This is a genomic window from Rhodanobacter thiooxydans (assembly GCF_021545845.1).
Taxonomy (GTDB): Bacteria; Pseudomonadota; Gammaproteobacteria; order Xanthomonadales; family Rhodanobacteraceae; genus Rhodanobacter.
This window is the reverse complement of the sequence record NZ_CP088923.1, coordinates 740,423-798,093: the sequence shown is the minus strand read 5'-3', so window position 1 is coordinate 798,093 and position 57,671 is coordinate 740,423. Positions and strand designations below refer to the sequence as shown.

Genomic DNA, 57,671 nt, shown 5'->3' with positions numbered 1-57,671 from the left:
GGCCACGCGCACGTCCATGTCGGACACCAGCGCCGCCTCGCTGGCGTTTGCGCGCGGCACCACCACGCGGCGGCCGCGCGTGCGCGCGCGCAGCAGCGCCGGCAGCACGCCGGACACGCCACGCAGGGAGCCGGTCAGGGCCAGCTCGCCGAGGAACTCGCAATCGTCCAGCTTCTCGCGCGGCACCTGTCCGCTGGCGGCGAGGATGCCCAGCGCGATCGGCAGGTCGAAACGGCCGCCATCCTTCGGCAGCTCGGCCGGCGCGAGGTTCACCGTGACGCGACGGCCGGGATATTCGAAGGCGGTGTTCTGGATCGCCACCCGCACGCGGTCGCGCGCCTCGCGCACTGCGGCCTCGGGCAGGCCGACGATGCTGGTGCTTGGCAGGCCGCCGGAAAGGTGTACCTCAACCATCACCTGCGGTGCGGCGATCCCTTCCTGGGCGCGACTGAGGGTGACGGCAAGACTCATGCAACCCCGGACTGGCATTGCATGGGGGATCGGTCGCTGACAGGCACGGGCATCTGGCGGCTCCATCAGCAGCGCTGAATAAATAACCGCCTCCGATCGTTCTCGGGGTGAGGGTGACGGATCGGAGGCGGCTCCCGGGAGGCGGTAGTCACTGACCCGCGCGGGCAGCCAGCGTGGCCTCCAATTCGGCCACGCATCGCTCCAATTCGTCGACCTTGGCGCGGGTACGCGCCAGCACCTGGGACTGGACTTCGAATTCTTCGCGGGTGACCAGGTCGAGGCGGCGCAGTCCTTGCGCCAGAACATCCTGGAAGTTGGTTCGCAAATCCTGATGCGCCTGTGCCACCCCTGGCGGTACCAACGACACAAGTCGCAGGGCAATCTTGTCGATATCCTGCCTATCCATCATGGATAGCGCCTCGAACTCGTCGAGGTAAATACTAGGTGAACAGAAATTGGACGCGCCATCGGTATGCTCCATCAAAAACTGTAGGGATTGTCTTACACGTGCCACGCGCGGCGCGACAATGATGCACCGTGCAGGCAAAATGCAGCCTCGACCCAACCGATACCTTTCAAGGAAGCCTCCATGAAGCTGGTCGTGGCGATCATCAAGCCGTTCAAGCTGGACGATGTGCGCGAAGCGCTGGCCGAGGTGGGCGTGCAGGGCGTCACGGTTACCGAGGTCAAGGGCTTCGGTCGCCAGAAGGGCCACACCGAACTGTATCGCGGCGCCGAGTACGTGGTCGATTTTCTGCCCAAGATCAAGCTGGAAGTGGCGGTGGTCGACGACCAGCTCGATCGCGTGATCGAGGCGATCCAGGCCTCCGCCCGCACCGGCAAGATCGGCGACGGCAAGATTTTCGTCAGCACGCTGGAACAGGTGATCCGCATCCGCACCGGCGAGCTGGATCACGACGCGCTGTAACCCACGCCGCCTGCGCAGGCACTCGCCGCAGGCGGCACGCATTCGACTTATGCACAAGTTGTTGGGTCGACCCTGCTCTGGTCACCCGATATGTTGTGCCTGTCGGTGCCCGACCAGATGCGACATCGGTCGGGCTTAAAAGGGAATCCCGGTGTAACTCCGGAACTGCCCCGCAGCGGTAAAGCGGAAACGAACGCACCCACATGCACTGGCCCTCGGCGGCTGGGAAGCAGGAGCAAGTAGGCGGATCGCCTCGATCCACGTCCGCAAGTCCGAAGACCTGCCGGCACAGCGGGACGAACGTGTCCTGCTGCGTAGTGACGGCTTCCGCGGGGAAGTGCGTCGTGAAGCCGGTCGCCGTCGGGCCAACGGCTGGCGCGTCGCCTCCGGACTCCGTCGCTATCAGGCCCTGCGCGCGGGAGCAGGCGTTTGATGTCCAGCCGGAGCCACCTGCCATGCAAGCCCTCGATACCGCCGAACGCGAGCGCGCCGTCGCGCCCGCCGAATCCCCCGTCGCCAGCGAAGCCGACACCACGTTCGCACTGACCCCGCCGCACAGCGCGGCCTCCATGCACGTGACCAAGCGCAATGGCGGCCAGGAAGCCGTCGACGTCAACAAGATCGTGCGCGCGGTGACGCGCAGCGCCGAAGGCCTGCACGGTGTCGACCCGCTGCGGGTCGTCCTGAAGACCATCGGCGGCCTGTACGACGGCGCCACTACGGCCGAGCTGGACCAGCTGTCGATCCGCACCGCCGCCGCACTCACCGCCGAGGAACCCGAGTACGGCCAACTGGCCGCGCGGCTGCTCGGCGCGTACATCGACAAGGAAGTCAGCGGCCAGGAGATCCAGAGCTACTCGCAGTCGATCGCACGCGGCGCGGAGTTGGGCATCCTCAACGACCGCCTGCGCGATTTCGTGGGCGCCAACGCGCGCAAGCTCAATGACGCGATCGACCCGCTGGCCACCCGCCGCTTCGAATACTTCGGCCTGCGCACGGTGTACGACCGCTACCTGCTGCGTCATCCGCAAAAGCGGCTGGCGATCGAGACGATCCCGTCGATCCGGCAGAAGGGTGCGTTCTGCTTCAAGTGGATCGACTCGATCCAGGACCTGCGCCGGCTGCAGACGCGCGAGCATCGTCGCCAGTTCCTGCTCAACCTGATCTGCTTCGCCGCCTGCATCGAGGGGCTGTTCTTCTACGCCGCGTTCGCCTACGTCTACTACCTGCGCTCGCGCGGGCTGCTGCATGGGCTGGCGGCCGGCACCAACTGGGTGTTCCGCGACGAGAGCGGGCACATGGCGTTCGTCTTCGAGGTGGTACGCACGGTGCGCGCGCAGGAACCGGAGCTGTTCGACGACGCCATGCGTGCGCAGGTCGAGGCGATGATGGAAGAGGCGATCGCCTGCGAAACGCAATTTGCCAAGGACGTGCTGTCGGGCGGCGTAGCCGGCATGTCGGTGAAGGACATGCGCCAGTACCTCGAATACTGCGCCGACCAGCGCCTGGCCCAGCTCGACCTGCCGAAGCAGTACGGCGCTAAGAACCCATTCGACTTCATGGACCTGCAGGACGTGCAGGAGCTGGCCAACTTCTTCGAGCGCCGCGTGTCCGCCTACCAGGTCGGCGTGCAGGGTGAGGTGGCGTTCGACCTGGCGTTCTGACGCCTGCGGGACTGGCCCGCGACTTGCCTCCCTCGCATGCGGTTGTCACAATCCGTACCCTAAGATGCGCCTCGCCGCTGGCGGCAGCCGGCGCATCGTCATCGACCGCCTCCCTCCGTGGGAGGCGTTGTCGTTCCGGGGGACACACACAAAAACCATTACGAGGGAACCATGGCTTCCATGATCCGCGTCCGCACGCTTCCGCTCGCCGTCGCCTCGCTGCTGGCGATCTCTCCCGTCTTCGCGCAGAACATCACCACCTCCGGCGCCATCGGCCGCGTGCTCGATGCGCAGGGCAAGCCGGTGGCCGACGCCACCGTGACCATCGTGCACGTGCCTTCGGGCACCACCAAGGCAGTGAGCACCGACGCCGACGGCCGCTATGCGGCACAGGGCCTGCGCGCCGGCGGCCCGTATACGATTACCGCGTCGAGGCCGGGCGAGGCGGGCGCCGAGCAGGACAACGTCTACCTGCAGCTGGGCCAGCCCTCCGCGATCAACCTGGCGCTGGGCGGCGGCAGCGAATCGGCGCGCACGCTGGGTGCGGTGACGGTGAGCGCCTCGACGCTGGCGCAGACCTTCACGTCCGAGAACAAGGGTCTCTCCACCAACATCTCGCAGCGCCAGCTGCAGGCCACCCCGCAGGGCAACCGCTCGATCGACGACGTGGTGCGGCTGGACCCACGCGTGAGCGTGACCGACCAGGGCACCGGCGCGATCTCCGCCGCCGGCATGAACAACCGCTACAACAACATCGCGGTGGACGGCGTGACCCAGGGTGATCCGTTCGGCCTGAACGCGAACGGCCTGCCCTACCAGAAATCGCCGATCTCGCCGGAGACCATCGCCGAGTACAACATCTCCACGGCGAACTATGACGTCGTCTCCGACGTGGTCGGTGCCGACGTCAACGCGGTGACCAAGTCCGGCACCAACGACTTCCACGGCGCGGTCTACTACAGCTACCGCAACGCCAACCACCTGGTGGGCGATGCCGGCTGGCTGCCCGGCGGCAACCCCGGCTACCACTACAAGGGCTACCGGAAGGACGCCACCTACGGCTTCAACGTGGGCGGCCCGATCGTCAAGGACAAGCTGTTCTTCTTCGTCTCCGCCGAGCATGAGAAGACCACCGGCATCGGCGCCGATTCGGCCAACGGCCTGGACGACTCGCTGGGCAACGGCCCGTCCACCAGCAACAAGGTGTCGCCGGGCGACCTGCAGAAGATCATCGACACGGCCAAACAGCTGGGCCTCACGCCCGGCGGCTTCGGCGGCCCCACCGGGCTGACCTACGACGACAAGCGCTACCTGGGCAAGATCGACTGGAACATCTCCAACAACCACCGCGCCAGCTTCACCTACCAGCGCACCAAGGAGATGCTGCCGGCGGTAGGCGGCAACAGCCCGTCCAGCGTGGGCCTGACCAGCTACACCTACACCAAGGCGATCACCACCGACAATTACGTCGCGCACGTGTTCGACGACTGGACCGACAACTTCTCCACCGAGGCCAAGGTCGGCTACCAGAAGTACGTGCAGGACACCACCGCACCGTTCCAGCAGCCGGCGGTGAACGTCAACCTGTCGCCCACCGGCAAAGGCCCGTCGGTGAACCTGGGCGAGGAGCGCTACCGCCACTACAACCACATCGACACCAAGAAGACCTCGGTCTTCCTGGCCGGCACCTATGTCCTGGGTGACCACGCGGTCAAGGGCGGCATCGACTACCAGCGCAACAAGATCAACAACCTGTTCGGCCAGGCCGAGTTCGGCGTCTACACCTTCTGGGGCCTGACCAACTTCGCCGCCGGCAACTACAACAAGTACGAGCTGTATCACCCGGCGCCGGGCTACGCGTTGAACGACATCGCCGGCAAGTGGACCTACAGCCAGTACAGCCCGTTCCTGCAGGACACCTGGCAGGTCAACGACGCGCTGTCGGTGCAGTACGGCGTGCGCGTGGACATTCCGCATACCAGCGACAAGCCGGTCTACAACGCGGCTTTCGCGCAGGCTTTCGGTTTCGCCAACAACTACACGGTCGGCTCCTCCAACCGCATCGTGGAGCCGCGCCTGTCGTTCAACTACCTGTTCGACAGCAGCTACAAGACCCAGCTGCGCGGCGGCGTGGGCCTGTTCCAGACCAACCCGCCGACGGTGTGGATGACCAACCCGTTCCAGAACAACGGTGTCACCCTGCGCAACTACACCTCGTTCAACCCGGCCAGCGCGCCGTTCAGCCCCGACCCGCTGCACCAGAACATCCCTGCCGGCGGCGGCGCGGGCTCGATCGACACCATCGACCCGAACTTCCGCCTGCCCAGCGTGTGGAAGATGAGCCTGGCGCTGGATCGCGAGCTGCCGTGGTGGGGCATGCTGGCCTCGGCCGAATACCAGCACATCAAGGTGCGCGACGGCATCCTGTACGAGGCGGTGAACTATGGCGACCCCACCGGCACGCTGCCGGACGGCCGCCTGCAGTTCTGGAAGACGCCGGGCGAAGCACCCACGTCCAAGGATGCGCTGGCCAATCAGAACCGCGCCTTCAGCACCGCTTCCACCTTGCTCACCAACACCCATCGCGGCAAGTCCGACAGCCTGACGCTGGCGCTGGCCAAGCCGTTCTCGGACAGCTGGTCCGGCAATGTCAGCCTCACCTTCAACCATGCCACCGACGTCGATCCGGGCACCGATACCATCGCCTACAACGGCTACCAGCGCGTGGCGCGACTCAACCCCAACAGCAACCTGCTGGCCACCTCCAACTACAACGTGGCCAAGGTGCTGAAGGCCTCGCTGACCTGGCAGCACGCGTTCTTCGGCGACTACCAGACGCAGGTGTCGGCGTTCTACAGCGGCCACACCGGCCTGCCCTACACCTGGGTGTTCCAGAACGATGCCAACGGCGACAGCGTCTCCGGCTGGGATCCGGCCTACATCCCGTCGGCCAACGACCCGAAGGTGGCCTACGCGCCCGGCACCAGCCAGCAGGTGATCGACCAGTTCCAGGCCTTCCTGGCCAGCGAGAAATACCTGAAGGACCACCGCGGCCAGATCGCCGGCCGCAACGGCACGCGCACCGCCTGGGTGAACGAGCTGGACATGAGCTTCTCGCAGGAAGTGCCCGGCATCTTCAAGGGCAACAAGGGCGAGCTGCGGCTGGACGTCTACAACATGCTCAACCTGCTCAACAAGGGCTGGGGACAGCAGCGCAACACCGGCATCTACCCGACCCGCACGCTCGCCAGCTACGCCGGCGTGAATGCGCAGGGTCAGTACGTGTACACGCTGCCCACCGACAAGAGCGGCAATTACCAGCCACAGCAGCTGCAGACCTACGACGGCGGCTTCTACGACCCCAGCCGCGTGGTGTCGCGCTGGTCGGCCATGCTGACGCTGCGCTACAAGTTCTGAGCGACCCGCAACACGCGGCACGAACAGCCGGCGCCTCGATGGCGCCGGCTTTTTTTCGGACCAAGGCAGGACCGTGCCGCCGCCGACGGGATGGCAAGCCTACGATGTGGTTCTGCCGAGGCGGCAAGGCTTACCTGATCGACGACCCCGCCTACGTGCAACACGCCAAGGTCGCGGGGTCGCTCTTCGTCAAGTCGAGATCAAGAGCGTTACCCCCTCCTGACCTCCCCCTGCTGCGCAGGGGGAGGAACCGGGTGCGGCGCCCAGCGCCACAAGCGAGACCAAGGTGTCCCACCGGGCTGCCTCCAGCAAGAACCGGGCATAACGCTCAGCGCCAGGGCCACGCCTTCAGCTGGTACTCGTGTGGCGGGGTGCTGCCGGCGAGGTACTGCACGAAGTAGTCCCAGCGTCGGCGGGTGGCGTACGGGGTGGCTTCGGCGTAGCCGTGGTGGGCGTTGGGGATCAGCAGCAGGTCGAAATCCTTGTTCGCCTTGATCAGCGCGTCGGCCACCAGCAGGGTCTGGTAGGGCGGCACGTTGTCGTCCATGGTGCCGTGCACCAGCATCAGCCGGCCCTTGAGGTTCTTGGCGAAGCTCTGGTTGGCCTGGAGGTCGTAGTTGGTCTTGCCGTCCTTGTCGGTGACCAGCAGGCCCTGCCACTTCTCGGCCCAGTCGTCCTCGTAGTTGCGGTTGTCGTGATTGCCGCTCTCGGCCCAGCCGACCTTGAAGAAGTCGGGGTAGTGGAACATCGCCGCCGCGGTGGCGTTGCCGCCGCCGGAGTGGCCCCAGATGCCCACTCGGTCGAGATCGATCCACGAGTACTTCCTGCCGAGTTCTTTCAGACCAAGCACCTGGTCAGGCAGGGTGTTGTCCTGGACGTGCTCGAAGTAAGCGTCGTGGAACGCCTTGGAGCGCCACGGCGTGCCCATGCCGTCAAGCGCGATCACGATGAAGCCCAGCTCGGCCATCGCCTGGTGGTCGGCACGCGCGGAGGAGAAGCTGCGCCCGCGCACCGAACCGGTCTGCGGGCCAGGATAGATGTAGTCGATGATCGGGTATTTCTTCGCAGGGTCGAAGTGCGTCGGCTTGAACATCATGCCGTACAGATCGGTCTTGCCGTCGCGGCCCTTCACCGTGAACGGGATCGGCGGCACCCAGCCGGCGGCCTTCAGGCGCGAGATGTCGGCAGTGGCCACGCTGGCCAGTTGGCGGCCGTCGTCCGAGCTGCGCAGCACGGTGACCGGCGGCGTGGTCGGGGTGGAGTACACATCGACGAAGGCCTTGCCGTCCGGCGACAGCGTCACCGCGTGGTCGGCCGCCTCCGGCGTCAGCAGCACCGGCTTGCCGCCGTCCAGGCCCACCTTGAAGAACTGCTGGTAGTACGGGTTCACACCCGCGGTGCGGCCGACGCCGCGGAACCACACGGTGCGCATCTTCGGATCGAGCTTCAGTACCTCGGTGACATTGCCGTCACCACTGGTGATCGCGCGCTTGAGCTTGCCGGTAGTGAGATCGTACAGATACAGATGGCCCCAGTTGGTGCGCTCGGAGAACCAGATCGCCTCTTGGGTTTCCGGCAGGTAGCGCCAGTTCACCGCGCCGTTGCCGCTTTCGTAATACGTCGGCACCACTTCCTCGAACACCGTGCGCACCTTGCCGGTGGCGGCATCGGCGATGCGGAACCACTCGTGCTTGTGGTCGCGCGAGGTAGAGACGAAGGCCAGCGTCTTGCCATCCGCCGCCCACTTCACGTCGTCCCAGCCACCGTCGGGGCCGCAGCTGACGTCATCGCACAGGCTGGAGCGATGCTGGTCGGGCGGCATCTTGAGGCGCGTGACCTTCTTCGCGGCGACGTCGATGATCACGCGCTCGATCATCGTCACGTCCTTGTCGCCGACCAGCGGGTACTTCCACTTCTCCAGCTTCGGATGGCCGACGTTGGTGCTAACCAGGTACATCTCGCCGGTCTTGCGCTGGTCCTGCTGGAACGTGGCGATCTGCTTCGAATCCGGCGACCACTCCACGATCGCGTTGTCGGTGTGCTTCCAGCCGGCGTTGTCGGTGGCGTAGCCGAAGTCCTCCACGCCGTCGGTGGTGAGCTGGGTCTCCTTGCCGCTGGCGACGTCGCGCAGCCACAGGTTCCAGTCGCGGATGAACGCCTCGCTCTGCTTGTCCGGCGACAGCGCGCCCGGCTCCTTGCCGGTCTTCACCAGCGTGGCGCGATCGACGCAGCTCGCCTCGACCGCGGCGAGGTCGCATACATAATGCTTGCTGCGCACGGCGACATCGATCTTCCCGTCCGGCCGCGCCTCGTAGCCGGTGACCGGCAGTTTCGCCGCATCGACCAGCTTGCCGCCGGCCTTGCCCAGCGCGGCGGCCAGCTTCGCCTGGTCGAACAGTGGCGTGGTCTTGCCGCTGGCCGTGTCCATCCGCATGAAGTGGTCGCCATTGGCGTCGTGGTCGACGTACCAGAAGTGGCCGTCGTCCAGCCACGTGACCTTCTGCACCGCGTGGTCGACCAGCGGCACGGTGTTGTAGCTCATGAAGCGCTCCGCCCGCGCGTAGTCGTCGGCGCTCAGCGTGCGCGTCTGCGCCGCGACGCCGGCCGACAAGACGCCCAGGACCAGCGCGCCAAGCACGCGCGAACTGCCGGTTTTCAAACTCATGCTGCGTTTCCCCTGCGAAAGCGTATTTCTGCGGTTGCCGGCCCTGGCGCGGACTTCACTCGGACACCCGATGCTAGCGCGGGCATGACCAATGGCACCCCTGCCATTGGTCCCGATCCGGTCCGATACGCCGACGCATGGACGACCGCGCCCTGCGCTTGACGCGCAGGCGCCGGCCATCGCACGCTGCGCCCTCCGTGTTCCCGGAGTCGCGTCATGCCGCAGCGCCTCAGAGTCATCGGCAACTACCTCTCACCCTACGTGCGCAAGGTGCTGGTGTGCCTGGAGCTGAAGGGGCTGGAATACGAGATCGACCCGATCGCGCCGTTCGTCGGCAACGACGAATTCACCCGGCTCAGCCCGCTGCGCCGCATCCCGGTGCTGATCGACGGCGGACTGGAGCTCAACGACTCCTCGGTGATCTGCCAGTACCTGGAGGATCGGCAACCCACGCCCTCGCTCTACCCACGCGACATCGCCGACCGCGCCCGCGCCCGCTGGCTGGAGGAATACGCCGACACGCGGCTGGCCGATGGGCTGGTCTGGCGGCTGTTCAACCAGCTGGCGATCAAGCGCCACGTCTTCGGCGAGACGCCCAACGAGGCGGTGGTGCAGCATGCGCGCGAGGTGGAGATCCCCGCCGCGCTCGACTACCTGGAACAGCAACTGCCCGAGGACGGCTTCGTGTTCGGCTCGCTGTCGATCGCCGACATCAGCATCGCCAGCTTCTTCCGCACCGCCGCGTTCGTGCGCTACGCGATCGACGCCGCACGCTGGCCGCTGACCGCCGCGCTGGTGGCGCAGGTGCAGGCGCTGCCGGTGTTCCAGAAGCTGGCCGCCCTGGAGGACTGCATGCTGCGCCTGCCGCTGGCCGAACAGCGCGGCGCCCTGCTCACCGCCGGCGCGCCGCTGACCAGCGACACCCTCGGCACCAGCGCGCCACGCCCCGGCCCGCCGCGCGCGTCGTGATGACTCCCTCCCCTGTGAAACAGGGGAGGGCCGGGGTGGGGTTCGCTCTTGATCTTCCGCCTCCCGCACACCGGAGCAACCCCCACCCGACCTCCCCCTGCGCGCAGGGGGAGGAGCGGAAAGTTCGCAAGCCCGAGAGTTCGCAAGCATTTATCCGACCGCCGTCACCGCGCACCATGCGTCCACCTTTACCCACCGGAGCCACCCCATGCAGACCCGAGCGCTCGGCAACAATGGTCCCAAGGTTTCCGCCCTCGGCCTCGGCTGCATGGGCATGAGCGCGTTCTACGGCGCCCACGATGACGCCGAATCCATCGCCACCCTCCACCACGCACTCGACCGCGGCCTCACCCTGCTCGACACCGCCGACATGTACGGCCCGCACACCAACGAAGTGCTGCTGGGCAAGGCGCTCAAGGGGCGGCGCGAGCGGGCCTTCGTGGCCACCAAGTTCGGCATCGTGCTCGACCCGAACGACCCGGCCACGCGTGGTGTCAACGGCCGCCCAGCCTACGTGCACGCCGCCTGCGATGCGAGCCTGAAGCGCCTTGGCATCGACACCATCGACCTGTATTACCAGCACCGCGTGGACCCGGACGTGCCGATCGAGGAAACCGTCGGCGCGATGGCCGAACTGGTCGCCGCCGGCAAGGTGCGTTACCTCGGCCTGAGCGAGGCCTCTGGCGCCACGCTGGAGCGCGTCTGCAAGGTGCAGCCGATCGCCGCGCTGCAGAGTGAGTTCTCGCTGTGGACGCGCGACCCGCAGAGCAACGGCATGCTCGACGCCTGCCGCCGACTCGGCGTCAGCCTGGTCGCCTACTCGCCGCTGGGCCGCGGTTTCCTCACCGGCGCGATCCGCTCGCCGGACGACTTCGACGCCGACGACTACCGGCGCCACAGCCCGCGCTTCATGGGCGACAACTTCGCGCGCAACCTGCGGCTGGTCGAGCAAGTGAAGACGCTCGCCACCGGCAAGGGCTGCTCGCCCGCGCAGCTGGCGCTGGCCTGGGTGCTGGCGCAGGGCGACGATGTGCTGGCGATCCCCGGCACGCGCAAGCGCAGCCGGCTGGACGAGAACCTGGGCGCGCTCGACGTGCGACTCAGCGCCGCCGAGCTGGAGGCGATCGACGCGGTGTTCCCGCTCGACGCCGCTAGCGGCGGGCGCTACGTCGAAGCGGGGATGCACATGGTGAACGTGTGATGCCGCCCTGCTCCCTCCCCTGCTCTGCACACAGGGGAGGGTTGGGGGTGGGGTGCTTTTGACTTTACGGTGATCCGGGGCAACCCCCTCCCGACCTCCCCCTGCATGCCGGGGGAGGGGCAAAGACCGAAGCGGAAGAACAGCTAAACTCCGCCGTATGAGCACCCCCGAACACTCCCCGCTCGGCAAGGACACCATCTACGCCGACCGTTACGACCCGCGCCTGCTGTTTCCGATCCCGCGCGCGGACAAGCGCGCGGAGATCGGCATTGCCGAATCGCTGCCGTTCCACGGCGTGGATGTCTGGAACGCCTACGAGTTGTCGTGGCTGGACCTGCGCGGCAAGCCGCAGGTGGCGATGGCCGAGTTCCGCGTGCCGGCGGCGTCGCCGCACATCATTGAGTCGAAGTCGTTCAAGCTGTACCTCAACGGATTCGCACAGGAGCGCCTCGCCGACGCCGCCACGCTGGTCGCCATCCTGACGCACGACCTGTCCGCGGCAGCCGGCGCGGTGGTCGGCGTGCACTTGCGCGACGCGCGTGCCGACGCGTTGCCGGTGGTCGATCTGGACGGCCATCTGCTCGACGACCAGGACATCGCGATCGACCGCTACGGCCCGCCGGATGCCGATTTCCTGCAGGCCGACAGCGCCGCGACGCCGGTGGCGGAGACCCTGCTCTCGCACCTGTTGCGCTCGAACTGCCCGGTCACCGGCCAACCCGACTGGGGCAGCGTGCAGATCGCCTATCGCGGCGCGCCGATCGACCATGCCGGACTGCTGCGCTACCTGGTCTCGTTCCGCACCCACAACGAATTCCACGAGCAGTGCGTGGAACGCATCTTCGTCGACCTGACCCAGCGCTGTGCGCCGCGGCAGCTCACCGTCTACGCACGCTACACCCGCCGCGGCGGGCTGGACATCAACCCGTTCCGCAGCAGCGCACCGGCCACCCCCGGCAACCCGCGCACGGTGCGGCAGTAGGCCGTCAGCGCGCGCTGACGCCGCGTGGGCGCCGTGGCCGGCGCCGCCGGTAATCGTCGCTTCAGATCGGCCGCGCTAGCCTCGTTTTTGACCACCGGCCACGGGCCGGCATCGACAGCGGAGTTCCCATGACCCGATCCATGTATTCCGTCGCGCTGTACGGCACCCTCCTGACCGGCCTGCTGCTCGGCGGCTGCGGCAAGAACACACCGGCCCCCGCCAGTGCGCCGGCCCCGGCCAGCACCGCAACGGCTGCCACCACGTCCGCGCCCCGCCCGCCGCCAGCACGGCGGTGCCGCCGGCTGCCGGCACGGTCGGCACGGCCAGCGCAACCTCGGTGGCCGCGCCGCCGGTCGTGCCGTTCACGGTCGCCAAGCTGACCCTGGGCAGCGCGGTCAACGCCGAGCACCAGGTGGTGCGCGCCAGCGACAGCTTCGCCACCAGCGACAAGACGCTCTACGCCACCGTCGCCACCGAGGGCAGCACCCAGGGCGCCACGCTCAACGCGAAGTGGAGCTACCTGGAAGGCGAGGGCCAGCTGGTCAGCAGCATCAGCCAGTCGATCGCCACCGACGGCCCCGCCATCACCACGTTCAAGGTGCAGAACCCCGACCTGTGGCCGGCAGGCAAGTACAGGGTCGAGATCTCGCTCGACGGCAAGCCGGTGGCCAAGCAGGATTTCCAGATCGGCAAGAGCTGAGCTGGCGCAGCCGGCATCGCGAAGGCGCCGGCGGGTGCCTTTTTACGCCGCGGCTCGGCCTCCCTCCAGCGCCTTGCGCCCGATTGCCGGATCGTCGGTGAAGAACGCATCGATGCCGGCGGCGAGATAGGCGCGGATCTCGGCGATCGAGCCGGCCTCGCTGACACCGTGCAGGTCACTGCCTTGCCACAGGCTCCGCGGTAGGAAGCAGTTTTCGCGGCGGAACGTGTACGGGTGCACTTCCAGGCCGGCGACATGCGCGTCGCACACCAGCGCGGTGGGCGTGCCGAGCTGGCCGTCCGGCGCCAGCGGAATGATCGCGCGCACGTTCGGGCCGATCGCGTCCGCATAGGTGGCGATGGCGGGCAGCCCGGCCGGCACCATCATCTGCGCGTAGTCGAGGGTGCCGCCCGCGGCGGCAACGTCGTACGGCCATGTCGTACGGCCGCTCGCCGGCGTCGCCCAGCAAACGCAGCAGGCGGATGTTGCCGTGCGTGCCGTCGGCGAGGTGGCCGCGCATACGCCGCCAGCGTGCGCACCTGCCGGAGCACACGCTGGCGATGCGCCCCGCCTTCACTCCCGATGCCGTTCGATCCAGTTGCGGTACGTGCGGTAATGGTGGATGGCGAAACCGGCGAACGACGGGTCGGCGCGCAGGGCCTGTTCCACCGTGCCCAGCGCCTGCTCGAATACTTTCGGCCCGACCCGGTCGAAGGTGACCTTGTCCAGCTCGTTGGGCGAGACCTCCAGCCCGATCACCACCTTCTTGCCGACGCGGTCGGCATAGGCGATCTCGCTGGCGGCGTGCGAGAGGATGCTGTCGCTGCCCGCGGCCCTGTGGCGGTAGTCCATCAGGGCGACGTAATCGAACAGCTCGATGGCATGCTCGCTCGCCGGGCGCCGGACGCCTTTCCATTCCAGCTCGATGCCGTCCAGCCAGAACGGGATGGCCGGCCCCACGACCAGGCTGGCGTGGTGCGCGCGCTTGAGCTTCATCAGCGCGTCGCCCATGTCCAGGAAACCGGTCAGCAGGCGCTCGCGGCTGTGCTCGTTCCACTCGTCGAGGATGTGCGGCTCGATGTCCAGGTTGACGCCGTCGAATCGCGCCTGCGCCGGCACGACGGCGTTGTACTGCAGCACGCGACGGAACATCTCCTCGGCCTGCTCGCGATAGGCGGGCAGCACGTAGTTCTCGGTGTGCAGGTAGGCCGAACCCAGCAGCGCGTACACCTTCATGTGCCGACGGTGCAGCCGCTCGATGAAAGCGCGATACAACTCGGGCCGCTCGACGATCAGGTTGTGGCCCCGGTACGCATCGGCATAGAGATACACCGTGTCGATGTGCTGCGACTGCAGGTAGCGCACCGCTTCCTGCGCGACGGCCGGATCCTCGACCATGGCGTAGGACTCCGCCTCCCAGGTCCACACGGCGCGGCTGGCCTGAGCCATGGCGTCGATCGGCAACGTGCACAGCGCCAGCAGCAGGCACAGGCGAGAGAGGCGGATCATGGCGCGTTTCCTGCCGTGGCGTGGACATCCAGCGGCACATGGTATCGCCCCTGCCCGATCGCCCGGCCGGTTTGCGGATCGGACGGGAACACCGAAACGTAGCAGCGGCTGCCGCAGGCGCCGGGTCGCTGCAGGGTCAGCCGCACCTGCTGCTGTCCGCCCGCCGGAAGCTGCAGCGCGCGACCGGAGACTTCCTGCAGTTCGCGGCCATCCTCGGCAGTGAGCACCGCCAGCGGCACGAAGGTGCGGCTCGCTTGCGCATCGCCGTTGCTGAAGGTGGCCGTCAGCTGTACGCCGTCGCCGGCAATGGCCATCTCGGCCGAAGCCGTCGACAGGCCGCGCATGACCGGTGCCTCGCCAACGGGCTGCGCTTCCTGCGCGGCCTCCCGATAAGCCACCAGCGGCGGCGTGGCGCCGTCGGGGGCGAGCTTCATCTGTTGCAGGAAGATCGCATTGGCCTGCTCGTAGCGTTGCAGGCGGCGTACCACCCAGTCGCGCGTCCGTGCATCGTCGACCGGCGCCAGATGCATGCCCTCCTGCAGTTCGAACAGCTTTCCCTCATGCAGCCACCAGCGGCCGGCCAGGTAGTCCGGCGAGCTGGTTTTGGTCTGCTGCAAGGGCAGTTGATGCGTGTTGCGGAAGCGGTCGTCCAGGTCCAGGCCGGTGCCCAGCCACGGCGTGCGCGCCGGTCGCTGCAGCCCGTAGGCATGCGACAGCAGCGCCAGCAAGGACGGCGTGACGTCCAGTTGCGAGGACACCGCGCGGATGCGCCTGGCCTGCCTGAGCAGTGGCGAGTAGATGATCAGCGGCACGTGGTAGCGGTCGAGGTGCTCGCCCATCGGGAGTTCCGGCAGGCGATGGTCGCCGGTGATCACGAAAAGCGTGTTCGCGTACCACGGCAGCTTGGCCACCGCGTCGAAATAGCGGCGCAGCTGCTCGTCGGTGTAGAGGATGGTGCTGTAGATGTTGGCGTCGGCCCGGTAGGCCGCGAGCCGTGCGTCGTCGATGCGCAGCTCGCGCAGGCGTCGTTCGAAGCGCGCGAGGTAGGCGTCCTGTCCGGGAAATTGGTAGGCGGTATGCATGGAGATGGTCTGCATCGCCAGCAGGAACGGCGTCTGCAGCTGCGCGCTGTCGGCCAGCACGCGCGACACCAGCTCGCGGTCCGGGTAGCCCCATTCGCTGAAGGGGTTGCGCTGGTAGCCGGCGCCGAAGCCGTGCAGGTCCACCAGATGCTGCACGCCCTGCAGCTGCAGGAACGCGCGCTCGTTGTCGAAGCGGGTATCGGTGCCGTTGTAGAACGCGGTGTGGTAGCCCTGCCGCCGCAGCAGGCTGAACAGGCCCGGGCCCGGCGGCATGCGCGCGCCCAGCGCGGTGAAACCTGCCCTGGCGAACGGCGCCGAGTTGAACAGGCTGGGCAGCACGCCGAAGGTGCGGCCCTGGTTGGCCAGGAAGTTGTCGAAGTACAGGCTGCGCGCCGCCAGCTCGTCGAGGAACGGCGTGAAGCTGCCCAGCGACGCCTGCGGACCGGAGAACGAACGCCCCAGCCCCTCGACCACGATCACCACCAGGTTGGGCGGGCGGCCGTCGGTGGTGGGCGCGAAGTACGGGCCGAGCGTGTCCGGCGTCTGCTCCGCATGCAGGAACGGGAACTGCGGATCCAGCGACGGCTCGTCCGCACCGGCGACGGCGGTTGCGGCGCCGGTGGCCGGCACCACCTCGGCGCCGCGTCGGGACCAGCGCCAGACATCGGCACAGAACCACGCCAGCTTGTTGCTGGCCAGGTCGCGTGCCGCGTCGTCCCTCAGCACGCGCGCACCCGTCGGCAGCGGCAACAGCCATGCCAGCAGGCCTGCCGTCAACAGCCACGTCGTCCACCGCCCGGAGCCGCCTGCCCACCAGCGCGCACACGCGTGCAGGCTGCCCCACAACACAAGCAGCGGCAGGGCGTAGGCCAGCACGCTGCGCGGATCGGACGGCAGGCCGCCGGACAGCGTGGTGCGGATTTCCGCGACGCTGTAGCCGAACAGGTCCGCGCCCAGCGGTACCCGCGCCACCTGGAAATACTGGTCGAGCGCGACCTGCATCGCGATGAACAACGACCAAAGTACGGCCACCGCCGCGACGCGCAACCGCGGCCGCTTCAAGGCCAGCAGCGGCAGCGACAGCAGCAGCAGGATCGGCGCCGCGCGCAGCAGCGCCAGGGCTGCCTGCGCAAGCGTGACGCCGGCCACCACCCACTGCTGGCTGTCGCCGCGCGCGATGCCGGCGACGCCGTGGGCGACCGCGCCTGCCGCCAGCACGAACTGCGCGGGCAGCAAGGCGGGGAACACGGCGGAAAAGCGGGACCAGGCCTGGCCGTGACGCGCGGCGCTCATCGACGCGGCGCGCTCACCAGCGCGCATACAGCGTCAGCCACAGTCGCCGTTCGTCGTAGCCGTCGTCGTCGCTGGCGTAGCCCGCACCCAGCTTGAATCCCCAGTGCGGCGAAAGGTAGTGCGCCCAGGACACGCCGATGGCGGCATTGCTGTTGCGCACCAGGGTGCCGAAGCGATCCATGTCGGTGCTGCGGCCGCTGCTGGCGCTCAGCTCCAGGTAGTCGTCGGCATCGCCGCGGTAGTAGTTGCGCAGCACGAAGCGGTTGCTCCAGCTGCCGGAGCCGACACCCGGCACATACTGCAGCTTGTAGCGGGCGTACCAGTTGCCGACGTAGCGGCCCACGCCGATGCCGTAGAAGTCGGTGTTGCCGCTGAAGCGCAGCTGGTCGATGCTGGCCGACAACTCCCAGCCGCTGCCCACGCCCTGGAACACTTCCACGCGCCACGCCTGCTTCGGCAGGATGCCGCTGGCCGGGCCCTGCTGGTAGCGCAGGTTGGCGTAGGCGCGCGACCACAGCGACACGTAGCCGTCCAGTGCCCAGGCCGTGTCGCTGCGGCCGAAATGGTCGGCACGCAGCAGTTCCAAGGCAAGCGAGCCGCGGTCGAAGTAGCGCCGCAGCGACAGGTCGTTATCGTTCCAGTCCTGCCGGCCGCCACTGAACCCGGTATAGGCCCAGCCGGCGGTGACGCCCCAGCGATAGCCCCGGCTGGCATAGACCGCACGCGGCAGCAGGCTTTGCTGCAGACCGGCGATCTCGTCGGGGTTCGCCCCCAGTGCCGCGGCAGCGTCGAAATTGGCACGGGCGGCCGCGGGCTGGCCGGCATCGCGCAGGGCGGCGCCATGCGCCATGCGCGCCGCCGGATCGTTCGGCGCCAGCGTCATCCAGTGTGCATAGGCGTCGGCGGCCTGCTGCGGGCGACCGCTCCAGCGATAGGCGTCGCCCAGCGCCGACCAGGCGTCGGCGTAATCCGGACTCTTCTGCACCACCTGGCGCAGGTCGCCTTCGGCCGCTGCGTACTGCCCGTCCCAGGCGTAGGTGCGTCCGCGCGCCAGCAGCAGGTCGCCGTTGCCGGGGTGTTCGGCCAGCAGGGCGGTGTAGCGCTGGATGGCCAACGGCCGCTGGCCGCCGGTGGCGAGCTGGCGTATCTGCACCAGCTGGGTCGTCAGCGCGTCGGCGGCGGTCTGCGCCATGAGGCAGGGCGAAGACGCCGCCAGGGCCAGCAGCAGCGGCCAGCGGATACGCGACCTGCGGGAGGGGTTCCTGCGCTTCATGCCTGCTTGCTCCCTTCGGAAACCTGGTCGATCGGCATCGTTTCGTTCTCCGCCTGGCCGTGGTGCCACGAGCCGTCGCGCCGGATGTGGCCCCACCGATGGTGCTTGCGCAGTCCGAACAGCCACAGCAGCGTGCCGTAGAAGCGCCAGCAGGAGTTCATCTGCCGGTAGCCGAAGTTCTCCAGCACCGCGACCGCGAACAGCCGCAGCTGCTGCACCGGCCGCGCGTACAGGCCGAAGGACAGTTCCTCCAGCAGCATCGCGTTGACCGACAGCAGCACGCCCATGCCGATCGCCGCCGCCAGGAACACCAGGAACACCTTCAGCGGCACCAGCCCGGCCAGGGCCAGCACGATCATCGAGACATAGCCGACCACCTCGATGATCGGGCCGAGGAACTCGAACAGCAGCATGAACGGGAACGCCACCCAGCCGACCACGCCGCCGCGGCGGTTGAACATCAGGCCGATGTTCGACCACAGACTTTCGGCCAGGCCGCGCTGCCAGCGCACGCGCTGGTTGCCCAGCGAGGCGACGTCGGTCGGCACCTCGGTCCAGCACACCGGGTCCGGTACGAACACGATGCGGTAGTCGCGCTTCTCCTCGCGCAGGTTGCGGTGCAGGCGCACCACCAGGTCCATGTCCTCGCCCACCGTGTCGTCACGGTAGCCGCCGATGGCGATCACGCGCTCCTTGTAGAACACGCCGAAGGCGCCGGAGATGATCAGCAGCGCGTTCATCGGCGACCACCCCATGCGCCCGAACAGGAACGCGCGCAGGTACTCGATCACCTGGAAGCTGGGCAGCCAGCGATCAGGTAGGCCGACCCTGGACAGCATGCCGTCGGCGACCTTGCAGCCGTTGAGCACGCGCACCACGCCGCCGGTGGCCGCCACGCGCCGATCCTCCAGGAACGGACGCACCACCCGCGAAAGGCTCTCCGGTTGCAGGATGCAGTCGGCGTCCACCACGCAGAACAGCGGATAGCGCACGCAGTTGATGCCGGCGTTGATCGCGTCGGCCTTGCCGCCGTTGGCCTTGTCCACCATGCGCACGTGCGGGTAGCGCGCCGACGCGTACACGCCCTCGACCTGTTCGGTGTGCAGCCGCGCGCGATAGGCCTCGGGCACCTTGACCAGACCGAAGGCCTCGATCAGCGCGTGGCGGGTGCGGTCGCTGGAGCCGTCGTTGACCACGACGACCTCGAACTCGGGGTAGTTGGTCTTGAGCAGCGAGTGCACCGAGGCCACCACCGACTTCTCCTCATTGTGCGCGGGCAGCACGATGCTCACCGGTGGCTGGTATTCGCGCAGGCCGGGCGGCAGGTAGTTGGCCCGGTACTCGCGCATGTAGCGCACAATCTGGTAGGCGGAGATGTAGTTGAGGATCAGGTAGGCCAGATTGATCGCCACGAAGTAGATCATGAAGATCCACTGCATCGAGACCAGCACATGCTCCCAGGAGCCCAGCTGCAGCAAGGCCGGGACCGCGCTCCAGTACGTGTTCATGCCACGACTCCCATGTCGTGCTCGGAAAGCACCTGGTCGATGATGTCCCGCCCGTAGGCGTCGTCCTGCCGCTGCTGCAGCTGGCGCAGCGCGGCCGTGCCCATGCCCGGCAGCGCCAGCAGCGCCTGCGCGGCGCGGTAGCGCACCCACCACACCTTGTCGGCCAGCATCGGCTCCAGTCGCTCGGCGTCGGTCGCCTCGCCGAGGCGGCCCAGCGCCGACGCTGCGTGCATGCGCACGTGCCAGCGCGACGCATCGAGGAACCCCGCCACCCGCTCGCGGTCCTGCCGGTCGTTCACCAGCTGCAGGCAGACCGAGATCGCATGGTCGTCGACCGAGCTGTCGAGCAATTGCCGGATCACCGCCGCGGCACGCGCGGAATCGATCTCGGCCAGGAACCGCACCAGCTTCGCCATGGTGCTGGTATTGGCATGCAGCAAGGCGCTGTCGAGTTCGCGCGCCGCGCTGCCGTCCTCGTTCCGGGCCAGAATGCGTGCCACGCTGCCCGGCATCCAGTCGTCGCGCTTCAGGATCATCGGCACGAATATCGCCATCGCCCGGGGCGGATCCACCTGTCCCAGCGCATGCGCCGCGCACAGCGAGACGATCGGGCTGTGGTCGTTGAGGAACGGCACCAGCTCGTCGAACATGTCCTGCTCACGCAGGTGCCCCAACGCGATGATGGCCATCGCGCGATCGTGGTAGTTGCCTCGCAGCATGCGTCGCGCCGCATCCGCCAGGCCCACGCGCTGCCCCAGCGGCAGCAATCGCGCCGACTCCGCGCGGGACAGCGATTCGTGGGTCGCGTTCCAGGTTTCGATGAAGCCGGCGACTTCATCCTGCCCCAGCGGGCGCAACTGCAGCTCTTCGCCCGCCAGCATGCGCTGCATCAGCTGCGACCAGTGCAGCCGCGCATGCCGGTCGCGCCGCTCGCGCCGGCGCGAACGCGCACGCAGGAAAACAATGACCGACAACAGGCTGAAGGCGAGCACCAGGGTGAGCACCGCCACCCAATACGCCACGATCAGCAGTGTCGCCTCATTGACAGGATTGTCCATCACGGTCCCCTTTGGTCGCTTTTGCGGCACGTGGCCCAGCCCATGCCCGATCCATGCACAATTCGTTCCACCAACAGAGGCAGCGGCGCGGCAGCTCGCGACCCGGCTGGCCACGCGGGGCGCGGCCACGGCGTGCCGGCCCGAGGCCGGGGCGTGGACAACAACGTGGGTCCTGCACGCGGCAGGAAATTGCATGCGCTCGGGACATGGGCCCCTGTTCCCATGGAAGGCATGGCCGATCGCCATGTAACTATTTTGTGACTTGGATCACATTAATGTAGATCTAGGCCAAGATAAAGGCACTCACCGGACTGTTATTTCCGGATCGAACGTGTTAGGCAGCAAACCATCGCCGGATCTCCCGAGGTCTCGCGGGACAAGGCCGGCTGCGGTGGATTCTGGAATGGTGCGCCCGGCGGGATTCGAACCCACGACCCCTGCCTTCGGAGGGCAGTACTCTATCCAGCTGAGCTACGGGCGCATGCAAGGCCGCGCGGCAGGCAGGCCGGAGGCCGCTACCGCGGGGAGCGCAGTATAGCGGAGTTGCCGATGGCGGTGGATGGCTCCCGCCCGCCCGCGCGGAACGGGGCAGGAGCGGCGGCCTCAGCGTGCCTTGAGCAGCTCGCCCAGGGTGTCGGGCTTGCTGTTGTCGCGGACCAGGTGCGGATACTTCAGGCCATCGTGGTAGTCGATGCGCACGGTCTGGTACTGGTCGAAGTTCTTCACCAGCAGCTCGACCGGCTGGCTCTTGTCCTTGGCCGCGGCGGTGACGGCGTCCTTCAGCGCGTCGGCGTCGTAGTCACGGCTGTTGACCGCGACCAAGGTCATGCCCGGCGAGATGCCGGCCTTGAACGCGGGGCCGTCCCACAGCACGTCGGCGATGTCGCCGCCCTTGCCGATCGAGAGGCCGAGCGAGTAGGTGAGGTCGGCGGAGTGCCGGCGTGCCTCGATCGCCTTCACCGCGGCGGACGGCTGGTCGGTGTAGACCAGCTTCCAGCCGTGCGCCGCGATGCCGCCGGTCATCGGGCCGTGGCCGTCCAGGCGCGTGCGCAGGTAGCTGGCCCAGTCGAACGGCTGGAACTGGTCGAGCGTCTTCACCACGTCCTCGAAGGTGTAGGTGTTGACGTTCCACTGGCCGTTGCCCATGCCGAAGAACACCTTGCCGAAATCGTCGATGGAATGCTTGCCGCGGCTCAGCTCGCGCAGCTTGGCGTCGACGTCGAGCCAGATCATCTGGCCGGCCGAGTAGTAGTCCTCGCTGGCCTGGTAGTTGCGGTACGGCAGCGGCGCGCGCTGGGCGATGATCGGGTCATTGGTGGTGTCCTGCACGTTGCGCCAGCTGGCCAGGCCGGGCCGGCCGCGGTCGTAGGTGGCGGCGACGAAGGCGAGCATGTCGCGCGTCTGCTCGCCGCTCCACAGGCCCGAGCGCGCCGCCATCACCTGGCCCCAGAACTGGGTCTGGCCCTCGTACACCCACAGCAGCGAGTCTTCCATCGGCACGTTGAAGTTCGGCGTGGTGAGGTCGGCGCCGCGGCGGTACTTGCCGTCCCACGAATGGTTGAACTCGTGCGGCAGCAGGTCGCGGCTCAGTGCATTCTTGTCCCACTCGGTGAAGTAGCCGGTGCTCACGCCGTTCTCGCTGGAGCGGTGGTGCTCCAGGCCGTTGCCGCTCATCTTGTCGCTGAGCGAAAGCAGGAAGTCGTAGTGGTCGTAGTGGTGCGCGCCGTACAGCTTGTACATCTGCTGCACCAGGTTCTGGTGCAGCTTCAGCTGCTGCGGGGTGATCTCCAGGTACTTGGGCGCGTCGGCCACGATGTCGAGGTACACCGGCGCCTTCGCGCCCGGGTCCAGGTCGACGCGCTTGAAGTACTTGCCGGCGTAGATCGGCGAGTCGACCAGCTCGTTGTACGCGAGCGGCTTGAAGTGCACCGTGTCGCCGTCGCGCGAGGCCACTTCCAGCGCGCTGCCGAACTGCCAGCCGGCGGGGAAGGTCACGCTGGCCTCGGTCATGATGCGCTTGCTGAAATAGCCGGCCGGATACACCGTGTTGGCGTTCCACTGCAGGTTCAGCATTTCCGGCGTCATCACCACGCGGCCCTGGCGGATGTTCTGCGGCGACAGGAACTGGAACGACACCTCGACGCTGCTGGCGTCTGCGGGCACCTCGACGTGGAAGGCGTAGACGTTCAGGGTGTCGCGCTTCCACGGCAGGGTCTTGCCGTTGGCGGTCACCACCAGGCCGGCCAGCTTGTCGATCGGGCCGCTGGGCGAGTGGTGCCCCGGCAGCCACTGCGGGTACAGCAGGGTCAACGGCCCCGGCTGCGCCGAAATCGTCTCGTGCACGCGGAAGATCCGGCGCGCCACGTCGGTGGCGTCCAGCTTGATCTTCAAGGTGCCCTGGTAGGGCACATCCTGCGGCGCCGGGACATCGGCAAGGGCGGCGAAACTGGCCGGGCCGAGAGCGGTGGCGGCGAGGGCGATGGCGAGGCGGGTGGCTTTCAAGGTGGTCTCCGGTGAAAAAAGGCGCGCGCCGGACCGGCGGCGGGAGGCCGCCCGGACGGGCCCAGAAGCTGCCGCGGCAGGCATGCGAGCGGTCGATGCTAGACCGGCGGCGGCGGGCTTCACCCCTGCCGAAGGTCACGAACTTAGCCGCGCATGAATCCGCAGCGACCGCAGGCCGCGGCCTGGCATCCATCTTGCTCGGTCTGGGGCAAAGGCTCCCGGCCTCCCTTCCGGCAGAACCCGCATGTACGCCTTGTTCAAGCATCTGCGACAGGTCCGCGACGACGGGCAACGTCGCGAGTACAGCCGTTATCTGGCGCAGCAGATGGGGCCGATGATCCATGCCCTGATGCTGGTGGGCACGCTGGCCTACCTGGTGGCGGTGATCGCCGGCACCCTGGTGCACCCTTCGCCGTTGCCGCTGTGGCTGCGCCTTGCTCCGCTGCCGCCGCTGCTGCTGATTGCCGCCTCGACGCGGCGGGTGCGCCAGCCCGGCCTGCTCAGCACGCTGACCCTGCTGTGCGTCGCGCTGCTGGAGATCGGCATCAACCTCAACGGCGCGGACGACCTGCACCGGCAGTCGGTGGTGCTGCCCGGGCTGCTGCTGCCGGTGGCGTCCTCGGTGATCTGGCTGGGCCGCTGGGACTTCATCGCCGCCATGCTGCTGTGCGCGCTGGGGCCGCTGCCGATGCTGCTGTCCGGCAACATCGACAGTGCGCTGGTATTCCAGTACCTGGTCTACATGGCGATCGCGATCGTGCTGTCGACGGTGCTGCGCGCATTCATGGCGCGCACCTTGTTCGAGCAGTTCCGCCTGGAACGCCAGCTGCGCGAGCAGGCCAACACCGACGGCCTCACCGGCCTGCTGGTGCGCAACCGCTTCCTGGAGCTGACGCGCTCCGCGCTGGCCGAGTTGCACCGGCAACGGCAGCCGGCCTGCATGCTGTTCGTCGATGCCGACCGCTTCAAGCAGCTCAACGACCAGTACGGCCACGCCGCTGGCGACGCGGCGCTGGTCGCGCTGGCCGCGACGCTGCGTGGGCAGACCCGCGCGGGCGACCTGATCGGCCGCATCGGCGGCGAGGAGTTCGCCATGCTGCTGCCCGGCAACAGCCTGGAACAGGGGTGCCGGCGCGCCGAGCAGCTGCGCCAGTCGATGCACGAGATCCAGCGCCCCGACGGCCCGCTCACCACCAGCATCGGCGTCGCCTGTTCGCCGCGCTGCCGCGACGACATCCAGACCCTGCTGGCGCGCGCCGACCAGGCCATGCGCCAGGCCAAGAACGCCGGGCGCGACCGCGTGGTGTGCAGCCCCGACGACTGCTGAAAGCCGCTGGCGTTACGTCCGCCCGCGCTGCGCCAGCTTGCTGTGCCGGATGCCGTAGGCGAAATAGATCAGGCAACCCAGCGCCATCCACCAGATGAAACGCTCGTAGGTTTTCTGCGGCAGGCCGTAGATCAGCACGGCGGAGAACACGATGCCCAGCGGCGCGGTGAACCACACCGCCGGCGTACGGAAATTGCGGCGCAGGTCGGGCCGACGCACGCGCAGCAGCATGATCGAGGCGCAGATGACGATGAAGGCGCTGAGCGTGCCGATGTTGACCAGCTCGGCCACCTCGCCGATCGGCAGCAGCCCGGCCACCAGCGCGGTGAACGCGCCCAGGATCAGGGTCGGCCGTGCCGGCGTGCCGAAGCGCGGGCTGACCCTGGCGAACCAGCCCGGCAGCAGGCCGTCGCGGGCCAGCGCGAACCAGATCCGCGCCGCGCCCAGCATGAACGCGAACAGCACGCTGGTGACGCCGATCACCGCGGCCGCCGCGATGGTCACGCTGAGCCAGTGCAGGCCGATCTGCTCGAACGCGTCGGACACCGAGGCCTCGCCGCCGAGCGTGCTGTAGTGGGCGATGCCGGTGAGCACCAGCGACACCGCCAGGTACAGCACCATCGCGATCGCCAGCGACAGCAGCACCGCGCGCGGCAGGTCGCGCTGCGGGTTACGCGACTCCTCCGCCGCGGTGGTCAGCGTGTCGTAGCCGAACACCGCGAAGAACACCACGCTGGCGCCGGTCAGCACACCTTGCCAGCCGAAGCGGCCGACGCCGGTGGCGGCATCGACCACCCGCGGCGGCACGAACGGGTGCCAGTTCGCCGCGTCGATGTAGAACACGCCCACGCCGACCACCAGCAGCACGCCGATCACCTTGATCGCCACCACCGCGGTGTTGAAGCGCGCGCCCCACTCGGTGCGCACGGTCAGCAGCACGGCGACCGCCAGCGACACGCCGGCAGCGATCACGTTGAAGCGATGGCCGTCGCTGGGCCCGGCGATCGCCGTCGAACCGTGCAGGCCGAACAGCTGCTGCAGGTAGTACTGCATGGTCTGTGCGCTCATGCTCTGCTGCGCCCACTCCGGCAGGTGCACGTCGGCCGAGGCCAAGAGCACCTGCACGTAGCCGGACCAGCCGATCGCCACCACCGCGACCACCAGCGCGTATTCCAGCAGCAGGTCCCAGCCGATGATCCACGCGGCGAGCTCACCGAGCACCGCGTAGCCGTAGGTATAGGCGCTGCCGGTGACCGGGATCAGCCCGGCGAACTCGGCGTAGCACAGCGCCGCACACGCACTGCCGACGCCGGCAATGAGGAAGCTGAGCGCCACCGCCGGGCCGGCGTTCATTGCCGCCTGCTGGCCGGCCAGCACGAAGATGCCGACGCCGATGATGCCGCCGATGCCGATCGCGGTGAGCTGCCACAGGCCCAGCACGCGGCGGAAGTCGCCGCGCGTGCCGGCCTCCGCCTGCAGTTGCTCGACCGTCTTGTGGCGCACCAGCTTGCCGAGGAATCCCATCGCCTGCCCCTGAGTCAAACAAGCGGCGATCATAACGAATACCTGCTGCCGTGTTGGCGCGTGCGCATGTTGCGCCGCACCTGTACACCCGCGCGCGAGGCGGGCGAACATACGTCCACGTATCCACGACCCGTCCGGCAAGCGGGCGGCGCTGGACACGACCATGACCAGGGGAATACATCCATGCTCATCCGCACCCATCGACTGGCTGCCGGCATCGCCGGTGCACTGCTTGCCGGCACGCTCGGCGTTTCATCCACCGCTTCCGCGCAGGACACCGGCCAGCCGCCGGCGCCGGCCCGCTCCGCCGCCAACGCCACTGAACTGGGCAAGATTACGGTGACCGCGCAGAGCCGCACGCAGGAAGTGCAGGACGTGCCGATCGCGATGAACATCGTCACCGCCAGGCAACTCGACATCATCGCCGCCACCGACCTCAGCCAGACCAACCTGTTCGTGCCCGGCGTGGTGGTCGATGGCAGCGACCCGACCCAGCCGACCTACCGGATGCGCGGCATCGAGACCAACGACTTCGGCATCGGCACCGACTCGGCCGTGGGCGTCTACGTCAATGGCGTCTACCAGACGCGCTCCGGCGGCGCGCTGATGGCGCTCAACGACGTGGCCCGGGTCGAGGTGCTGAAGGGCCCGCAGGGCACCCTGTTCGGTCGCAACACTGCCGCTGGCGCGATCTCGATCGTCACCAACGAACCCACCGACAAACTCGAAGGCAACGCGCGCGTCCGCTACGGCGAGTACGGCAGGCGCTACGGCGATGCCCTGCTCAACGTGCCGGTGAACCAGGACCTGGCCGTGCGGATGAGCTTCCTGGACAACCAGAGCCATGGCTACCTCAAGGATGCCGTCACCGGCCAGCACTACGGCAAGGACGACGAATGGGGCGCACGCATGGTGGCGCGCTGGCAGGTCACGCCCGACAGCACCGTGCATCTGTCATGGGACCACGATCGTCTGAAGCAGCCCTCGCGCATGGACGTGGGCCTGATCCCGCTGTCGCCCACCAACCTGTATCAGCGCGCGCCGTTCCCGGCCGATCCGTCGAGCTACTACGACCCGCGCCACGCACCGTTCTTCAACGACAGCAACGGCGGCCGCGAACGACGCCAGTACAACGGCTGGACCCTGGCTTTCGACCACGGCTTCGACTGGGGCAGCTTCACCTCGACCACCAACTACGCCGCCTACAACATCTCGCATGTCGAGGACGGCGACGGCACCAACCACATCACCACCCACCTCGACACCGGCGTGATCAGCGAGGGGCGCACGCTGTACCAGGAGTTCAAGCTCAACGGCAGCAACGAGCTGGTCGACTGGGTCACCGGCGCCAGCTATTACATGGAGCGCGCCAAACAGACCAGCCTGGCCACGGTCAACACCGACACCTACGACACGCTGGCGATCAACAGCGGCCTCGGCGCCAACTTCACCCCAGACGGCACGCTGTTCCACTACTTCGACTCGCTGCTGCAGGCGTTCGGCCTGCCCTACCGGCTGCTCGGCGACCCGTGGACCGAGACGATCAGCAACAACGGCCACTTCAACTCCCGCGCCATCTACGGTGATGCGATCTGGCATGTCACCGACAAGCTCAACATCACCACCGGCCTGCGTTATACCCATGACCGCAAATATTTCGACTGGTACACGCCGGTCCGCTACGCGCCGCAGCTCGATGCGACGGTCAGCCAGCTCGACGCCGCCGGCATTCTGGCTCTCGCGCCGCTGCTCACCGGCGGTGCGCTCAGTACCGATGCCCTGCGCGCCATCCTCACCCGGAACCAGATCTTCCCCAATGCGGTGGGACAACTGGTCAGCAAGGACAAAAGCTGGAACGACCTGAGCCCGCGCCTGGTCGCCGACTACAAGTTCACGCCGCACACGATGGGTTACGTGTCACTCGCCAGGGGCTACAAGGCCGGCGGCTACAACGGCACCGAGCCCGGATCGCAGTTCGCGCCGGAGAAAGTCTGGAATGCCGAGCTCGGCATCAAGAGCACCTTCCCCGACCAGCACCTGCTGCTGAATGCCTCGGTCTACCACTACCGCTACACCGACAAGCAGACCCTGGTGGTGGTGCCCTCCACCGACGGCCTCGGCGTGCCGACCTATCAGGTCAGCAATACCAGCCAGGACGCCACCGGCGTGGACCTGCAGGTGCAATGGATACCGGTGGACGACCTGCGGCTGGGCTTCAACGGCAGCTACATCGATTCGAAATACTCCACCGCGCGCGTGCCGGCCGGACTCGACGCCCAGGGCAATGCGCTCTATCTGGACGTCTCCGGGCAGCCGGTGGACGAACCGAAGTTCTCCTACAGCCTCAGCGGTGACTACACCTTGCACGGCGTCGCCGGTGGCGATCTGAGCTTCCATGCCAACTACGGCTACCGCGGCCGCACGCGCTGCAACGACGCCTCGATCTACCAGGGCAAGTGCGCGTTGCCGACCAACTTCGATCTGGGCCAGCCGCAGCAGCGCACTGACCTGCGCGTCGACTGGAACGCGGCGAACGGTCGCTGGGGCCTCGGTGCGTACGTGCAGAACCTGTTCGACAAGCGGTACGTCAGCGGGCTGGGCACGATCTCGCAGTCGGTGCTGGGTACGCCGTACGCCTACGTCACCCCACCAAGGATGTGGGGCGTGGAAGCCCGCGTGAAGTTCTGACCCATCCTCTGCAGCTCCCCCACTCGCGGGGGAGCTGCCCGCGGGACCGAGGGGGCTCCTGATCCCGATCGAAGACTGGCGTCAGCCTGTCGCGACGTCGTGACGCAACGAAGACGGCCGGCGCATGCCACCCAGCCACGGCAAGGCCACCGCACTGAGCCCGAACACCACCGCGATCGCCAGCGCGACATGGCCATCCAGATGGGCAAGTCCGAACCAGCGCCCGCTGAGCAGTGGCACCGTGGCGGTCGCCAGCACGCGGATGCCTTCCGCCCACCACGCCCAACGACGGCCCTCCATCAGCGCACCGATCACGCACAGGCTGGCGACCAGGTAGAGCGCGTAAAGCAGCAGCGTCGGCAGGCTGGCCGCACCGGCCATGCCGAGAAACTGCGTGGTCATGCCCAGCAGCAGTGCGAACTGCGCCAGCACGTAAAGCTTCAGTGGCCGCGACAGCGGCGGGTCGAAGCGTTCGCCGGGCATCACGAAGTCCGGCCTCGGGTAGCGCGCCGCCACGTCGGCGGGACGCCAGCCCGGCGGCTTCAGCCACACCAGCAGCTTGTCGCGCCAGCGCCGCGCGCGCCATGCGTCCTGCGCGGTCTTCCAGTACACCTCGGCGTTCGCCCACAGCGGATTCCAGCTGCGCAGCGGCGAGCGCGTGCCGTATACCGGCGGGTCGTTGGCGTCTTCCTCGACGAAGCTGCCGAACAGGCGGTCCCACACGATCAGGATGCCGCCGTAGTTGCGGTCGAGGTAGCGGTCGTTCACTGCGTGGTGGGCACGGTGATTGGACGGCGAGCAGAACACGCGATCGAACCAGCCCAGCTTGCCGATCTGCTCGGTGTGCACCCAGAACTGGTACAACAAGTCGATCAGCGCCACCACCACGAATACCTTCAGCGGCACGCCGAGCAGCGCCAGCGGCAGGTAGAACAGCCAGCCCAGCAGCGCGCCGCTGCCGGTCTGGCGCAGCGCGGTGGACAGGTTGTAGCGCTCGCTCTGGTGGTGCACCACGTGGGCGGCCCACAGGATGTTCACCTGGTGGCCCATGCGGTGCAGCCAGTAGTAGCAGAAGTCGTACAGCAGCAACGCGCCGATCCAGACCCCCAGGCTGTTTTCAGGCAACGTGAACAGTGCCAGGTGCTCGACGCACCACGCGTAGATGCCGATCGTCAGCAGCTTGCTGAACACGCCGACCAGCTGCGAGATCACCCCCAGCCCGATGCTGTTGATCGCGTCGTTGCTGGCGTAGGCGTCGCGTCCGCGCAGCTTCGCCACCAGCAGCTCGATCCCGATCAGCAGAAAGAACACCGGGGTGGCCCAGGTGATGATGAGTTCCTGCGTGTTCATGCCGCCTCGTGTTCGACCGGTACGCCCTGCACCGAGCAGGCGATCCACCACAATGCCAGATAATACGCCGCCAGCACCCACAGGCTGGCCAGCGGCACGGGGCCGCGGAAGCGGCCCCAGGCCAGCACGCTGTCGCTCAGTATGAACACCAGCGCGCCGCGCGCCGCCAGTTGCGCAGCCGCATCGCTACGTCTCGTCCGCGCCCGCGCCCATGCCTGTCCGCCCATCGTGGCCAGCACCGCCACGTAGACGATCACCGGCACGCGCAGCGACGCGCCGATCGCGCTCCACAGCAGCGCGAGGTTCGCCGCGCCATACGCCAGGCACGCCGCCAGCGGCCACGCCGGCGCGGCGAAGCGGCTGTCGGCGAGGAACGCCGCGATGAAGCAGGCGTGGGCAACGAGGAACGCCACCAGCCCCGGCACGAACAGGTCGCCCGGCAGCATCAGCAGTACGTCGCCCGCCAGCGAGGCGGCGATGCCGGCGAGTATCCAGCGTCGATAGCGCGGCGACGGCGACGGTCGCGCCTGCCAGGCCAGCAGGAAGATCAGCGCGGTGGCCAGCGGCTTGGCGATCCAGTGCAGCCACAGCCAGCCGTGGCCCGCCTCGCCCGCCACCAGCAGCGCGCCGACGATGGCCGCAGTCGCCGTAGCCGCGGTGGCGAACGCGAGCCGGCGTACGCCGGCGGGCAACGGAGAACGGAAGACCATCGCGACCATGCGGGGCACCGTGGAGGACACCCGGCCGATCATAGCCAAGGCGCCGCCGTCGTGGCGACGGCGGCGCCCGGCGTCAGCGGCGGCCGGTCAGAAGCGCACGGTGGCGGTCAGCATCGCCGCACGCGGCGCGCCCACCTGCAGGGTGGCGTACTCGCCGGTCGGGTCCGTCGCGGTGAAGCCGTTGGAACCGATCGTGCCGTAGTAGTGCTTGCCGGCGAGGTTGGTGACGTTGAGCGCCAGCTTCAGGTCCTCGGCCACGCCGAGCTTGCCGAAGTCGTACGCCGCGGCGGCGTTGAACAGCCAGTACGACGGTACTGCCCCGTCGTTGACGTAGGTGTAGTAGCGCTTGCCGGTGTAATTGGCGGACAGGCGCAGGTCCCACGCGCCCGGCGTCCAGGCGATCTCCGAGGAGAACAACTGCTTCGGGCTGTCGACCACGGTCTTGCCCCGGGTCGCCACCACGGTGGCGCCGTTGAGGTAGTCGCTGTCGTAGCGCGAGCGGTTGTACGACAGCGCGTTGTACCAGCGCAGCTCGCTGGTCGGCTTCAGGATGAAGGTCAGCTCGGCGCCGCGGCTGGTCACCGAGCCGACGTTGGCGTACGCCGACGGGCAACCCTGGATGCCGGACGAGCACTGCTGGATCGCCAGCAGGCGGTGGTCGAACTTCACGTCGTACAGCGCCAGCGAGCCTTCGAACAGTTCCTCGGCATGGCGCACGCCGGCCTCGACGGTGCGCGACTCCTCCGGCCTGAGCTTGCCGCGGATCACGTCGAACGCGGCCTGGGTGGTGGCGAACGGGCCGCTGATGCCGGCCTGGAACGCGGCGATGTTCTGCGCGTAGGAGGCGAACAGTTCGTTCTGGCCGTCCAGCTTGTAGCTGGCGCCGAGCTGCGGCAGCAGCGACTTGTCCGCGGTCAGCTCGCCGTTCGCGTAGCTGCCCACCACGGCGTGCGTGCGGGTGCGCGTCTGCGGGCTCTTGACGCCGACGTCGAGGTGCAGCCTGCCGTCGAGCAGGCTGATGGTGTCCTGCAGGTAGAGCTGGTGCGTCTCGGTTTCGTAGCGCTGGTAGAACTTGCGGATGCTCGGGTTGTGCAGGAAGTACTGGTCGTCCACCGGGCCGGCGATGAAGTAGAAGTTGCGCTGCACCGTGTGGTGGCTGTTCTCGTACCAGAAGCCGCCTTCGAGGTGGTGGTTGCCGAGGTCCCAGCCCAGCGAGGCGATCGTGCCCCAGCGATCGATGCCGTACTCGGTGGTGCGGATCGCGATCGGCGTCTCCTGCGGCGTGCCGGCGAACGAGGTCTGGTACGGCGTGAACCAGTGACCCTGGCCACGGTTGCTGTGGTAGTAGCCGGTGGCCTTCAGGCGTACGCCCTCGGCCAGGCCGAAGTCGCCGAACAGGCCGGCCAGGCTGTCGTCGCGCAGGCCGCGGCCGGCGTAGTACGCATCGTCCATGTTGTTGACGCCGCCGGTGAAGATGCCCTTCGCCGCGTTCACCGCGCGCTGCCAGTCCGGCGCGTAGTTGTCCCAGTTCCAGCCCAGCCGCTTCTGCATGTCCAGCGACAGGTCCTGGTAGTCGGTCTCGTTGCGGCTGGAGGTGTTCAGCATCGCGGCGACGTGGTTGTCGCCGAAGTCGTACACCGCCTTGCCGTTGAACTGCTGCTGCTTCTGCGCACCCTTGCCCTTCCACTTGTCGCTGTCGGCGTAGGCGCCGGACAGGTACATCGCGAAGCCGTTGTGGTCGCCGGTGTCCAGCCGCGCGTAGGTGCGCAGCGCGCTGTCGCTGCCGGCGCTCTGCGCCAGCGTCACGCCGTAGGTGCTGGACGGGTCGGCCGAGTAGAACTGTACGGTGCCGCCGAGGTTGCCGGTGGAGGCGGTGCCCAGCGCGCCGATGCCGGCGGCCAGTTCGGCGCCGCCGAGGTTCTCGGCGATCAGCGCGCGACTGATGTGCAGGCCGTTGTTGTTGCCGTAGCTCATGTCGCCGAGCGGGATGCCATCCAGCGTGAAGCCAAGCCGGGTCTGGTTGAAGCCGCGCAGGCTGATGCGGGTGGACCACTCGTAGTTGCCGAACGAATCGGCCGACTCGAAATGCACGCCGGGCAACTTCGCCAGCACCTTCAGCGGGCTGGACCCCGGCGGCAGCACCTTCACGTCCTGCACGGTGATGCGCTGCACCTGGCGCGACTCGCCCTGGCCAATCACCGAGACGGCCTCCAGCGTCCTGGTGCTGTCTGATTCCGCCGCCCCCGCCGTCGCGGCCGGGGTGGCGGCGGCCGGCGCCGGCGCATCCGCACTGGTGGCCCATGCGGCACCGCCATGCAGCACCGCAAGCAGTGCCAGCACGAGACTGGTCTTGCGGGTCGAGATCATTGGTACGGACATGCGTGAATATCCTTCGCGCAGCAGTCCGCCTGCGCGGAGCGCCACGACATCGTCGTTGAGGAAACCGCCCGCATCCCACCCAGGCGGCAGTCCATGCAAGCGTGAACGCACTTCATGAAGCCCGTCTTACGACGACATGTCATTCGTCATTTGGATGGCCGTTTGAAACGACACAAAACGGGCGCTTCAAGGCAACCGGAATCGCATCAGCGCGTGGCGACCGGCAGTGCCTTGCCCTGCGCCTGGGGCAGACGTGCGCCCAGCAGGCGCGCCAGCGTCGGCGCGATGTCGCGCATGTCGATCTCGCCGAGGTTCCTGCCCGCAGGCACGTCCTTGCCGGCCAGCAGGAAGGTCGAGCGCATCTGCGGCAGCGCCGCGTCGTAACCATGCATGCCACGATAATGACTGGCGGCAGGCAGCGGCGTCTCCGGCGTGCTCGCCATCTTGTAGCCCGGTTTGAACAGCACGAACCATTCGGCTTGCGCGGTGCCGCCCTGCGCAACCAGCTGCGGATGCCCAAGCACGTGATCGATGCCATATGCGGGGTCGTGCCGCAGCTGGTCGAGCAGCGCCGCCACCCGTGCCTTGACGCCCGCGTTGGCGGGATCGTGCAGCACGATCGCCGCACTGCCACCGTCATTCCATGGCATGGCCTGCCAGTCCGTCACCGCACCATTCTTGAACGTGACCAGGCCCGCCTCGATGAAGGGCCGGTACAGATTCACGTCCTGCTGCACGGGCAGGAATCCGTGATCGGAGACCACCGCCACCACGCCATCCGGATGCACCTGTTGCGCCGCGGCCACCAGTTCGCCAACCAGGCCGTCGATGCGTTCCAGCACCGCCCGCGACGCCGGCGTGTCCGGCCCGCTGGCGTGCTGTTCGTGATCGAGCGCCGCCAGATACACCGTCATGAAATCCGGCTTGTGCGTTTCCAGCAACTTCACCGCGAAGCGCGTGCGCGTCTCGTCGCCAGCCACACTCTCGTCGATGCCGTCGGCATAGGGACCGAGCTCCTGCTCCATCGCCGGCAGCAGGCCGGGCGTGGCCAGCGCACCCAGCAACTTGCGGTCATCGGCCGTGCCGGTGCGCCAGATCTGCGGCAGGTTCCAGTCCACCGGCGCACCCACGCTCACCGGCCAGTGCACGTTCGCGGTGGTCAGGCCTGCGGCGTGAGCGGCATCCCACAACGTCGCTACGCGGATGTCGCTGGCGTACCAGTACCAACCCTGCTGATTCTTGTTGATGGGGTCGAAGGTGAGATTGCCGCCGATGCCATGCTGATTCGGCGACACGCCGGTGATCAAGGTGGTGTGGCTGGGATAGGTCAGCGTGGGCAGCACGCCGCGCACGCCTTCGGCATGGGCGCCGCGCTGCAGGAACGCTCCGAGATTCGGCAGCTCGAGTCCGCGCTGGTGCGCCTGCAGCACGTCGATCGGGCGCAGGCCGTCGATCGAGATCAGCAGCAGTGGTGCCGCCACCGCGCGCATGGCGGGCAGCCAGGCGAGCAGCACGAAGGACAACGCAAACAGCAGACGGCGCATGCAGGTTCCAGAAGGCGGCGAAGGAGCCATGCATGCTCGGCCCGCACCACTGCATCCGCATGACAGCGCCGCGGCGGGTTCGCTCAACGGGCGTCGAGCGCCTTGCGGCCGAGTGCCGGATCGTCGGTGAAGAACGCATCGATACCGGCATCGAGATAGGCGCGGATCTCGGCGATCGAGCCGGCCGCGTTGAACGCCTTCGGATCGCTGCCCTGCCAGAAGTTTCTCGCCTGAAACTGGTTCTCCGGACGGAACGTGTAGGGATGCAGCTCCAGCTTCGCCGCGTGGGCGTCGTGCACCAGCGGCGTCGGTCGGCCGAGCGTACCGTCCTTCGCCAGCGGGATGATCGCGCGGATGTTCGGACCGATCGCATCGGCATAGGTCGCGATCGCGCGCAGGCCGGCCGGCGTGCACATTTCGCCGTAGGTCAGCCGCCCGCCGGCGGCAACCACGTCGTACGGCCGCTGGTCGGCGTCGTCGATCAGCTGCAGCAGGCGGATGTTGCGGTGACCGTTGCCGAGCTTGCCGCGCAGATACCTGAGGTTGGCGATCTCGAACGACTGGATCTCCACCGGCGCCGTGCGGGTGTACGCGTGTGCGGCGAGGATCGCCAGCACGCGGTCCTCCAGCGGCAGGCCGGCGCGCTGGAAATAGGTGCCGTGCTTGATCTCCGGGATGATGCCGATTAGCCGCCCCCGCGTCGCCGACTCGGCGGCGACGAAATCGATGATCTCGTCCAGAGTGGGGATCTGGAACGCGCCGTCGTACTGCGTGCTGCGCAGCTCCGGCAGGCGCTCGCGTGCGCGCAGCGTCTTCAGCTCGGCCAGCGTGAAGTCCTCGGTGAACCAGCCGGTGACAGCCTGGCCATCGACCGTCTTCGTGGTCTTGCGCGCGGCGAACTCGGGATGCGCCGCCACGTCGGTGGTACCGCCGATCTCGTTCTCGTGGCGCGCCACCGGCACGCCGTCCTTCGTCATCACCAGGTCCGGTTCGATGAAGTCGGCGCCGTCGGCGATCGCCTTGCCGTAGGAGGCCAGCGTGTGCTCCGGCCGCAGCGCGCTGGCGCCGCGGTGGCCGATCACCAGCACCTTCGTGGCCAGCGGTTTTTCATTCGCGTGCACGGCGAGAGGCATAGCCAGCGTTCCGGCCACCAGCAGGGAGACGAGCCAGCATAAGACTTTCATGGATGCATTCCTTCCTGCATGCCCACGTTCCATGACGGAGCGGGAGTGGGTGCGGATTCCGGTGGCGGAGGGGTCGTCAGGCAGGCGCAGCCTTGCGCCTGCCGGGACAGTAGATCGGACAGCAACCCCTGGATGCAGGCGCTGGAGAACAACGCCAGGCCAGCATGTAGGCTGCTGCGCATCAGAACTTCACGTCCAGCGTGAGAAAGCCCTGCCGCGGCGCGCTGGCATGGAACGCCAGCCGGCGACCCGTCGGATCGCCATTGGCGAACGCGCTGAGGTTCGACTCGTAGCGGCGGTCCGTCAGGTTGGTGACGTTGAGCGACAGCCGCACGTCCTTCGCGAACCAGGCCGGGCCGAAGTCGTAGCCGGCGCCGAAGTCGAACGCGGTATAGCCGCCGAAGCCCTGGTCGTTGGTATACGTGTAGTAGCGGCGGCCGGTGTACTTGCCGCGCAGGCTCAGGTTCCACGGGCCGTCGTGCCAGCTGATCTCGCTGGCCAGCATCTTCTGCGGCGTATCGACGGTGATCTTGCCGCGGGTAGGCACCAGCGCACCGTTCTGCGTGTAGTTGTTGTCGTAGGTGGAGCGGTTGAACGAGGCCGAGTTGTACCACTGGACGTGATCGAACGGTTTCCAGATGAAGGTGAGCTCAGCACCGTGGCTGCTCACGCCGCCGACGTTGTAGAAGCGCGTGGTGCAGGCCGGGGTGGTGCCCTGCTGGATGCTCGAACACGGGTTGAGCGAGAGCAGGCGGTTGTCGAACTTCACGTCGTACAGCGCGACGGAGGCCTCGAACGCCTGCTGGGTGATGCGATAGCCGCCCTCGATCGTACGCGACTGCTCGGGCTTGAGGTTGCCGCGGCTGGCGTCGAACGAGGCCTGCGTCACCTGCAGCGGGCCGCCGGCGCCACCGCCCTGGAAGGCGGCGATGTTCTTCGCATACGAAAGGAACACTTCCTGCCCGGCGGCCAGCTTGTAGCCGAGGCCGAGCTGCGGCAGCAGCGACTTGCCCGCCTTCAGCGCACCGTTCGCCACCGGCGCCTCGACCGCCACACCGACCGTCTCGCCCGCGCTCATCGTGGTGTGCGGGCTCTTCACGCCCACGTCCACACTGAGCCGGTCGTCGAACAGCTTGAAGCTGTCCTGCAGATAGGCCTGGCGGGTGGTGATCACGTAGTCCTGGCTGAACAGGCGGCGGTTCGGGTTGGGCAGGAAGGTGTCGTCGTTGATCGGGCCGCCGATCCAGTAGAAATTGCGTTCCACGTGGTGGTTGTTCCGCTCGTACCACACGCCGCCTTCGAGATGATGCGCACCCAGCTCCCAGGCCAGCGAGGCGATGCCGCCGGTGCGGTTGATCGTGTAGTTGGTGCTGCGGATCGAGATCGGCAGCTCCTGCGGCGTGCCCGGATACGACTTCTGCCCCGGCGACCACCAGTGGCCCTGGCCGGCGTCCTCGTGGTGGTAGACCTGCGCATGCACGGTTACGCCGTCGCTGGGGAAGAAGTCGCCGGCGAGGTAGTACAGGTCGTCGTTGCGCAGCGCACGGCTCTGGTAATACGCATCGTCGATGTTGTCGACGCCGCCGGAAAACGCGCAGCGTGGATCCTTCACGCCCTTGATGGTGTACGCCGGTGCACAGTACGCCGCGGCCAGCGCGCGCTTCCAGTCCGGCGCATACAGGTTCCAGTCCCAGCCCAGCCCGCGTGCCATGCCGCTCTTCGAGAGATAGGCGTAATCGGCCTGCGAGGTGCGCGAGGTATCCGCGAATGCGGTGATCCGGCCGCCGTCGAACTGGTACACCGCCTTCGCGTTGAACTGTTTCGTTGTGGTCGGCGAACTCGGCGGTGCCCACATGTCCGCAGTGGCGCGGATGCCGGACAGATACATCGAGAAGCCGTGCCAGTCGCCGGTATCCAGGCGCAGATAGGTGCGGCGATTGTTGTCGCTGCCGACGGTCTGGCCGAAGCGGCCGCCGAATGTCGTCGCCGGATCGTCCGAGTAGTACTGGATCGAACCGCCGAGGTTGCTGGTGGATGCCGTGCCGAGCCCGCCAATGCCCTGCGCCAGCTCGGCGCCGCCGAAATTCTCGGCGATCAGCGCGCGGCTGATGTTGAGGCCGTTGTAGTTGCCGTAGGCATTGTCGCCGAGCGGCAGGCCGTCCAGCGTGTAGCCGAGGCGGGTGGTGTTGAAGCCGCGCAGGCTGATCGTCTGCGACTCCTCGTTCGCGCCGAACGCATCATTCGACTGCACGTTCACGCCAGGCATCCGGTTCAACACCTTCTGGATGCTGGTACCGGCCGGCAGCACGGCCACGTCCTTCGCGGTGACACGCTGCACCTGGCGCGTCTCGCCCTGGCCGATCACCGACACCGATTCCAGCGTGCGGGCCTGGTCGGCGGTGGCATCCGGCCCTGCCGCTGGCGTGGTGTTGTCGAGCGGTGCGGCGATCGCCACGCCGTTGAGCGCGGCGAACAGCGCCAGGGCGAGACCGGTTCTGCGGCAAGAGCGTTCGCTGACGGACATGCGCGTGCATCCTCTGCGCAGCCTCCCGCGATCGCGGGGAGCCACGGCATCAATGTGGGGAATGGGAGAATGGCCGCCCTGAGCGACCGTACGCACAAGCATGGACGTGCTTTGTGTAGGGAGCCTTACAGCCGAATGTCAGTTTTTCGGATGAACGTCCATACGGTCGGCGCGAACTCGGCGCCGCGTGCACGCGAACCCGCGCGGGCTGACGCTCAGCGCCCGTCGGGCGCCTTGCGCCCGATCGCCGGATCGTCGGTGAAAAACGCGTCGATGCCGGCATCGAGGTAGGCGCGGATCTCGGTGATCGAGCCCGCCTCGTTGAATGTCTTCGGATCGCTGCCCTGCCAGAAGTTCTTCGCCTGGAAATGGTTCTCCGGGCGGAACGTGTAGGGGTGCAGTTCCAGCTTCGCCGCGTGCGCGTCGTGCACCAGCGGCGTCGGCGCACCTAACGTGCCGTCCTTCGCCAACGGGATGATCGCGCGGATGTTCGGACCGATCGCGTCGGCATGGGTCGCGATCGCGCGCAGCCCGGCCGGCGTGCACATCCCGCCGCAGGTCAGCCGTCCGCCGGCGGCGGCACGGGCGAGGCGCCGACTCTGCCGGCCGCATGTGTAACGGTTTTTACAGCGCCGTGGCGGTCGCGGCGGAGCCGAGCTTCAGCCATTGCTGCCAGTCCGGTCGATCCACCGGCACGCCGTCGGCGTTGCAGCTGCCGAGCCGACACAGTTCGGCGCGCAGCCGCGGCGTGTGCTGCACCATCACGTGGAAGATCACGTTCTGCTCCAGCTCGCCGTGGAACGCCGCGGCGCCGGGGCCGCTGGCGAAGATCGCCACGTCCTCGCCGCCGTGCGTCTCGGCCTTCAGCGGCACGGTCGCTTCCTGCATGTAGTTGGGGTCGGTGGTGTCCAGCTGACGCAGGTCGGGCCGGCCCTTGCCGATCGCCTCGTACTCGCGCGGGTTGTGCGGGTAGCGCTTGCTGCCTTCCGGCTGCCGTTCGCTGGCGCCGGTGTAGCCAGGGCCGTTGGCGAAGCCCAGCGTGGTGTACGGCAGGCCGGTGGCGTCGCGCGCCAGGCCCGGCGCGCTTTCGTCGTCGTAGCTGTCGGTGTGGCCGGTCACCTTGCCCAGGATCGGATTGCCGCGGCGCGGGTAGCCGGCGAAGGTCATGGTGTGGCTGTGGTCGGCGGTGACCACGATCAGCGTCTCGGCCGGGTCGGTGTGCTGCAGCGCGGCCTGCACCGCGTCGGCGAAGGCGATCGTCTCGTCCAGCGCGCGGTACGCGTTGCCGGCGTGCAGCGCGTGGTCGATACGGCCCCCCTCGACCATCAGAAAGAAGCCGTTCGGGTTGCGCTTCAGCACCTCGATCGCGCTGGCGGTCATCTCGGCCAAGCTGGGCTCGCCGGCCTTGTCGTGCGCGCGCTCGTGCTCGTAGTTCAGGTGCGAGGGCTCGAACAGGCCGAGCAGGCGCGGCGTTTTCGCCAGGTCCAGCGCCTTCAGCTGCGCCGCGTTCCACACGTACTTGCCGTCCGGATGCCTGGACGTCCATTCGCCGATCAGGTCGCGGCCGTCGAGGCGCTGGCCCACGCTGGTGGCGTATTCCGGATCGTCCGCGCCGGCCGGCATGAACTCGGTGCGGCCACCGCCCATCGCCACAGTGAGGCCGCCGGCGACCGGGAAATCGATCAGCTGCGCGGCGAAGTCCTTGCAGCCGGCGGCCTTCGCCGCCTCGCTGAGGTCGGCGTCCACCTCCCAGTTGCGCTCGGGCAGGTGGCCGTAGGTGGCGGCCGGGGTGGCGTGGGTGATCCGCGTGGTGGTGACCGCGCCGGTGGCCATGCCGGCCGAGGCCGCCAGCTCCAGCGCGGTGACCAGCTCCTGTCCGCGGCTGCCGGCGCAGTCCTGCCGCTTCGGCAGCTGCGACACGCCGATGTAGCCGGCGCGGGTCTTCACCCCGCTCATGATCGCGGTCATGGTGCCGGCCGAGTCGGGCGTCTGCTGGTCGGTCTCGTAGGTGCGGCTCAGCGCACTGAACGGAAACTTCTCGAAGCTCAGCCGGTAGCTCTCGCCGTCCACGCCGGCACGCTCGCCGGCCAGCACGTGCGCGGCGGCGATGGTGGGGATGCTCATGCCGTCGCCGAGGAACACGATCACGTTCTTCGCGCGCTGGCCGCCCGCCTTCGCCTGGGCGGAAGCCAGCGCCGCCTGCGCCGCGCCGCTACGGAACCACCACGACGGCGTCTCGCCCTGCGGGCGCTGGATAGCGGGCACCGCGATCGACGACGTGGCGGCGGGTGCCACGGATGGCAGCTGGCTGGCGCAGGCGCCTAGCGCGGAAAGCATGGCGCCCAGCAGAATCGGGCGCGCGGCGAACGGGAAACGGGGCATAGGGATCTTCCGGGCTGTTCCGTGCGGGCGTCCACGCGGATGGCCTGGGATCCTAGCCGGAGCATGCGAACGTTTCGTGGCAACGGCGCGGTCGCGCCTAGGAGCGTGGGCGGCAGAAACACAAGCGGCTGCGGCTGCGCCGTTTTGGCCACCTTCCGCGCCGATTTTTGGCCATAGAACCACTATGGGCCGGCAAACCGTCACGCAAGCTGGCTCAAAACGGCTTTGCCTCGCCTGCTTGGTTTCTACCGCCCACGCTCCTAGGGCACGCCTCAATCCCTGCGATGCGCCCGCTTGCCGTACATCCGGCGGTACACCGCGCTCACCCGCTGTTCCAGCGCGCCGCCTTGCTGAGCCTGCTCGAACGCTTCGTTGAGCTGCTTCTCGGCGGCATGCAGGTCGCGCAGGAACCGGCGGTCGTCGCTCGACAGGCCGCAGTCGGCCATCTGCCGCTCCAGGCTGGCGCCGGCTTTTTCCGGGGGTGGCGGCTTGCGCGCGTTCATATGTCGGGCAAAGCAAGACACCTGCCAGTGCCGTCAGGCCCGCCGGTACGCGGCCCGTGCCCCGCGCCTGGGCGTCTTCACGGCCGATCGGGGCGCAAACTGCCGCTGCCGGTCAGCCGCGGCCAGCGCGCCTACTCGTACACGTGCAGCCGGCCGATGGTCCAGGCGTGGTAGGACGCGAGCAGGCCCGGCACGGCGCAGTCGTCGTACAGGCCGTGGCAGCGTTCGCGCAGCTCGATGGCCGCGGTGAAGTAGGCGTCGGTGGGTACGCCGGCGGCCTGTAGCACCATGCTGGGCAGGAACGCGATGTCGAGCAGCGGGTACTGCGGCAATGGCGGTCCGGCGAAGTTGCTTTTCAGCATGTAGTAGGTGAGGTAATCGCGGTAGGGCCGCAGCGCGGGCGGCAGCCGGCGCGGCAGGTCGCGGATCAGGCCGTTGAACGACGGCTGGTGGTCGCCGAAGTGCAGCAGCACGGTGGCCTGCGGGCGGTCGAGGAAGCTGTGCTCCAGCGCACGCATGGCCAGGTCGGAGGCATGCAGGCGCGCGAGATAGGTGTCGAAGTTCAGCGCCGTGTCGGGCGGCAGTCCGCGCAGCAGGTTGCGGTACGGCCGCGGCAGCCTCGCCATCGGCTGGTGGTCGTGCGGGCCGTGCTGGTTCAGCGTCAGGATCATCAGGAATACCGGCTGCCCCGGTTTCTTCACCTTGTCGTAGATGCGCCTGGCGGCCGCGAACATCTGCGCGTCACTCTCCTCCCACTCCTCCAGGCCCAACTCGTCGGCGCCGTACAGGTGGTCGAAACCGTAGGCCTGGTACGCGTTGCGGCCGTTGATGAAGTCGGCATTGGTCGGGTAGATGCCGATGGTGAGGTAGCCGAGCCGGCGCAGCTGCAGCGCCAGCGCATCGTGCACGTTCGGCGCCAGCACGTACGGCGCGTACATGCCGCCGGGGCCGAAGATGTCCTGCGGCATGCCGGTGAGCGCGGCGAACTCGCTGACCCAGGTGCCGCCACCGAAGGTATGCACGCGCAGCATGCCGTGCGCGCGGGTGCGCGCATCGGCACGGAACATCGCGGCCCGGCACGGCGGCACGCTGCAGGCGTCGTAGACCGACGGGTCGAACGTACTTTCTTCCAGCACCTGCACGATGTCCGGGTACGGTGGCGGCATGCGGCCGGGCGCACCGGTGGCGGTGGCGCCCCAGTCCGGCTCGGCCACCGCGTCGTCGGCCATCGCCGGCAGCTCCACGTCGGCGTCGTGCAGGTTGACGAAGAAGTTGGTCAGCTGCGCATCGTCGGACATCTTCTGCCAGGCGTTGCGCGAGTGCACCTGCGCGAACGGCCCGGCGGGCAGCATGCACAGCCACAGCGCCAGCGCGCTCAACGCGGCACCGCCGAGGCGCATGCCGGCGCCGCGCCGCGGCGGCGGCCGCTCCAGCACCCGCCAGTCCCAACGCCATACCAGATACAACAGCGGCGGCAGCAGCACGCCCAAGACGAGCCCCACCGTATACAGGTGCGGATAGTGGCGCAGCGTATCCAGCAGGCTGCTGTGCACGTAATAGATGAAGTCCGACGGCATCAGCTGCGAGTCGAGATAGCGCAGCTTCAGCACCGCCACCGACTTCAGCAGCAGGAACAACCCGCCGCCGACCAGCAGCGCCATGCCAAAGCGGCCGAACGCGAACAGCAGCACGCCGAACGTGCACAGCATCAGCCCGAGGATGAAGCCGCGCTGCAGCGGCAACGGCTCCTGCCACGCCGTGAGCGCGATGCAGGCGGCGAAGAAAACCAGCGCGCACAGCACCACCGCAACTGCCCGTGTGGGGTGCAACGAGATTCGACGCATGGCTGGAAGTCCCCCCGCGGGACCGCTGTCATCCTGGTGACATCTTACGGTCTTGCAGGTGTCACGCGCTGCGGCGCCGGCGCGCCGTTCCACGGGCGTTGAGCTTGGCGGCGTGGCCGGGGCCAGGGCCGCGACCGGAGCAATGCGCAAGCACCCGGTCACCCCGATCTGCTAATTTCCGCGATCCGAACCCGCCTTTCCCACGGACTCCCATGTCGCCTCGCCCGTTGCCGCTCGCCACCCCGCTGCTCGTCCTCGGCGCCGCCCTGCTCGCCGGCTGTTCCAGCCTGCCCTGGGCGGCCGGCAAGACGCCCGACGGCGCCCGCGCGAGCGTGGCGATCCTGGAAACCACCGACGTGCACGCGAACGTGCTCAGCTACGACTACTACAAGCTGAAGCCGGACCCCTCGCTAGGCTACGAGCGCACCGCCACGCTGATCCGCCGCGCCCGCACCGAGTTTCCCAACACCTTCCTGTTCGACAGCGGCGACACCATCCAGGGCAGCGTGCTGGCGGACTACCAGGCGTTGGTGAAGCCGGTCGCCTGCGACCAGGAGCTGGCCATCTACCAGGCGATGGACGCGATGGGCTACGACGGCGGCACCGCCGGCAACCACGAGTTCAACTACGGCCTGCGCTTCCTGTCGCAGGTCACCGGCACGCCGATGAACGTGGACGGCGGCCACCACGACCGTTGCGCCGGCCCGCGCTTCCCGCTGGTGCTGGCCAACGTGTACAGCGCGCGCGACGGCAAGCCGATCTTCCAGCCGTGGACGGTGGTCACCCGGCAGATCGAGGCCTACACGCCCGACGGCAGCAAGATCAAGGTGCCGCTGAAAGTCGGCATCATCGGCTTCACCCCGCCGCCGATCATGGACTGGGACAAGCAGAAGTTGGCCGGCAAGGTCACCGTCAGCGGCGTGGTCGAGGCCGCGCGAAAGTACCTGCCCGAGCTGCAGGCGCAGCACCCGGACCTGGTGGTGGCGATCCTGCACGGCGGCCTGAACACCGCGCCGTACACCCCGGACATGGAAAACGCCGGCTGGTATCTGGCCGGCGTACCCGGCATCGACGCGCTGCTGCTCGGCCACTCGCACACGGAATTCCCCGGCCCGTACTACGCCGGCATGAAGGACGTCGACGCACGGCTCGGTTTCGTGCGCAACGTACCCGCGGTGATGGGCGGTTTCTTCGGCAAGGACCTCGGCGTGATCCAGCTGGTGCTGAACCGCAAGGGCGGCCGCTGGGTGGTCGACCTGGACAACACCCACAGCGAGGTGCGCCCGATCTGCAAGACGAAGCACGATTGCGTGCCGGCCGACCCCGCGATCGCGCCGCTGGTGCGGCAGGCGCACGAGGCGACCATCGCCTATGTCAACACGCCGATCGGCGAAAGCGCGCTGCGCCTGAGCAGCTACTTCGCCGACGAGGGCAACATGACCGCGCTGGCGCCGGTCAACGCCGCGCAGATCGACTACGTGCGCCGCGAACTGCCGCGCACGCACCCCGAGCTGGCGAATCTGCCGGTGCTGGGCGCCGCCGCCGCCTTCCGCACCGGCTTTGGCGGCCCCGACGACTACACCGACGTCGCCCCCGGCCCGCTCACCATGCGCAGCGCCGCCGACCTGTACTTCTACCCGAACACGCTGGCCGCGGTGAAAACCGACGGCGCGGGAGTGAAGGCGTGGCTGGAAGAATCCGCCAAGCGCTTCAACCGCATCGACCCGGCGAAAAGCGGCGAGCAGGCGCTGATCAACAGCCGCTTCACCGGCTACAACTTCGACCAGATCCAGGGCGGCATCCACTACGTCATCGACGTCTCCAAGCCGGCCGGCCAGCGCATCACCACGCTGACCTTCCAGGGCAAGCCGATCGAGCCGACCCAGCCGTTCATCGTGGTCACCAACAACTACCGCGCCAGCGGCGGCGGCCACTTCCCCAGCCTCGACGGCAGCAACATCGTGCTGGCCGCGCCGGACGGCACCCGCCAGATACTGGCGAAGTGGCTGGAGAGCAGGCAGCGGATCGGCGCGAAGGACCTCGAACCGATGTCATGGACCTTCGCCCCGCTGAAGACCCGCGGCCCGGTGGTGTTCACCGGCGCCAGCGGCAAGCAGGATGTGGCGCGCGCCGCCGGGCTCGACAACATCCGCCAGTTGAAGGATCACGGTGACGGCACGGCGACGTATGCCATCGACCTGTCGCGTTGAACGATGCGTTTTTGTAGGGCGGGCACTGCCCGCCGCCCTGGCTTTCTGCTGAGTGCCGCAACGCATCAAGAGCAAGAGCTTTCGTCCTCCTGCGGAGGCCGAGGTTCTTCTCTTTTGCTTGTCCCAGTACTGTCCGGGGAAAGCGCACGCGGAGCTTGGTAAACGGTTGATCTGAGGGCAGTAACCGACGCTTTCCGGGTGTTAGCGATTTCAACCCGGTTTGCCTCAGGCTGGACGACGTCACCTCGGAGGACGTCGTCATGCATGAAGGGCGCTTTGTGTTTACGCAGCTCATGCAGCATCTGCCGATGCATACGTTTCGTCGCCTCGTTGCCAAGTTCGATGGCAATCGTTATGTGAAGCGATTCGCGTGCCTCGATCAGTTCCTGTGTATGGCCTTTGCTCAACTCACCGGACGCGAAAGCCTGCGCGATATCGAGATCTGTTTGCGCGCTCATCAGGCCAAGCTCTATCACTTGGGCATTCGTGGGCATGTAGCACGCAGCACACTGGCCGATGCCAATGAACAACGTGACTGGCGCATCTATGCCGAGTTCGCGCAAACCCTGATCGCCACGGCGCGCCGTCTCTACGTCAACGAACCGCTCGACGTCGAATTGGCACACACTGCCTATGCGCTCGACTCCACCACGATCGAGTTGTGCCTGTCGGTGTTCCCGTGGGCGCGGGCGATGCATCCCGGCCGCGGTGGATTGAAGGTACATACGCTGCTCGACATTCGCGGCGCAATCCCTACGGTCATCAGCTTTTCCGAGTCCCGCCAGCACGATGTCCACATGCTCGACGAGCTCGTGCCTGAACCTGGCGCGATCTATCTGATGGACCGCGCCTATCTCGATTTCGAGCGGCTCTATCGATTCCACTGCGAAGGTTCCTTCTTCCTGATGCGCACCAAGAAGAACCTCCGAGTGCGGCGACGCTACTCCCATCCGGTGTCTGATCGCACGCTCATCGGTTGCGATCAGACCGTCGTGTTGACACGGGACGTCGTCCGCAAGAAATACCCTGGCCCGCTACGCCGTGTACGCGTGCGTGACACCGACAGCGGTCAGTCCATCGTCTTGCTGACCAATCACTTTGTGCTTCCTGCGGCGACCATCAGTGCCCTGTATCGCCACCGTTGGCAGATCGAAATTTTCTTCAAATGGATCAAGCAGCACCTGCGCATCAAGGCGTTCTTCGGCACCTCGCCCAACGCAGTGAAGACGCAGGTCTGGATCGCCGTCGCCGTCTACGTGCTGATCGCCATCGTGCGCAAGCGTCTCCAGCTGACGACTTCACTCTATGAACTTCTACAGATTCTGAGTGTGACGTTGTTCGAGCAAACCCCGCTGGAATGCGCCTTGCGGCGGCAGGAACCACAGCTTTCTGCCGACGACGACGCTAACCAACTGATTCTATTTCCGGATTAACCGGACAGTACTGGCTTGTCCAAAAGAGAAGTACCCAAGAGAAAACGCCCCCCCGCTTCCGCGCCTTGCGGACATCCTGTCCGCAAGGTCCGCGTTCGGGCTCCGGGGTTTGTCGACAGGGCATCCTGCCCTGACGCCAAACTGGTCGGCATCCATGCCGACCACCCTGCGGGCTGATCCTCCACCCGCCCGCCGCTGCAGAGGGGCCCCGGGTAGAGCAGCGGGCCATCGTGGCCCGCACTCTTCAGAAGATCCAAAACCTCGCCACCTGCGCCTTTGATGCAGTTGGCAGTTGCCGCCCTTCACGTCACGCGTGCGAAAAACGTCTCGCGCTGCGCACCTTGAGTCGACCTCAGGACCGGCTTGCAGGAGATCCGCCACAGTACTGACTTGATCGGCCCAAAGGGTCTGCTCTCGACCCAAAGCGGACTGCTGCGGCTCTGATCGGCGGCGTAAGTTACTCCTAAGTCGGAAAGGGGGCGCCGGTGCTTTCGAGCTTGCGTGCGATCTGCGTCGCCCGGAATTGGCACGATTCGTGGCCTCTTGCCAACCAGCCACGCTAGTGCGACTCAAGCCGTGGAGGCCTGCTTCCGCGCGCCTCAGGTTTCGAGAAGTGCGACTAGCGACGCCCCCACAAACCAAGCCGAGGTCCCTCGGAATGCCACGGAAGCGGCCACCGCGTGCAAGAGTGCCACGTGGGGTGGAGGGAAGCGGCGGTGAATCGGAGCACCTGTCTCCCCCTGCAGCACCACGATCCCACTGGCCAACCACGTTGCCTGCACCGCGGTGACGCAACCGGGCCTCAGGATTTCCTACCCCATTGAGCGCGCTAGTGCGACGTTTGGGCCATCTGCGCCCGCAGCGTCAGGCCGTGCTTGACCTCAGCGTAGAAGTTGTAGGTCTGGTAGCTCGCCCTTCTTAGAAAACTAAGCCGAGACAAGAATTCCGTCGGCTCGCTCACGCCATCAAGCAGGACGAGCAGCTGCGGCGCACTCAAGAACCAGCAGGCGAAGAACGGGTTCCGCTTCTCGAGGCCCAAGTCGTTCCACGAGCCCAAATGATCGATCAACGCTGGCAGCGTCTTGTAGTTCAAATCCTTAAGCGTCTTCTTGTGCAGCTTCTGCGCCTCGCTGTCGATCGCGTTGTACCGCGCTGGAAGGATCTGCTGAAGCAGCTTGCTTAGTGCCGTACGGTCCTGGAAAACGCCAAAGTCGAACAAGGCTACGGCGATACGGTCGACGTCCTGTTCCTGCCACGTCAAGTCGTGGTTGGATTCGGCCAGGTGGAGTTTCTTGTCCCGCCGCAATTGCACCTCATGGCCCATGGCTTGCTCTTGCGCAGCGATGGCACTGGCCGCGAGCGAGACAATGACGTCCACGTCACTGCCGGCGTTGGCGTTTCGCGTCAGGGGCTTGGCCTTGGACTCAAGAAACACTAGATGCCCGGCTTCGTCGATCACCTGGTCGCATTCGCCGTCGATGCCCGCTTGGGTGACGTACTGCCCGGTGTAGGTGGTGATGCCGTGGGCAGCCAACTCATGCCGCACAAGATTTTCCAACCCCCTGCCGACGATCTCGCTTTGGAACTGTCCCTTCTCGATATCGCGCAACGCGGAAATGACGGCCTCGACGAAGGCGACACCAGCCACGGACTTATCAAGAACGACGAACTTGCCGCCGTTCAATGGCAGCAACGGTTTGAAGTACAGGTTGTTTCCCGTATCCGGTCCGCCGTCGGACTGCTTGGCCGTTCGACCCGTGGGCCGGGAGAACAGGCGGCTAGGACCCCCCGGCGGATGGGACAGGACGCTGAGGATGATGTCCTTGGCAACCGCCCTGGTTACGCCTGGCACCGACCGGCTGACGTCACCGACGTCTAAGGTAACCGGGCCGCACCGGTCGCCGATGCACTGGTAGATGCGCTCAATCACCGCGTAGACGTCGCTTAAGGTCCAGCCGGCGCCGTAGGGTCTGTCGGACGGAATCTTGTATAGCAACGGCCGTAGGATGCGGACCACGTCCGTGGGACGGAGCTGGGGAAAGGTATAAATCGTGTCATACAGCGCCCGACGTGCGAGCGAGTCAGGCAACTCGTCCGTCGTCAGGGATTCGAAGATCGGCGGCGAGTAGTCCTGCACATCGTGCAGGGCCGCATAGTCTGTCGCCAGGGCGACCAGTTCGTCCCAGGCAACCTGCGGGTCGGTCGAGCGGGCCTTTTCATACAGGTGCTTGCCCGCCAACGCCAGCAGGTAGCCCCACGGAACGTCCAGCGACATCGGGCGACCCACGTGAATCTTGCGCGTGATCAAGTAGCGCGCGAGCGGGGCGTCGTATGTCGATTGCACGGTCTGGAATATCTTGCGGGCTACGCTCAGCCCGCCCAAAGCACGGACCAGCTCTTCGATACGTGCGACCAGCCGATCGTCATCGGCGTTCGACACACCCAACCGGTCCCCGTGCTGCTCTATAGCGTATCCGCGCTCCCGCAGTCGGCGGGCCGCCTTGCCGACGCCGAACTCGCGTGGGTAGTGTCGCTCCAGATCATCGCGTGGGTGCGCGAAGCGCGCTTTGACGCAGATTGCCGCGGCCAGCGCCTGCCAGTCGATCGCGGCACCCGTCTTGCGTCCGGTCGCGGCCGGCATGCAGTACATGTACCCGTCGATGACGTCGAATAGCCAATCGAGTGGCGTGTCAAAGATCAGGCTGGCGTGGATTAGCTGCGTGCGAAGAGAGACGAGGTGGGTTCTTACTCCGCGGGAATCCGGCGCCGACAAGGCCTCTAAGTGCTGCTGGATCTTCTGACTGCACTGGGACGTGCCCATGCCTTCGGGCGTGATGTCGATGGCGCGAAGTTGCTCCGGGGTGTCCTTGCCGCCGTGCAACCGGTCAAAGTCTTCGATCAGTTGTCGCAACTCGTTGAGATTGGGCTTGGGCGCAGCTGTATCCATGAAGGTCTCTTGACGACGCGCTGAAGGCGGTCTTGTAGTCGGGGCGATTATGCCGCCGACGAGCCTTACCGCTCGGTTGTCCGCTTTTGGCCGAACCGAGACATTTGCCGCATTGAAAAGTCCCGCTTGCGGCGGGACTCTTTCGCTTCTGGTTTTACGGCTTTCGCGACCGCGCAGCGGTCGCGCACCGAGTGCGCGCCAGGATGGCGCGCTGCTCTACCGGGGCCCCTCTGCAGCGGCGGGCGGGTGGAGGATCAGCCCGCAGGGTGGTCGGCATGGATGCCGACCAGTTTGGCGTCAGGGCAGGATGCCCTGTCGACAAACCCCGGAGCCCGAACGCGGACCTTGCGGACAGGATGTCCGCAAGGCGCGGAAGCGGGGTGTCGTTTTCTCTTGGGTACTTCTCTTTTGGACAAGCAAAAGAGAAGTACCTCGGCCTCCGCAGGAGGACGAAAGCTCTTGCTCTTGAACCACCCGGGTCACTGCGGCCGGACAAAAAACCTACGACAGTTGCGCCATGCAGTTGTCTTGAGAAGTAAAGCGCGTCGGCAGTTCGCTGCCGAAGCCGCCGTGCCGCCTCAGCGGATCAACACGAACACCGTGACGATCGCCAGCAGCGCCAGCGGATACAGGCTGGCGCGGTCGAACAGGCGCGCCGCCTGGCGGCCGTCCAGCGTGCGCGCGAGGCGGATCGCCGGCAGCAGCAGCAGGCCGGCGCCGGCGGCGACGATGGCCAACTGGAACGGCCAGCCGCCATCGAGCGGCGACAGACGCGGCAGCAGCGCACTGGCGAGCACGGCCAGGCCCAGGCAGACCACCACCAGCACGCCCGCCGTGCGCAGGTCGAACACCAGCGGAATGGTGCGCGCGCCGATGCGGCGGTCCTCTTCGATGTCGTTCCAGTCGGCCGGAATGTTCTGCCCGCCGATCTCCCACAGCATCAGCCACGCCAGCAAACCCAGCAGCCCAGACCACGACGGCTCGGGAATGACCGCGAACACCGCGGCGATCGGCCCGGCCGACTTGACCAGGCCGCTGACCACGGTGCGCCACCAGGTGACCTTGAGCAGCTTGACGTAGACCACTTCCAGCGCCGCGGCGGCGAACACGATGACGAGGATCCGCGGGTTCAGCAGCCAGGTGCCGAGCACGGCCAGCGCGAACCAGCAGCCGAACCACGCCAGCGCGCCCTTCATGCTGATCAGGTTCTGCGCCAGCGGGTAGCGCATGGCGGAAGCCTCGACCGCGTAGCCCGGGGTGATCCCGCCGGCGACCTTTTCCTTGTCGTCCTTCACCCCGATCAGGTCGTTCAGTGCGTAGATGGCCGTATAGCCGGCCAGCGCGGTCGCCAGGGACAGCGCCAGCACCCGCCACGAGGGGAAGTGCCCCAGCCACAGCAGCGCGACGAAGCCGGGCATGGCGATGTCGAGCACGCCGTGGAAGGAGCGCGACAAGGCGAGAAAGCGCCGCATGGGTTTCAGCCCTTCCTGACGAAGCAGGCCATGTAGTTGATGTCTTCGCGGTTCGGCGCGACCCGGAAGCGGCGCGTCAGCGGGTTGTACATGAGGCTGTCCACCGCCCTGAATTCGAGCCCCGCCGCACCGGCCCACGCGCGCATCTCCACCGGCCGGATCAGCTTGCTGTAGTGGTGCGTGCCGCGCGGCAGCAGGCCGAGAATGTACTCGCCGGCCACGATGGCGAAGGCGAACGCCTTGAACGTGCGGTTGATGGTGGAGAAGAACGCCACGCCGCCCGGCTTGAGCAGGGCCGCGCAGGCGGCGATGACCTGCTCCGGATGCGGCACGTGCTCGAGCATCTCCATGCAGGTGACGGCGTCGAAGCTGCCGGGCTCATCGCGCGCGAGGATCTCCGCATTGAGCTCGCGGTAGTCGATGGCCAGCCCGCCGCGTTCGGCATGCTGGCGGGCGATGTCCAGCGACAGCCGCGACAGGTCGATGCCGGTCACCCGTGCGCCGGTTTTGGCCAGCGCCTCGGCCAGGATGCCGCCGCCGCAGCCCACGTCGACGATACGCGGCGCCGGTGCGCCGATGCGGTCGGTGATGAAGCGCAGGCGCAGGTCGTTGATCGCGTGCAGTTGCCCCATCTTGCCGTGCGGGTCCCACCACAGCTGGGCGATGCGGTTGAAGTGGGCGATTTCCCCGGCGTCAACATTCGGCGATTCGGTCATGGCTGCTCGTGGTCCGCTGGTTCAAGGTATGGATGGAGGCTTCGATTTCCGCGCGCGCGATGTCGTTGACGAACACGCACTCGCCCAGCCCCGCAGGCAACGGCACGCGCTGCAGGCCGTTGCGGTGCTCGACGCGATCGAGCAGCGACTGCCACATCAGTTCGGCGTCGAGCAGGGCGAGCTCGGGGGCGAGCTGCAGGCGCTCGACCAGGGCGAAGATGCGGCCGGCCGCGGCCGCGTCGAGCAGGCCGCGCCGAAGCGCGATCGCGGTCGACACCAGGATGTCCAGCAGCACCGCCTCGCCGTGCAGCAGGTCGTCCCCGTAGCGGGTTTCCAGGCCGTAGCTGAAGGTATGGCCGAAGTCGACCTTGCGCGCCAGCTCTTCCTCGTGCAGGTTCGGCGCCAGCTCTTCCAGCATGCCGCCGATGGCGCGGTCGAGGATCTCCCCGCCGCGCGCATCCTGGAAGGCGCTCGCCAGCGATGCGGCACCGTGGCGTTCCAGCAGACCGAACAGCGTGGCGTCACGGATCACCGCCAGCTTGACGATCTCGCACACGCCGTTGCGCAGGTGTCGCGGCGGCAGGCTGCGCAGCAGGCTGCGGTCCAGCAGTACCCGGCGCGGCGGCTCGAAGTTGCCCAGACGGTTCTTGTGGTCGTTGAAGTTGATCCCGGTCTTGATCCCGACCGCCGCGTCGACGTAGCCCATCAGCGTGGTCGGCACCTTGATGTGCGGCACGCCGCGCCGGTAGCTGGCCGCCGCGTAGCCGACTACGTCGGTCAGCACGCCGCCGCCGATGGCGATCACCGGCTCGTCGCGGCGATGGATCGGGAAGCCGTCCAGCTCGCGCAGTACCGAAAGCCACGCGTCCAGCGTCTTGCCGCCCTCGCCGCCCGGCAGGGTGATGATGCGCGCATCGACCTGGTGCTGGGCGAAATAGGCGCGGATGCGTGCGCCGTGATGCGCGTGCACGCATTCGTCGACCACCACGAAGCGGCGCCCGTCCCGCACGCGGCCCATCGACAGCAGCGCATCGCTGCGCGGATCGAACACGTCGGCCACGTTGAGCAGGTCGTATTCGATCCGACGCGTGGCGCTGACCTGCCAGCGCGCGCCCTTCGCCGCGCTCATGTGATGTCCTGCCACGCCGCGCGTTGCGCCAGTACCTCGCGCGCCACGGCCTGCGCCTGCGCCAGGTCGTGGTGGCGCCAGTGGCCGCACTGGTCGATGCGCGCATACGGCACCGCGTCGGCCGCGAGCACGCCTTCGAGGATGGCCTCAAGCGCGCCCTCGACGACCGCGCGGCGGCCTTCGCCGAGCAGGGTGAGGTAGAAGCCGGTCTGGCAACCCATCACGCCGACGCCGATGAAATGCCGTGGCAGCAGGCGGCCGTAGCCTTCGAGCAGGAAGTGCTCGATCGAATGCAGCTCGGTGCTGGACAGGCAGGCGTCGGCGTTCGGCCGGCGCAGGCGCAGGTCGATGCTGTAGACGACGTCGCCCGCGGCGCCCGCACGGGCGCCGCGCAGCTTGACGCTGGGCGCCTTGAGCAGGCGGTGGTCCAGTTCGCCGACGGTATCGCTGCGCCAGCCCAATGCCTCGAAGTCGATCATGATGGTTGCTCGGTGGAACGGCCGGACGCGCTCATGTCGGCTGCGCGATGGCGGCCAGGTGGCGGTAGCTTTGGTCGAGCGCCTGCTGCCAGCCATCGACGTGGTGATAGAGCTCGACCGAGCCGAAGCCGTCGAAGCCGTGCGCGTTCAGCGCCCGGAAACTGGCGGCCAGGTCCAGCGTGCCCTCGCCGGGAATCTCGTGGAAATGCACGATGCCGGTGCGCGTGTTGGCGACCATCCGCTCGAACAGCGCCGGGCCGCGCACGCCGCGCAGGTGGGCGACGATCGGCCAGGCCCGTTCGAGCACGTCGAAGCTCAGCCCCGGCACCGAGATCAAGTAGGTGAAGATCTCGTCGTCCAGCGGCGAGGCGCCGGCGTACAGGCTGGCGTAGTCGACCAGGCCCGCCGCCTGATCGATGCCGGCCTGCGCCAGCAGCGCGTCGATGCGCCGGCGCCGCGCCGGGTCGGGCGTGCGGTCGGCGAAGTACAGCGGGTGGCGACGATCCAGCAGCAGGTAGTCCGCCGTATCGGGGAAGTACACCAGTGCGCTGGCGGCATCGAGGTCGAGCGCCGGCACGGCATCGTCGCGCACGATCCTGAGGTTGTGGCCCTGGCGCGCATCGGAGATGTGCAGGTAGCGGGCATGCGGCGCGGCTTTCGCCAGCGCGCCGATGTAGTCCGGCTCGGAACAGTAGGCGTGGCAGATGTCGATGTGCAGCGCGAAGCGCGGCGAGCCGACCGCGCGGATCAGCGCCAGCCCCTGCTCCAGCGTCTCGACATACATGCCCGGCTCGGGTTCGATCAGCAGCGTGATGTCCTCGTCGTCGCGGATCTCGCGCAGGCATTCGCGGATGCTGTCGGCCAGCAGCTCGCCCGGATCGACCTGCGGCTGGCGCACGTGCTCCTCGCGCAGGAAGCCGCTGCCGAAGGTGACCAGCTTCACGCCCAGCCGACGCGCCACGCGGATGCCACGCTTGACCAGGTCGATACGGCGCTTGCGCCCGGCCACGTCCAGTGTCATCAATGACGGCTCGTGCGGCCGCGACGGGGTGAAGAAGTGCGAGGCGGTGGCCACGCAGGCCGGCACGATGCGCGCTGCATCCAGGCGCGCGCGCACGGCGTCGAGGTCGGCCTCGTCGAGGTTGAAGGGGTTGAACTGGTCGCGGTGGAAGGACAGCTCGATGCCCGCGTAACCGGCGCGGGCCACGGCGTCGATGGCGTCCAGGAACGGCAGCTGGGTGAGGCCGAAGGTGCTGTAGCTGAGCTGGATCATGCCCGTGAACCGTGGTGAGCAAACGGTGGATGGCTATCCCGCGCAGCGTGCAGGCGCGACGGCACGCTCGCCATGACCCACGTCAAATCGCGCCCGCCGGGGGCCTGCGTTCGGACGCCGCAGTGCGCCGGCAACCGGTCACTGCAGGGCCAAGGTACTTCGTCGGGACGGTAGAAAGATCAAGAGCGGACCCCTCCCCGGACCTCCCCTGCAAGCAGGGGGAGGGAGCAACACGTGGCGTGGACAAAACTCCGGCCACAGCTCAGTCGACCGGCGTGTTGCGGTAGTTGCCGACGTCGGCTGGTTGCACCGCAGCGGCCTTGTTCGACCACGACTGGCGGATATAGCTGACCACCGCGGCGACGTCCTTGTCGCTGAGCGACTGCGCGAACGGCGGCATCGAGTACGGCTGCGGGTTGCCGGCGGTGGCTGGGGCGAAGCCGCCGAGCAGCACGCTGCGGATCGCGTTGATGCCGGTCGGTTCGGTGACCGAGGTGTTGCCGTCCAGCGGCGGGTAGACGCCGGCCACGCCGCGGCCATCCTTGCCGTGGCAGTCGGCGCAGCGCTGCGCGTAGAGCTGGCCGCCCTGCTCGTGGCTGGCCGCCTGCGTGAACGGCGCGGTCACGGGCTGCGGGCGCGGCGGCAGCGACTGCAGATAAGTAGCCACCGCCTGCAGGTCGGCGTCGCTCAGGTGCTGGGTGCTGTTGCGCACCACGTCGGCCATCGGCCCGAACGCGGTGCCCTTCGCCGACTGGCCGGTCTTCAGCAGGTCGACGATGTCCTGCGCGCGCCAGCCGTCGAGGCCGCCGCCGGCTTGCGTGCTGAGGTCCGGCGCGTACCAGTCCAGCTGCGGGATCTGTCCGCCGGTGAGGTGGCGCTCCGGCGCAATGCCGCCGAGCGAATCGCGCGTGGTGTGGCACTCGTTGCAGTGACCCAGGCCCTGCACCAGGTAGGCACCGCGGTTCCATTCGGGCGGCTTCGCCGGATCGGGCCTGAACTCGCCCGGCTTGAAGTACAGCGCGCGCCACGCCACCAGGCTGTTGCGCACGTTGTAGGGAAAGCCCAGCCCCAGCTCCGTATCGGGTCGATGCACCGGCGGCAGCGATTTCAGGTAGGCGAAGATCGCCAGCGCGTCGTCGCGGCTCACCTTGGTGAACGAGGTGTAGGAGAATACCGGGTACAGCAGCTCGCCCTGGCGGCCCTTGCCTTCGTGCAGCGCGCGCCAGAAATCATCGACGCTCCAGCGGCCGATGCCGGTGTCCGGATCGGGCGTGATGTTCGGCGCCGGCACGTCGCCGAACGGCGTACCCAGCGAGCGGCCGCCGGCGTAGCGCTGGCCGTCGCGCGCGGTGTGACAGGCAGCGCAATCGCCCACCGTGGCCAAGTATTCGCCGCGCGCGATCAGCGCGGGGTCGCGCAACGCCGCGGCATCCGCCTCGCGCTGCGCCGGCGACGACGCCGACTGGCCGGCGTGGCCGAAGTACAGCCAGCCCACCCCGACCACCACCAGCAGCGCCAGCACCCATCTTCCGCGTCGCCACCACGTCATTGACCTGCTCCGCTCTTGCCCATCACGCACCAGCCCGGCAACGGTTCGGTGTGCGCGCTGGCCGGCACCGGGTGCAGGTCGGCCGGCGGTTCCTGGCCGGCCAGCCACACGGATACCGCGGCGATGTCCGATTCGCGCATGCGGTTGGCGACCACGCCCATGCAGTACGGCCCTTCGGCCGCGCGCTGGCGCGTGCGCCACGACACCAGCTGGGTGTTGAGGTAGTCGTAGGACAGGCCCATCAGGCCGGGCATCATCGGTTCCACGCCGGTGAGCTTGGCGCCGTGGCAGCTGACGCACGACGGCACGCCGCGGGTGGAGTCGCCGCGCAGCACCAGCTGCTCGCCGCGCCGCAGGATCTCTGCCGACACCGCCGGCACCGGCTGCCTGCGGTAGGGCACGTCCTGCTGCGCGAAGTAGGCGGCGATATCGCGCAGGTACGCCGGGCTGAGCTGGCGCACCACGTATTCCATCGGCGCGTGCCGGCGCTGGCCGGTCTGGAAGTATTCGAGCTGCTGCACCAGGTAGCCGGCCGGCTTGCCGGCCAGGCGCGGGATCGCCACGTTGTCCGCCGAACCCTCGCCGTGCACGCCGTGGCAGCTGGTGCATGCCGCCACGCGCTGCTGCATGGTGTCGGGTACGCCCGGGGCGGCGCCGGCCTGCGGCGGTGTGGCGGCCATCGCCGCGCTGCCCATGCCGAGCACAAACAGCGCAAAAGCCGCACGCGGCGCCTGCCTACGCAGCCGCCGGCACAGTGAAACGAACCTATTCATCCGGCGAATTGTAGGCCTCGCGAGCAGCGTCGGCCGACGGCAACCGGCTTGCCGCGACAACCTGCCGCAGGTGTGGCGCTGCACGAAAGTTGCAAATGCACCTGTTGACCGCAGTGCAGCATAGGCTTTAAGGTCGACTCTATGTCGCCGCTTTCCGCGCCAGCACGCATGCATCCTGTCCCGCTTCGCAGCGGGCGCATGGCCATGCACGCCGGCGCCATCGCCGTCATTACCACCACGATTACCACCGGTACCACGGGTCCCGGGCGGAGCGTCGTGCGTAGCTGAGTTTTCCCACGCAACGGCCCGCCCTCGAAGAGGCGGGCCGGCCCATGCCGACACGCCAGCGAGAACGGGCCTCCACCGGAGAGGCCACCGTGATCACCTGTGCACCCGAGCAAGTCCAGCACTCCCTGCCGCCGCCGTTGTCGCTGGCCCGCACCGGCACGACCCGGCGACGCGTGCTGGCGGTCGGCGTGATCGGCCCCGGCCGCGTCGGC

Annotated in this window: 40 protein-coding genes, 1 tRNA gene, 1 pseudogene and 1 riboswitch (2 of these 43 running past the window's edge); of the genes and pseudogenes, 12 read left to right on the top strand and 30 right to left on the bottom strand. The window is 67.6% G+C overall.

What is annotated here, in order from left to right:
- Positions 1-471 carry the 5' portion of a YifB family Mg chelatase-like AAA ATPase gene (locus LRK53_RS03370; RefSeq protein ID WP_027491347.1) on the bottom strand. It extends 1,023 nt beyond the left edge of the window, so 471 of the gene's 1,494 nt are visible here — the first part of the coding sequence; the start codon lies at positions 469-471; its stop codon lies beyond the left edge, outside the window.
- Between the two features lie 148 nt (positions 472-619).
- Positions 620-880 (bottom strand): accessory factor UbiK family protein, encoded by a 261-nt coding sequence (locus tag LRK53_RS03365; RefSeq protein ID WP_027491348.1) that lies wholly within the window; start codon positions 878-880, stop codon positions 620-622.
- Positions 881-1,060: 180 nt separating this feature from the next.
- On the opposite strand from LRK53_RS03365, the gene glnK reads away from it, so the two are divergent.
- From glnK to LRK53_RS03350, 3 genes are all read left to right on the top strand, one after another.
- A complete protein-coding gene (gene glnK / locus LRK53_RS03360; protein WP_008437572.1) occupies positions 1,061-1,399 on the top strand; it encodes a P-II family nitrogen regulator in 339 nt (112 codons plus the stop codon).
- 87 nt (positions 1,400-1,486) lie between these two features.
- Positions 1,487-1,701: riboswitch (cobalamin riboswitch) on the top strand.
- A 153-nt stretch (positions 1,702-1,854) separates the two neighbouring features.
- Positions 1,855-3,063: a ribonucleotide-diphosphate reductase subunit beta gene (locus LRK53_RS03355; protein ID WP_081666524.1), complete on the top strand. Its 1,209-nt coding sequence runs from the start codon at positions 1,855-1,857 to the stop codon at positions 3,061-3,063.
- Positions 3,064-3,234: 171 nt separating this feature from the next.
- A complete protein-coding gene (locus LRK53_RS03350) occupies positions 3,235-6,480 on the top strand; it encodes a TonB-dependent receptor (protein WP_027491349.1) in 3,246 nt (1,081 codons plus the stop codon).
- Positions 6,481-6,808: 328 nt separating this feature from the next.
- On the opposite strand, the gene LRK53_RS03345 is transcribed toward LRK53_RS03350, so the two are convergent.
- Positions 6,809-9,145, bottom strand: coding sequence for a S9 family peptidase (locus tag LRK53_RS03345; protein WP_037088792.1), 2,337 nt, complete (start codon positions 9,143-9,145; stop codon positions 6,809-6,811).
- Positions 9,146-9,361: 216 nt separating this feature from the next.
- Here LRK53_RS03345 and LRK53_RS03340 point away from each other — a divergent pair, with 216 nt between their 5' ends.
- The 4 genes from LRK53_RS03340 to LRK53_RS03325 all read left to right on the top strand — a co-directional run bounded on the left by LRK53_RS03340 (position 9,362) and on the right by LRK53_RS03325 (position 12,997).
- Positions 9,362-10,114, top strand: a complete 753-nt coding sequence (locus LRK53_RS03340; protein ID WP_027491351.1) for a glutathione S-transferase family protein — start codon at positions 9,362-9,364, stop codon at positions 10,112-10,114.
- Positions 10,115-10,322: 208 nt separating this feature from the next.
- Positions 10,323-11,315: an aldo/keto reductase gene (locus tag LRK53_RS03335; RefSeq protein ID WP_027491352.1), complete on the top strand. Its 993-nt coding sequence runs from the start codon at positions 10,323-10,325 to the stop codon at positions 11,313-11,315.
- Positions 11,316-11,472: 157 nt separating this feature from the next.
- On the top strand, positions 11,473-12,297 hold the full coding sequence (gene queF / locus LRK53_RS03330) for an NADPH-dependent 7-cyano-7-deazaguanine reductase QueF (RefSeq protein WP_027491353.1): 825 nt from the start codon (positions 11,473-11,475) through the stop codon (positions 12,295-12,297).
- A 292-nt stretch (positions 12,298-12,589) separates the two neighbouring features.
- On the top strand, positions 12,590-12,997 hold the full coding sequence (locus LRK53_RS03325) for a hypothetical protein (protein WP_235642498.1): 408 nt from the start codon (positions 12,590-12,592) through the stop codon (positions 12,995-12,997).
- Positions 12,998-13,039: 42 nt separating this feature from the next.
- Here the strand turns inward: LRK53_RS03325 and LRK53_RS03320 are convergent, their stop codons facing one another.
- The 8 genes from LRK53_RS03320 to LRK53_RS03285 all read right to left on the bottom strand — a co-directional run bounded on the left by LRK53_RS03320 (position 13,040) and on the right by LRK53_RS03285 (position 23,222).
- The gene (locus tag LRK53_RS03320; RefSeq protein WP_027491354.1) at positions 13,040-13,384 is read right to left on the bottom strand and encodes a glycerophosphodiester phosphodiesterase family protein; all 345 of its coding nucleotides are present in this window, start codon (positions 13,382-13,384) and stop codon (positions 13,040-13,042) included.
- A 186-nt stretch (positions 13,385-13,570) separates the two neighbouring features.
- Positions 13,571-14,506 carry a hypothetical protein gene (locus LRK53_RS03315; protein WP_027491355.1) on the bottom strand — a complete coding sequence of 312 codons (936 nt, stop codon included), beginning with the start codon at positions 14,504-14,506 and terminating at the stop codon, positions 13,571-13,573.
- Entirely contained in the window at positions 14,503-16,881 is a 2,379-nt protein-coding gene (locus tag LRK53_RS03310) for an LTA synthase family protein (RefSeq protein ID WP_037088794.1), read from the bottom strand. The genes LRK53_RS03315 and LRK53_RS03310 overlap by 4 nt, the downstream gene beginning before the upstream one ends.
- Positions 16,882-16,894: 13 nt before the next feature.
- Positions 16,895-18,154, bottom strand: coding sequence for a YaiO family outer membrane beta-barrel protein (locus tag LRK53_RS03305; protein ID WP_027491357.1), 1,260 nt, complete (start codon positions 18,152-18,154; stop codon positions 16,895-16,897).
- Positions 18,151-19,662, bottom strand: coding sequence for a glycosyltransferase family 2 protein (locus tag LRK53_RS03300; RefSeq protein ID WP_027491358.1), 1,512 nt, complete (start codon positions 19,660-19,662; stop codon positions 18,151-18,153). The genes LRK53_RS03305 and LRK53_RS03300 overlap by 4 nt, the downstream gene beginning before the upstream one ends.
- Entirely contained in the window at positions 19,659-20,720 is a 1,062-nt protein-coding gene (locus LRK53_RS03295; RefSeq protein ID WP_027491359.1) for a HEAT repeat domain-containing protein, read from the bottom strand. Before LRK53_RS03295 ends, LRK53_RS03300 begins: the two co-directional genes overlap by 4 nt.
- A gap of 404 nt (positions 20,721-21,124) precedes the next feature.
- A tRNA-Arg gene (locus tag LRK53_RS03290) sits at positions 21,125-21,201 on the bottom strand.
- A 122-nt stretch (positions 21,202-21,323) separates the two neighbouring features.
- Positions 21,324-23,222 carry a M61 family metallopeptidase gene (locus LRK53_RS03285; RefSeq protein ID WP_027491360.1) on the bottom strand — a complete coding sequence of 633 codons (1,899 nt, stop codon included), beginning with the start codon at positions 23,220-23,222 and terminating at the stop codon, positions 21,324-21,326.
- Between the two features lie 244 nt (positions 23,223-23,466).
- Here LRK53_RS03285 and LRK53_RS03280 point away from each other — a divergent pair, with 244 nt between their 5' ends.
- Positions 23,467-24,549 (top strand): GGDEF domain-containing protein, encoded by a 1,083-nt coding sequence (locus LRK53_RS03280; RefSeq protein ID WP_027491361.1) that lies wholly within the window; start codon positions 23,467-23,469, stop codon positions 24,547-24,549.
- 12 nt (positions 24,550-24,561) lie between these two features.
- Here LRK53_RS03280 and LRK53_RS03275 read toward each other — a convergent pair whose 3' ends face one another.
- Complete coding sequence (locus LRK53_RS03275; protein ID WP_027491362.1) at positions 24,562-26,073, bottom strand: amino acid permease; 1,512 nt, start codon at positions 26,071-26,073, stop codon at positions 24,562-24,564.
- Between the two features lie 183 nt (positions 26,074-26,256).
- Between LRK53_RS03275 and LRK53_RS03270 the strand changes: the two genes are divergently transcribed.
- On the top strand, positions 26,257-28,761 hold the full coding sequence (locus tag LRK53_RS03270; protein ID WP_027491363.1) for a TonB-dependent receptor: 2,505 nt from the start codon (positions 26,257-26,259) through the stop codon (positions 28,759-28,761).
- 81 nt (positions 28,762-28,842) lie between these two features.
- Here the strand turns inward: LRK53_RS03270 and LRK53_RS03265 are convergent, their stop codons facing one another.
- From LRK53_RS03265 to LRK53_RS03220, 10 genes and pseudogenes are all read right to left on the bottom strand, one after another.
- Positions 28,843-30,111, bottom strand: coding sequence for a sterol desaturase family protein (locus LRK53_RS03265; protein ID WP_027491364.1), 1,269 nt, complete (start codon positions 30,109-30,111; stop codon positions 28,843-28,845).
- A complete protein-coding gene (locus LRK53_RS03260; protein ID WP_425504548.1) occupies positions 30,108-30,863 on the bottom strand; it encodes a lysoplasmalogenase in 756 nt (251 codons plus the stop codon). Before LRK53_RS03260 ends, LRK53_RS03265 begins: the two co-directional genes overlap by 4 nt.
- Positions 30,864-30,917: 54 nt before the next feature.
- Entirely contained in the window at positions 30,918-33,209 is a 2,292-nt protein-coding gene (locus LRK53_RS03255) for a TonB-dependent receptor (RefSeq protein ID WP_027491366.1), read from the bottom strand.
- 206 nt (positions 33,210-33,415) lie between these two features.
- Positions 33,416-34,753, bottom strand: a complete 1,338-nt coding sequence (locus LRK53_RS03250) for an alkaline phosphatase family protein (protein ID WP_027491367.1) — start codon at positions 34,751-34,753, stop codon at positions 33,416-33,418.
- A gap of 83 nt (positions 34,754-34,836) precedes the next feature.
- A complete protein-coding gene (locus tag LRK53_RS03245; protein ID WP_027491368.1) occupies positions 34,837-35,937 on the bottom strand; it encodes a glycerophosphodiester phosphodiesterase in 1,101 nt (366 codons plus the stop codon).
- A gap of 181 nt (positions 35,938-36,118) precedes the next feature.
- On the bottom strand, positions 36,119-38,461 hold the full coding sequence (locus tag LRK53_RS03240; protein WP_081666526.1) for a TonB-dependent receptor: 2,343 nt from the start codon (positions 38,459-38,461) through the stop codon (positions 36,119-36,121).
- A 215-nt stretch (positions 38,462-38,676) separates the two neighbouring features.
- Positions 38,677-39,039 (bottom strand): annotated as a pseudogene (locus LRK53_RS03235) (glycerophosphodiester phosphodiesterase family protein); the annotation flags it as partial.
- 46 nt (positions 39,040-39,085) lie between these two features.
- Positions 39,086-40,843 carry an alkaline phosphatase family protein gene (locus LRK53_RS03230; RefSeq protein WP_027491371.1) on the bottom strand — a complete coding sequence of 586 codons (1,758 nt, stop codon included), beginning with the start codon at positions 40,841-40,843 and terminating at the stop codon, positions 39,086-39,088.
- A gap of 272 nt (positions 40,844-41,115) precedes the next feature.
- Positions 41,116-41,346 (bottom strand): hypothetical protein, encoded by a 231-nt coding sequence (locus LRK53_RS03225; RefSeq protein ID WP_027491673.1) that lies wholly within the window; start codon positions 41,344-41,346, stop codon positions 41,116-41,118.
- Positions 41,347-41,477: 131 nt separating this feature from the next.
- Positions 41,478-43,190 (bottom strand): sulfatase-like hydrolase/transferase, encoded by a 1,713-nt coding sequence (locus LRK53_RS03220; RefSeq protein ID WP_235642496.1) that lies wholly within the window; start codon positions 43,188-43,190, stop codon positions 41,478-41,480.
- A gap of 212 nt (positions 43,191-43,402) precedes the next feature.
- Here LRK53_RS03220 and LRK53_RS03215 point away from each other — a divergent pair, with 212 nt between their 5' ends.
- Both LRK53_RS03215 and LRK53_RS03210 read left to right on the top strand, forming a co-directional pair.
- Positions 43,403-45,400, top strand: coding sequence for a bifunctional 2',3'-cyclic-nucleotide 2'-phosphodiesterase/3'-nucleotidase (locus LRK53_RS03215; protein ID WP_027491671.1), 1,998 nt, complete (start codon positions 43,403-43,405; stop codon positions 45,398-45,400).
- A gap of 260 nt (positions 45,401-45,660) precedes the next feature.
- Positions 45,661-46,833, top strand: a complete 1,173-nt coding sequence (locus LRK53_RS03210) for an IS4 family transposase (RefSeq protein ID WP_027491452.1) — start codon at positions 45,661-45,663, stop codon at positions 46,831-46,833.
- 829 nt (positions 46,834-47,662) lie between these two features.
- On the opposite strand, the gene LRK53_RS03205 is transcribed toward LRK53_RS03210, so the two are convergent.
- The 8 genes from LRK53_RS03205 to LRK53_RS03170 form a co-directional block, all read right to left on the bottom strand.
- Positions 47,663-49,780 carry a hypothetical protein gene (locus tag LRK53_RS03205; RefSeq protein ID WP_235642495.1) on the bottom strand — a complete coding sequence of 706 codons (2,118 nt, stop codon included), beginning with the start codon at positions 49,778-49,780 and terminating at the stop codon, positions 47,663-47,665.
- 578 nt (positions 49,781-50,358) lie between these two features.
- On the bottom strand, positions 50,359-51,252 hold the full coding sequence (locus tag LRK53_RS03200) for a UbiA prenyltransferase family protein (protein ID WP_027493590.1): 894 nt from the start codon (positions 51,250-51,252) through the stop codon (positions 50,359-50,361).
- 5 nt (positions 51,253-51,257) lie between these two features.
- Positions 51,258-51,968, bottom strand: a complete 711-nt coding sequence (ubiG, locus tag LRK53_RS03195) for a bifunctional 2-polyprenyl-6-hydroxyphenol methylase/3-demethylubiquinol 3-O-methyltransferase UbiG (RefSeq protein ID WP_027493591.1) — start codon at positions 51,966-51,968, stop codon at positions 51,258-51,260.
- Positions 51,946-53,097, bottom strand: a complete 1,152-nt coding sequence (locus LRK53_RS03190) for a sedoheptulose 7-phosphate cyclase (protein ID WP_027493592.1) — start codon at positions 53,095-53,097, stop codon at positions 51,946-51,948. Before LRK53_RS03190 ends, ubiG begins: the two co-directional genes overlap by 23 nt.
- The gene (locus tag LRK53_RS03185; protein WP_027493593.1) at positions 53,094-53,576 is read right to left on the bottom strand and encodes an S-ribosylhomocysteine lyase; all 483 of its coding nucleotides are present in this window, start codon (positions 53,574-53,576) and stop codon (positions 53,094-53,096) included. Before LRK53_RS03185 ends, LRK53_RS03190 begins: the two co-directional genes overlap by 4 nt.
- A 31-nt stretch (positions 53,577-53,607) precedes the next feature.
- The gene (locus tag LRK53_RS03180; RefSeq protein ID WP_027493594.1) at positions 53,608-54,849 is read right to left on the bottom strand and encodes a sugar phosphate isomerase/epimerase family protein; all 1,242 of its coding nucleotides are present in this window, start codon (positions 54,847-54,849) and stop codon (positions 53,608-53,610) included.
- 262 nt (positions 54,850-55,111) lie between these two features.
- Positions 55,112-56,398: a cytochrome c gene (locus tag LRK53_RS03175; RefSeq protein ID WP_027493595.1), complete on the bottom strand. Its 1,287-nt coding sequence runs from the start codon at positions 56,396-56,398 to the stop codon at positions 55,112-55,114.
- Positions 56,395-57,171 carry a c-type cytochrome gene (locus LRK53_RS03170; RefSeq protein ID WP_027493596.1) on the bottom strand — a complete coding sequence of 259 codons (777 nt, stop codon included), beginning with the start codon at positions 57,169-57,171 and terminating at the stop codon, positions 56,395-56,397. The genes LRK53_RS03175 and LRK53_RS03170 overlap by 4 nt, the downstream gene beginning before the upstream one ends.
- A 377-nt stretch (positions 57,172-57,548) precedes the next feature.
- Here LRK53_RS03170 and LRK53_RS03165 point away from each other — a divergent pair, with 377 nt between their 5' ends.
- On the top strand, positions 57,549-57,671 hold the start of the coding sequence (locus tag LRK53_RS03165) for a homoserine dehydrogenase family protein (RefSeq protein ID WP_235642494.1). The gene runs 1,029 nt beyond the window's last position; the window shows 123 of its 1,152 coding nt (coding positions 1-123); the start codon lies at positions 57,549-57,551; its stop codon lies off the right edge, out of view.

Excerpts from the sequence above, each read along its gene's own strand:
- LRK53_RS03255 (WP_027491366.1), bottom strand. The coding sequence starts at position 33,209 with ATGTCCGTACCAATGATCTCGACCCGCAAGACCAGTCTCGTGCTGGCA.
- LRK53_RS03215 (WP_027491671.1), top strand. The coding sequence starts at position 43,403 with ATGTCGCCTCGCCCGTTGCCGCTCGCCACCCCGCTGCTCGTCCTCGGC.
- LRK53_RS03240 (WP_081666526.1), bottom strand. The coding sequence starts at position 38,461 with ATGTCCGTCAGCGAACGCTCTTGCCGCAGAACCGGTCTCGCCCTGGCG.
- LRK53_RS03270 (WP_027491363.1), top strand. The coding sequence starts at position 26,257 with ATGCTCATCCGCACCCATCGACTGGCTGCCGGCATCGCCGGTGCACTG.
- LRK53_RS03245 (WP_027491368.1), bottom strand. The coding sequence starts at position 35,937 with ATGAAAGTCTTATGCTGGCTCGTCTCCCTGCTGGTGGCCGGAACGCTG.
- LRK53_RS03190 (WP_027493592.1), bottom strand. The coding sequence starts at position 53,097 with ATGAGCGCGGCGAAGGGCGCGCGCTGGCAGGTCAGCGCCACGCGTCGG.
- LRK53_RS03220 (WP_235642496.1), bottom strand. The coding sequence starts at position 43,190 with ATGCGTCGAATCTCGTTGCACCCCACACGGGCAGTTGCGGTGGTGCTG.
- LRK53_RS03320 (WP_027491354.1), bottom strand. The coding sequence starts at position 13,384 with ATGATGGTGCCGGCCGGGCTGCCCGCCATCGCCACCTATGCGGACGCG.
- LRK53_RS03170 (WP_027493596.1), bottom strand. The coding sequence starts at position 57,171 with ATGAATAGGTTCGTTTCACTGTGCCGGCGGCTGCGTAGGCAGGCGCCG.
- LRK53_RS03280 (WP_027491361.1), top strand. The coding sequence starts at position 23,467 with ATGTACGCCTTGTTCAAGCATCTGCGACAGGTCCGCGACGACGGGCAA.
- LRK53_RS03275 (WP_027491362.1), bottom strand. The coding sequence starts at position 26,073 with ATGGGATTCCTCGGCAAGCTGGTGCGCCACAAGACGGTCGAGCAACTG.
- LRK53_RS03315 (WP_027491355.1), bottom strand. The coding sequence starts at position 14,506 with ATGATCCGCCTCTCTCGCCTGTGCCTGCTGCTGGCGCTGTGCACGTTG.
- LRK53_RS03295 (WP_027491359.1), bottom strand. The coding sequence starts at position 20,720 with ATGGACAATCCTGTCAATGAGGCGACACTGCTGATCGTGGCGTATTGG.
- LRK53_RS03335 (WP_027491352.1), top strand. The coding sequence starts at position 10,323 with ATGCAGACCCGAGCGCTCGGCAACAATGGTCCCAAGGTTTCCGCCCTC.
- LRK53_RS03230 (WP_027491371.1), bottom strand. The coding sequence starts at position 40,843 with ATGCCCCGTTTCCCGTTCGCCGCGCGCCCGATTCTGCTGGGCGCCATG.
- LRK53_RS03260 (WP_425504548.1), bottom strand. The coding sequence starts at position 30,863 with ATGATCGGCCGGGTGTCCTCCACGGTGCCCCGCATGGTCGCGATGGTC.
- LRK53_RS03210 (WP_027491452.1), top strand. The coding sequence starts at position 45,661 with ATGCATGAAGGGCGCTTTGTGTTTACGCAGCTCATGCAGCATCTGCCG.
- queF (WP_027491353.1), top strand. The coding sequence starts at position 11,473 with ATGAGCACCCCCGAACACTCCCCGCTCGGCAAGGACACCATCTACGCC.
- glnK (WP_008437572.1), top strand. The coding sequence starts at position 1,061 with ATGAAGCTGGTCGTGGCGATCATCAAGCCGTTCAAGCTGGACGATGTG.
- LRK53_RS03305 (WP_027491357.1), bottom strand. The coding sequence starts at position 18,154 with ATGAAGCGCAGGAACCCCTCCCGCAGGTCGCGTATCCGCTGGCCGCTG.
- LRK53_RS03180 (WP_027493594.1), bottom strand. The coding sequence starts at position 54,849 with ATGATCCAGCTCAGCTACAGCACCTTCGGCCTCACCCAGCTGCCGTTC.
- LRK53_RS03310 (WP_037088794.1), bottom strand. The coding sequence starts at position 16,881 with ATGAGCGCCGCGCGTCACGGCCAGGCCTGGTCCCGCTTTTCCGCCGTG.
- LRK53_RS03300 (WP_027491358.1), bottom strand. The coding sequence starts at position 19,662 with ATGAACACGTACTGGAGCGCGGTCCCGGCCTTGCTGCAGCTGGGCTCC.
- LRK53_RS03185 (WP_027493593.1), bottom strand. The coding sequence starts at position 53,576 with ATGATCGACTTCGAGGCATTGGGCTGGCGCAGCGATACCGTCGGCGAA.
- ubiG (WP_027493591.1), bottom strand. The coding sequence starts at position 51,968 with ATGACCGAATCGCCGAATGTTGACGCCGGGGAAATCGCCCACTTCAAC.
- LRK53_RS03340 (WP_027491351.1), top strand. The coding sequence starts at position 9,362 with ATGCCGCAGCGCCTCAGAGTCATCGGCAACTACCTCTCACCCTACGTG.
- LRK53_RS03365 (WP_027491348.1), bottom strand. The coding sequence starts at position 880 with ATGATGGATAGGCAGGATATCGACAAGATTGCCCTGCGACTTGTGTCG.
- LRK53_RS03200 (WP_027493590.1), bottom strand. The coding sequence starts at position 51,252 with ATGCGGCGCTTTCTCGCCTTGTCGCGCTCCTTCCACGGCGTGCTCGAC.
- LRK53_RS03225 (WP_027491673.1), bottom strand. The coding sequence starts at position 41,346 with ATGAACGCGCGCAAGCCGCCACCCCCGGAAAAAGCCGGCGCCAGCCTG.
- LRK53_RS03350 (WP_027491349.1), top strand. The coding sequence starts at position 3,235 with ATGGCTTCCATGATCCGCGTCCGCACGCTTCCGCTCGCCGTCGCCTCG.
- LRK53_RS03345 (WP_037088792.1), bottom strand. The coding sequence starts at position 9,145 with ATGAGTTTGAAAACCGGCAGTTCGCGCGTGCTTGGCGCGCTGGTCCTG.
- LRK53_RS03355 (WP_081666524.1), top strand. The coding sequence starts at position 1,855 with ATGCAAGCCCTCGATACCGCCGAACGCGAGCGCGCCGTCGCGCCCGCC.
- LRK53_RS03265 (WP_027491364.1), bottom strand. The coding sequence starts at position 30,111 with ATGAACACGCAGGAACTCATCATCACCTGGGCCACCCCGGTGTTCTTT.
- LRK53_RS03205 (WP_235642495.1), bottom strand. The coding sequence starts at position 49,780 with ATGGATACAGCTGCGCCCAAGCCCAATCTCAACGAGTTGCGACAACTG.
- LRK53_RS03175 (WP_027493595.1), bottom strand. The coding sequence starts at position 56,398 with ATGACGTGGTGGCGACGCGGAAGATGGGTGCTGGCGCTGCTGGTGGTG.
- LRK53_RS03250 (WP_027491367.1), bottom strand. The coding sequence starts at position 34,753 with ATGCGCCGTCTGCTGTTTGCGTTGTCCTTCGTGCTGCTCGCCTGGCTG.